Origin of the sequence: Kribbella sp. VKM Ac-2566 (assembly GCF_004366005.1) — a bacterium.
In the GTDB taxonomy this organism is placed as follows: Bacteria; Actinomycetota; Actinomycetes; order Propionibacteriales; family Kribbellaceae; genus Kribbella; species Kribbella pratensis.
Genome location: NZ_SODT01000013.1, coordinates 392,443 through 448,437 on the forward strand (window position 1 = coordinate 392,443; position 55,995 = coordinate 448,437).

General features: G+C 67.9%; 55 protein-coding genes (2 of these 55 cut by a window edge). 23 read left to right on the forward strand and 32 right to left on the reverse strand.

What is annotated here, in order from left to right:
- The 3 genes in view from EV647_RS32615 to EV647_RS32625 are tightly spaced (at most 21 nt apart) and all read left to right on the forward strand, a layout consistent with a single transcriptional unit that may run on beyond the window.
- A protein-coding gene (locus EV647_RS32615) for a manganese catalase family protein (protein WP_134009831.1) crosses the window boundary here: on the forward strand, positions 1-591 show its 3' portion. Its footprint begins 90 nt before the window's first position; the window shows 591 of its 681 coding nt (coding positions 91-681); the start codon falls outside the window, past its left edge; the stop codon is at positions 589-591.
- Entirely contained in the window at positions 584-1,234 is a 651-nt protein-coding gene (locus EV647_RS32620) for a BON domain-containing protein (protein ID WP_134009833.1), read from the forward strand. The genes EV647_RS32615 and EV647_RS32620 overlap by 8 nt, the downstream gene beginning before the upstream one ends.
- A 21-nt stretch (positions 1,235-1,255) precedes the next feature.
- Positions 1,256-1,894, forward strand: coding sequence for a DUF1345 domain-containing protein (locus EV647_RS32625; RefSeq protein ID WP_202876376.1), 639 nt, complete (start codon positions 1,256-1,258; stop codon positions 1,892-1,894).
- A gap of 193 nt (positions 1,895-2,087) precedes the next feature.
- On the opposite strand, the gene EV647_RS43440 is transcribed toward EV647_RS32625, so the two are convergent.
- From EV647_RS43440 to EV647_RS32655, 5 genes are all read right to left on the reverse strand, one after another.
- Positions 2,088-2,222, reverse strand: coding sequence for a hypothetical protein (locus EV647_RS43440; RefSeq protein WP_255517728.1), 135 nt, complete (start codon positions 2,220-2,222; stop codon positions 2,088-2,090).
- Positions 2,223-3,274: 1,052 nt separating this feature from the next.
- Entirely contained in the window at positions 3,275-3,856 is a 582-nt protein-coding gene (locus EV647_RS32640) for a dihydrofolate reductase family protein (RefSeq protein ID WP_134009841.1), read from the reverse strand.
- A gap of 67 nt (positions 3,857-3,923) precedes the next feature.
- The gene (locus EV647_RS32645; RefSeq protein WP_238177501.1) at positions 3,924-4,859 is read right to left on the reverse strand and encodes a helix-turn-helix domain-containing protein; all 936 of its coding nucleotides are present in this window, start codon (positions 4,857-4,859) and stop codon (positions 3,924-3,926) included.
- A 9-nt stretch (positions 4,860-4,868) separates the two neighbouring features.
- The gene (locus EV647_RS32650) at positions 4,869-5,483 is read right to left on the reverse strand and encodes a DinB family protein (protein WP_134009843.1); all 615 of its coding nucleotides are present in this window, start codon (positions 5,481-5,483) and stop codon (positions 4,869-4,871) included.
- 250 nt (positions 5,484-5,733) lie between these two features.
- On the reverse strand, positions 5,734-6,030 hold the full coding sequence (locus EV647_RS32655; protein ID WP_134009845.1) for a hypothetical protein: 297 nt from the start codon (positions 6,028-6,030) through the stop codon (positions 5,734-5,736).
- 167 nt (positions 6,031-6,197) lie between these two features.
- Here EV647_RS32655 and EV647_RS43545 point away from each other — a divergent pair, with 167 nt between their 5' ends.
- On the forward strand, positions 6,198-8,957 hold the full coding sequence (locus EV647_RS43545) for a helix-turn-helix transcriptional regulator (RefSeq protein WP_134009847.1): 2,760 nt from the start codon (positions 6,198-6,200) through the stop codon (positions 8,955-8,957).
- 99 nt (positions 8,958-9,056) lie between these two features.
- Here the strand turns inward: EV647_RS43545 and EV647_RS32665 are convergent, their stop codons facing one another.
- Complete coding sequence (locus EV647_RS32665) at positions 9,057-10,820, reverse strand: PP2C family protein-serine/threonine phosphatase (RefSeq protein WP_202876377.1); 1,764 nt, start codon at positions 10,818-10,820, stop codon at positions 9,057-9,059.
- A gap of 234 nt (positions 10,821-11,054) precedes the next feature.
- On the opposite strand from EV647_RS32665, the gene EV647_RS32670 reads away from it, so the two are divergent.
- From EV647_RS32670 to EV647_RS32685, 4 genes are all read left to right on the forward strand, one after another.
- The gene (locus EV647_RS32670; RefSeq protein WP_134009851.1) at positions 11,055-11,933 is read left to right on the forward strand and encodes an aldo/keto reductase; all 879 of its coding nucleotides are present in this window, start codon (positions 11,055-11,057) and stop codon (positions 11,931-11,933) included.
- 9 nt (positions 11,934-11,942) lie between these two features.
- Positions 11,943-12,932 carry an aldo/keto reductase gene (locus EV647_RS32675; RefSeq protein WP_134009853.1) on the forward strand — a complete coding sequence of 330 codons (990 nt, stop codon included), beginning with the start codon at positions 11,943-11,945 and terminating at the stop codon, positions 12,930-12,932.
- Between the two features lie 65 nt (positions 12,933-12,997).
- Positions 12,998-14,920 carry an acyl-CoA dehydrogenase family protein gene (locus EV647_RS32680; RefSeq protein WP_166680480.1) on the forward strand — a complete coding sequence of 641 codons (1,923 nt, stop codon included), beginning with the start codon at positions 12,998-13,000 and terminating at the stop codon, positions 14,918-14,920.
- Between the two features lie 20 nt (positions 14,921-14,940).
- Positions 14,941-15,588, forward strand: a complete 648-nt coding sequence (locus EV647_RS32685) for a DUF2461 family protein (protein WP_134009857.1) — start codon at positions 14,941-14,943, stop codon at positions 15,586-15,588.
- On the opposite strand, the gene EV647_RS42250 is transcribed toward EV647_RS32685, so the two are convergent.
- Entirely contained in the window at positions 15,582-16,010 is a 429-nt protein-coding gene (locus EV647_RS42250) for a hypothetical protein (protein WP_166680470.1), read from the reverse strand. The genes EV647_RS32685 and EV647_RS42250 overlap by 7 nt on opposite strands.
- A 40-nt stretch (positions 16,011-16,050) precedes the next feature.
- On the opposite strand from EV647_RS42250, the gene EV647_RS32695 reads away from it, so the two are divergent.
- Positions 16,051-16,614, forward strand: coding sequence for a TetR/AcrR family transcriptional regulator (locus EV647_RS32695; RefSeq protein WP_202876378.1), 564 nt, complete (start codon positions 16,051-16,053; stop codon positions 16,612-16,614).
- Here the strand turns inward: EV647_RS32695 and EV647_RS32700 are convergent.
- Both EV647_RS32700 and EV647_RS32705 read right to left on the reverse strand, forming a co-directional pair.
- Positions 16,604-18,211, reverse strand: a complete 1,608-nt coding sequence (locus tag EV647_RS32700; RefSeq protein ID WP_134009860.1) for an MFS transporter — start codon at positions 18,209-18,211, stop codon at positions 16,604-16,606. The two genes, EV647_RS32695 and EV647_RS32700, sit on opposite strands and share 11 nt — an antisense overlap.
- Positions 18,211-19,536 (reverse strand): rhodanese-like domain-containing protein, encoded by a 1,326-nt coding sequence (locus EV647_RS32705; RefSeq protein WP_238177502.1) that lies wholly within the window; start codon positions 19,534-19,536, stop codon positions 18,211-18,213. The genes EV647_RS32700 and EV647_RS32705 overlap by 1 nt, the downstream gene beginning before the upstream one ends.
- Positions 19,537-19,635: 99 nt before the next feature.
- On the opposite strand from EV647_RS32705, the gene EV647_RS32710 reads away from it, so the two are divergent.
- The 3 genes from EV647_RS32710 (at position 19,636) to EV647_RS32720 (ending at position 21,878) form a co-directional block, all read left to right on the forward strand.
- On the forward strand, positions 19,636-20,295 hold the full coding sequence (locus EV647_RS32710) for a metalloregulator ArsR/SmtB family transcription factor (protein ID WP_134009862.1): 660 nt from the start codon (positions 19,636-19,638) through the stop codon (positions 20,293-20,295).
- A gap of 186 nt (positions 20,296-20,481) precedes the next feature.
- Positions 20,482-20,895, forward strand: coding sequence for a VOC family protein (locus tag EV647_RS32715; RefSeq protein ID WP_202876379.1), 414 nt, complete (start codon positions 20,482-20,484; stop codon positions 20,893-20,895).
- A 98-nt stretch (positions 20,896-20,993) separates the two neighbouring features.
- Positions 20,994-21,878 (forward strand): aminoglycoside phosphotransferase family protein, encoded by an 885-nt coding sequence (locus EV647_RS32720; protein WP_238177540.1) that lies wholly within the window; start codon positions 20,994-20,996, stop codon positions 21,876-21,878.
- 22 nt (positions 21,879-21,900) lie between these two features.
- Here the strand turns inward: EV647_RS32720 and EV647_RS32725 are convergent, their stop codons facing one another.
- Positions 21,901-23,079 (reverse strand): cation diffusion facilitator family transporter, encoded by a 1,179-nt coding sequence (locus tag EV647_RS32725; protein WP_134009866.1) that lies wholly within the window; start codon positions 23,077-23,079, stop codon positions 21,901-21,903.
- On the reverse strand, positions 23,076-23,489 hold the full coding sequence (locus EV647_RS32730; RefSeq protein WP_134009868.1) for a metalloregulator ArsR/SmtB family transcription factor: 414 nt from the start codon (positions 23,487-23,489) through the stop codon (positions 23,076-23,078). The genes EV647_RS32725 and EV647_RS32730 overlap by 4 nt, the downstream gene beginning before the upstream one ends.
- Before the next feature lie 275 nt (positions 23,490-23,764).
- Between EV647_RS32730 and EV647_RS32735 the strand changes: the two genes are divergently transcribed.
- Positions 23,765-24,187, forward strand: coding sequence for a PPOX class F420-dependent oxidoreductase (locus EV647_RS32735; RefSeq protein WP_134009870.1), 423 nt, complete (start codon positions 23,765-23,767; stop codon positions 24,185-24,187).
- Positions 24,188-24,288: 101 nt separating this feature from the next.
- Here EV647_RS32735 and EV647_RS32740 read toward each other — a convergent pair whose 3' ends face one another.
- Positions 24,289-27,516 (reverse strand): hypothetical protein, encoded by a 3,228-nt coding sequence (locus EV647_RS32740; RefSeq protein WP_134009872.1) that lies wholly within the window; start codon positions 27,514-27,516, stop codon positions 24,289-24,291.
- Positions 27,517-27,643: 127 nt separating this feature from the next.
- A complete protein-coding gene (locus tag EV647_RS32745) occupies positions 27,644-27,886 on the reverse strand; it encodes a hypothetical protein (protein ID WP_134009874.1) in 243 nt (80 codons plus the stop codon).
- A gap of 108 nt (positions 27,887-27,994) precedes the next feature.
- Between EV647_RS32745 and EV647_RS32750 the strand changes: the two genes are divergently transcribed.
- Positions 27,995-29,422, forward strand: a complete 1,428-nt coding sequence (locus EV647_RS32750) for an alpha-amylase family protein (protein ID WP_202876380.1) — start codon at positions 27,995-27,997, stop codon at positions 29,420-29,422.
- On the opposite strand, the gene EV647_RS32755 is transcribed toward EV647_RS32750, so the two are convergent.
- From EV647_RS32755 to EV647_RS32765, 3 genes are read right to left on the reverse strand one after another with little or no spacing between them, the layout of a single operon-like run.
- The gene (locus EV647_RS32755; protein ID WP_134009878.1) at positions 29,348-30,196 is read right to left on the reverse strand and encodes a MerR family transcriptional regulator; all 849 of its coding nucleotides are present in this window, start codon (positions 30,194-30,196) and stop codon (positions 29,348-29,350) included. The genes EV647_RS32750 and EV647_RS32755 overlap by 75 nt on opposite strands.
- Before the next feature lie 25 nt (positions 30,197-30,221).
- Entirely contained in the window at positions 30,222-30,986 is a 765-nt protein-coding gene (locus EV647_RS32760) for an ABC transporter permease (RefSeq protein WP_134010385.1), read from the reverse strand.
- Between the two features lie 2 nt (positions 30,987-30,988).
- Entirely contained in the window at positions 30,989-31,759 is a 771-nt protein-coding gene (locus EV647_RS32765) for an ABC transporter ATP-binding protein (RefSeq protein WP_134009880.1), read from the reverse strand.
- Positions 31,760-31,876: 117 nt separating this feature from the next.
- On the opposite strand from EV647_RS32765, the gene EV647_RS32770 reads away from it, so the two are divergent.
- Positions 31,877-32,395 carry an RNHCP domain-containing protein gene (locus EV647_RS32770; RefSeq protein ID WP_238177503.1) on the forward strand — a complete coding sequence of 173 codons (519 nt, stop codon included), beginning with the start codon at positions 31,877-31,879 and terminating at the stop codon, positions 32,393-32,395.
- Here the strand turns inward: EV647_RS32770 and EV647_RS43210 are convergent.
- Positions 32,382-33,119 (reverse strand): VOC family protein, encoded by a 738-nt coding sequence (locus tag EV647_RS43210; RefSeq protein ID WP_134009884.1) that lies wholly within the window; start codon positions 33,117-33,119, stop codon positions 32,382-32,384. The genes EV647_RS32770 and EV647_RS43210 overlap by 14 nt on opposite strands.
- A gap of 195 nt (positions 33,120-33,314) precedes the next feature.
- On the opposite strand from EV647_RS43210, the gene EV647_RS32780 reads away from it, so the two are divergent.
- Positions 33,315-34,760: a gluconate:H+ symporter gene (locus tag EV647_RS32780; protein ID WP_134010387.1), complete on the forward strand. Its 1,446-nt coding sequence runs from the start codon at positions 33,315-33,317 to the stop codon at positions 34,758-34,760.
- Here EV647_RS32780 and EV647_RS32785 read toward each other — a convergent pair.
- The 8 genes from EV647_RS32785 to EV647_RS32825 all read right to left on the reverse strand — a co-directional run bounded on the left by EV647_RS32785 (position 34,757) and on the right by EV647_RS32825 (position 41,959).
- Complete coding sequence (locus EV647_RS32785; protein ID WP_134009886.1) at positions 34,757-35,434, reverse strand: urease accessory protein UreD; 678 nt, start codon at positions 35,432-35,434, stop codon at positions 34,757-34,759. The two genes, EV647_RS32780 and EV647_RS32785, sit on opposite strands and share 4 nt — an antisense overlap.
- A complete protein-coding gene (gene ureG, locus EV647_RS32790; protein ID WP_134009888.1) occupies positions 35,418-36,131 on the reverse strand; it encodes an urease accessory protein UreG in 714 nt (237 codons plus the stop codon). The genes EV647_RS32785 and ureG overlap by 17 nt, the downstream gene beginning before the upstream one ends.
- Positions 36,124-36,990 carry an urease accessory protein UreF gene (locus EV647_RS32795; protein ID WP_238177504.1) on the reverse strand — a complete coding sequence of 289 codons (867 nt, stop codon included), beginning with the start codon at positions 36,988-36,990 and terminating at the stop codon, positions 36,124-36,126. The genes ureG and EV647_RS32795 overlap by 8 nt, the downstream gene beginning before the upstream one ends.
- Positions 36,990-38,687: an urease subunit alpha gene (locus EV647_RS32800; protein ID WP_238177505.1), complete on the reverse strand. Its 1,698-nt coding sequence runs from the start codon at positions 38,685-38,687 to the stop codon at positions 36,990-36,992. Before EV647_RS32800 ends, EV647_RS32795 begins: the two co-directional genes overlap by 1 nt.
- Positions 38,680-39,084: an urease subunit beta gene (gene ureB, locus EV647_RS32805; protein WP_134009892.1), complete on the reverse strand. Its 405-nt coding sequence runs from the start codon at positions 39,082-39,084 to the stop codon at positions 38,680-38,682. Before ureB ends, EV647_RS32800 begins: the two co-directional genes overlap by 8 nt.
- Positions 39,085-39,095: 11 nt before the next feature.
- Complete coding sequence (locus EV647_RS32810; RefSeq protein ID WP_133789219.1) at positions 39,096-39,398, reverse strand: urease subunit gamma; 303 nt, start codon at positions 39,396-39,398, stop codon at positions 39,096-39,098.
- A 433-nt stretch (positions 39,399-39,831) separates the two neighbouring features.
- The gene (locus tag EV647_RS32820) at positions 39,832-41,472 is read right to left on the reverse strand and encodes a cytosine permease (protein WP_134009896.1); all 1,641 of its coding nucleotides are present in this window, start codon (positions 41,470-41,472) and stop codon (positions 39,832-39,834) included.
- Between the two features lie 103 nt (positions 41,473-41,575).
- On the reverse strand, positions 41,576-41,959 hold the full coding sequence (locus tag EV647_RS32825; RefSeq protein WP_134009898.1) for a MarR family winged helix-turn-helix transcriptional regulator: 384 nt from the start codon (positions 41,957-41,959) through the stop codon (positions 41,576-41,578).
- 109 nt (positions 41,960-42,068) lie between these two features.
- Here EV647_RS32825 and EV647_RS32830 point away from each other — a divergent pair, with 109 nt between their 5' ends.
- From EV647_RS32830 to EV647_RS32850, 5 genes are all read left to right on the forward strand, one after another.
- The gene (locus EV647_RS32830; RefSeq protein WP_134009900.1) at positions 42,069-43,130 is read left to right on the forward strand and encodes a substrate-binding domain-containing protein; all 1,062 of its coding nucleotides are present in this window, start codon (positions 42,069-42,071) and stop codon (positions 43,128-43,130) included.
- A 34-nt stretch (positions 43,131-43,164) separates the two neighbouring features.
- The gene (locus tag EV647_RS32835; protein WP_134009902.1) at positions 43,165-43,977 is read left to right on the forward strand and encodes an alpha/beta fold hydrolase; all 813 of its coding nucleotides are present in this window, start codon (positions 43,165-43,167) and stop codon (positions 43,975-43,977) included.
- Between the two features lie 25 nt (positions 43,978-44,002).
- Positions 44,003-45,199 carry an L-2-hydroxyglutarate oxidase gene (lhgO, locus tag EV647_RS32840; RefSeq protein WP_238177506.1) on the forward strand — a complete coding sequence of 399 codons (1,197 nt, stop codon included), beginning with the start codon at positions 44,003-44,005 and terminating at the stop codon, positions 45,197-45,199.
- A gap of 21 nt (positions 45,200-45,220) precedes the next feature.
- Positions 45,221-46,090 (forward strand): P1 family peptidase, encoded by an 870-nt coding sequence (locus EV647_RS32845; RefSeq protein ID WP_134009906.1) that lies wholly within the window; start codon positions 45,221-45,223, stop codon positions 46,088-46,090.
- Positions 46,091-46,156: 66 nt separating this feature from the next.
- Positions 46,157-46,972 carry an amino acid-binding protein gene (locus EV647_RS32850; RefSeq protein ID WP_166679758.1) on the forward strand — a complete coding sequence of 272 codons (816 nt, stop codon included), beginning with the start codon at positions 46,157-46,159 and terminating at the stop codon, positions 46,970-46,972.
- Between the two features lie 52 nt (positions 46,973-47,024).
- Here EV647_RS32850 and EV647_RS32855 read toward each other — a convergent pair whose 3' ends face one another.
- The 4 genes from EV647_RS32855 to EV647_RS32870 all read right to left on the reverse strand — a co-directional run bounded on the left by EV647_RS32855 (position 47,025) and on the right by EV647_RS32870 (position 49,397).
- Positions 47,025-47,498, reverse strand: a complete 474-nt coding sequence (locus tag EV647_RS32855; RefSeq protein WP_134009908.1) for a hypothetical protein — start codon at positions 47,496-47,498, stop codon at positions 47,025-47,027.
- Between the two features lie 17 nt (positions 47,499-47,515).
- Positions 47,516-47,869, reverse strand: a complete 354-nt coding sequence (locus EV647_RS32860) for a hypothetical protein (protein WP_134009910.1) — start codon at positions 47,867-47,869, stop codon at positions 47,516-47,518.
- Entirely contained in the window at positions 47,866-48,837 is a 972-nt protein-coding gene (locus EV647_RS32865) for a nitroreductase family protein (RefSeq protein ID WP_134009912.1), read from the reverse strand. Before EV647_RS32865 ends, EV647_RS32860 begins: the two co-directional genes overlap by 4 nt.
- A gap of 107 nt (positions 48,838-48,944) precedes the next feature.
- Positions 48,945-49,397: a pyridoxamine 5'-phosphate oxidase family protein gene (locus EV647_RS32870; protein ID WP_134009914.1), complete on the reverse strand. Its 453-nt coding sequence runs from the start codon at positions 49,395-49,397 to the stop codon at positions 48,945-48,947.
- Positions 49,398-49,483: 86 nt separating this feature from the next.
- Here EV647_RS32870 and EV647_RS32875 point away from each other — a divergent pair, with 86 nt between their 5' ends.
- Entirely contained in the window at positions 49,484-51,154 is a 1,671-nt protein-coding gene (locus EV647_RS32875) for a SulP family inorganic anion transporter (protein ID WP_134009916.1), read from the forward strand.
- Here EV647_RS32875 and EV647_RS32880 read toward each other — a convergent pair.
- From EV647_RS32880 to EV647_RS32890, 3 genes are all read right to left on the reverse strand, one after another.
- Positions 51,151-52,338, reverse strand: coding sequence for an acetate/propionate family kinase (locus tag EV647_RS32880; RefSeq protein ID WP_134009918.1), 1,188 nt, complete (start codon positions 52,336-52,338; stop codon positions 51,151-51,153). The two genes, EV647_RS32875 and EV647_RS32880, sit on opposite strands and share 4 nt — an antisense overlap.
- Positions 52,339-52,446: 108 nt before the next feature.
- Positions 52,447-54,516 (reverse strand): phosphate acetyltransferase, encoded by a 2,070-nt coding sequence (pta, locus tag EV647_RS32885; RefSeq protein ID WP_134009920.1) that lies wholly within the window; start codon positions 54,514-54,516, stop codon positions 52,447-52,449.
- 32 nt (positions 54,517-54,548) lie between these two features.
- The gene (locus tag EV647_RS32890; protein WP_134009922.1) at positions 54,549-55,172 is read right to left on the reverse strand and encodes a TetR/AcrR family transcriptional regulator; all 624 of its coding nucleotides are present in this window, start codon (positions 55,170-55,172) and stop codon (positions 54,549-54,551) included.
- A gap of 94 nt (positions 55,173-55,266) precedes the next feature.
- Between EV647_RS32890 and EV647_RS32895 the strand changes: the two genes are divergently transcribed.
- Positions 55,267-55,995, forward strand: the 5' portion of a protein-coding gene (locus EV647_RS32895) for an SDR family NAD(P)-dependent oxidoreductase (RefSeq protein WP_134009924.1). Its footprint extends 21 nt past the window's final position; only the first 729 of its 750 coding nucleotides appear in the window; its start codon is at positions 55,267-55,269; the stop codon falls past the right edge of the window.

Consider the following 55,995-nt stretch of genomic DNA (forward strand, 5'->3'; position numbering starts at 1 on the left):
GATCAGTATCACGAGATCACGGTCGCCACCCACTACCTGAGCGGCTGGACCGCGCCGGTTCCCGGCCGCTACCGCGACACGCTCGTTCACCTCGGCGTGGATCAGGTCGCGATGGTCGAGATGCTCGCCACGATGATTGCGCGACTACTGGAAGGCGCACCCGCGGAAACCGTTGACCGGGTAATACGGGCGAACCCGATGGTCGCGGCCGTGATGGGCGGAACCGACCTGGAGAGCGTGCTCGTGTCAATGGCCGGTCGGCAGCCTGAGGAGCCGGCGAGTGCCGGTGCCTTGTCCAATCCGTGGCGTCAGGCGGGCACGACCGATCGGCAGAACCTGCTCGCCGACTTCCTTGCGAACGCCCATGCCGAGAGTGATCACCGTCCGGCCATTCGCGACTTGCGTGACGGTAGCGACGACCCGGACATCCGGCTGCTGCTGTCGTGTCTGCTCGCCCGCACCGACGAACACCGCCGGGAATGTGCCACGGCGGTGGCGGCCCTCACCGAGGAGCCGGAGGAGCGCGTCTATCCAGGGAAAGCTCGATCGCGCGACATCCAACCGAAGAAGACGGGAGCCGCAGATGACTGACGGTCAGTTGCAACGTGATGTCAACGACGCGATCTTCTACGACCCGAAAGTCGACAGCGTCGCGATCGTATCCGCCGTCGAGGGCGGTGTCGTGACGTTGCGCGGCACGGTCGGCAGCCTGCGCGAGAAGCTCGAGGCACAGAACGACGTACAGCATGTCGCCGGAGTCACCGGCGTACACAACGACCTGGTGGTGACTCCACTGGAGGCTGCATCACGAGACGATGCGGACCTGCGTGGCGCCGTACTGCAGGCCCTGGTTCTCAACGCCGGCGTGCCGTCGACGATCGACGCGAAGGTCGCTGACAGTTGGGTCACGTTGACCGGCACGGCGAGCTGGCAGCACCAGCGCGACGAGGCCGTGTCCGTGGTCAGCAAGATGGAGTCGGTGAAGGGCGTCACGAACGACGTTGAGCTTGTGATCACTGAACCCATCGCTCCCGACGTCAAGCAGTCGATCGTCGACGCTCTGCAGCGCAATGCGCGGGTCGATGCCAAGGGCATCACGGTCGAGATCGACGGGACGACGGTGGTGCTGGGCGGGACGGCGACCTCGTTGGCCGAACGCCTCGAAGCCGCCTCGGCCGCCTGGGCCTCCCCAGGAGTCACCGAGGTGATCAACAACATCGCGATCGTCAACTGATTCCGTGAAGACGCGGAGACCATGGTGAGAGGCGGCCTGCCGACGACGGCGGCTTCCCGGCTGTTCGTGTCGCTTGTCGCCGGGTGCGTCCTCGGAGCAGTTGTCGCGCTGATCTGGAACCTGCCCTTGGGAGTGCTGTCGGGCATCGCGGCGATCGCTGCGGCGTTCGTCGTCACCGGCGTACTCGTCTTGTGGCCGATGACATCGGACGCCACACACCGCTTCGTCGGCCGCGAGGACTTCCGGCCGGACGTCGAGGAGTTGGCCGTGGTGGCGGCGACACTCGGCGGCCTGACCGGCATCGCCCTACTACTTGTACTCGGTGACTCGCACAGCCAGAATTCTGCCGCCGCTATCGGCCTCGCCGGCGTCTTCATGAACTGGGCCGTCCTGCACATGATGTACGCCGCCCGCTACGCGCACCTCTACTACCGCCAGCCCGCCGGCGGCATCGACTTCAACGGCGACGAATCGCCTGCCTACCGTGACTTCTTCTACTTCAGCTACAACCTCGGCATGACCTACCAGGTCTCCGACACGAGCGTCTCCAGCTCAGACATCCGCTCAGTCGTACTACGGCATTGCCTACTCTCGTACGCCTTCGGAACTGTCATCCTCGCCGCGACCATCAACCTCGTCGCGGGCATCGTGACAAGGTAAGGCGCCCGTCAACCCCTGCACAACGATGTCGGGGACCTGCCGGACGTCGCCCGGCAACACCAGCCCGGAGTTGGAGCTGCTCGGTGCGATCCCTTGGACCCCGGCTGCGACGGAGCCCTGAAACACGCGAAAGGTTGCGGGTCGACGTCGAGTTCGGTCCCCCGCGACGTCGAACAGCGGTGGCGACGTTTGTTCATCTCGTCAGGAGCTCCTCCACCCGGTCAGGTGCGGCGGTGCCGACGTGGACAGTGTCACCGAGTTTCAGGATCACGTCGGCACATCGGTCGGCGGCATCGACGACCTGTTTGCTGCCGATGAACCGGATCATGGTCAGCGCCTCAGTGGCTTGCCGGAGCGGTCTGGATCGAGGCTGCCTGCTGCACTACGCGGAGCGTTGTCAGGGGAAGTACACGCGCCCTGGCTTGCTGTGTCCTTCGTCATGAGTTCCCGCGTTGCCATGGCGATGTCGCTGAGTCGGGTCCAGGAGTAAGCAGGTCAACGGCAACTTTCAGGTAGTGGTGCGGCACGACGACAGGCATGGCCTGGTAAAGCGGGGGTTACGGGTTCGAGTCCCCTCACCGGCGCTTGTGTGATCTCTCAGGAGATACCGGAGAGACCGGACCCTTATCGGGGGTCCGGTTTTCTGTTTTGGGTGGTCCTGGGGGTCGGCCGAGGGGGTTGGTAGTCGCGGGTGGGGACGAGGGTGAGCTCGCGGAGGAGTTCTCCGGTGGCGGCGTTGATGATGCGGATGTGGAGGTCGTCGACGAGCTTGACGACGGGGGTTTCGGCGTGTTCGGTGCCGATGGGGATGTGGTGGAGGCGGCCGGCGCGGCGCAGGGTGAGTTTGCCGGCGGGGTCTGAGATGTCGTGGAGCACGCGGTAGTGGGTGTCGGTGCTGCGGTCGGTGCCGGGGCTGGCTTTGGGGCGGGCCTGGAGGCAGCTTGGGTTCGAATGATCGTCGCAACGAGGGTGGTCGGTGCTCCGTGACAGTTCCGTGGGACGTCGGCAAGCATTGGGAACCGACGGCAAATGCCGAGTGGCAAAGCCGCAGGTCAGGGACGGATCGGTGCTTCGGGCTGGGCTGTTCTGGCGAGCACCGAGGAGATCTACACCTTCTTCGAAGGCACGTCCGACAGCCAGCGGTTGGTGATCGCCCGTGCGATCTCAGGCATGCGTATCCGGTGGGTGTTCGCGCGGGCAGGGCGTGGTTTGAGGTTGGTTCGCAACTGCCGGTCGTGAGTTGGACTTTGTCGCGGGTGAGGTGCTGGGGTGAGTCGGCGTCGGCTGGCCTATCAGGGGTGGCGATGCGCGAACGCAGCTGGAGGTTTGACTTGGTGTCGGTGTTCGCGGTGGGCTTCTTCGCATAGCCGCTTGGTGCGGTCAGTGGCGTACGCGGTAGCGGAGGTGGAGTACTCGGTTGCCCTGGATCACCATGTCGGGGTTCTCCAGTACGTGCTGTGCGTTGACTGGGCCGAAGTAGGGTTTGCCGGAGCCGAGGACTACGGGTACTACGTCCATGCGGACCTCGTCGATAAGACCTGCGGCGAGCATTTGGCCGCCGACGTTGCCGGCGGCGACCTCGACTGTGCGGTCGCCTGCGAGCTCCTGTGCCTTGGCCATGGCTGCTTCGACGCCGTTGACGAAGTGGAACGGCGCCTCGGGGTTCCAGCCCTCGGGTGCCGGTCGGTGTGTCACGACGACTACGTGGTCGATCCCGCTTGGAGGTTTGCCGTCCCAGCCGTCCGTCAGGTCGAAGACGTGGCGGCCGGCGATTGTCACCCCGATCTGGTCCCAGTACGCCCGGGTGTAGTCGTAGGACGCCTGCGACACCTTGAGTACGCCGCTCTCGTCCAACGGGATGTCACCGCCGGTCAACCAGTCGAACAGCGGTCCGGGCTGGTCATTGTCGTCCGCGACGAAGCCGTCCACCGACACCGAGCTGTACATGACCACCTTGCCCACGGGACTCTCCTCTGCTTCGGGGTGTCCCCAAATTAGCGTGTCGTGAGCTTGTGGTTCTTGTAAGAAATCAATCGGCCGGCAGTGGCCAGCCTTCGAACACGTGGCCGGGATGTTCGCGCAGGAACCGCTGCCGGACTTCGACGTACCGGGTCGGTGTGAGCCCGGTGAACTCCCGGAACTCGTGGCCGAAGTGGGCCTGGTCGAAGTAGCCCGCGCGACCGGCGAGGTCGCCCCAGTCGATCGGTCCGGCGGGGTCGATCGTGAACACGGCGGCGGCGAAGCGGTAGGTGCGGGCCAGCCGCTTCGGCGTGACGCCGATGAGCTCCTTGAACCGCTGCGTCAGATGAGTGCTGCTGACACCGGCTGCCACGCTGAGGTCGCCGATCGCCACAGCCCCGCTGGTCGCCGCGATGACACTGCTCGTACGGCGGACCAGACCCAGGCCGGCGGTCTCGCGCAGCCGTCGCATGAGCTCGTCCTCGAGGAGGGTTAGCATCTCGTGCGGTCCGTTCGCCGTGGCCAGCCTGTCCTGCAGCTCAGCAATGGCGGGTCGGCCCCAAACCTGCTCGATCGTCACCGGCCGGTCACACAGCTCGGCAGCGGGCATCGGCAGGAACGGCGCCAGCCCCCATGGCTTGATGTGCACGCCGACGGAACGGGTCGGGAGTGGGTAGCCGAACTCCAACGCGCGGGTGGGCATGGTGACCACGCAGCCGTCGGCGTACTCGGTCGTCTCGATGTCGGTGCCGGCGCGGATGCGGAACGGCGCCCCGAGGTTGACGATGAGCAACGCTGCCGGCATCGGCGGCAGGGTCAGGCGGGCGTACGGCGGCGCTCCCTCCAGGTAGTAGAGGTCGTCGATCAGCCCGTCCAGCGGCGGTCGCGGCACTCTGGACACGTACTCCATGCCCACAGCATCGCCGACGACCCGCCGGCATCGCGTGCCGGGCTGGTCCAGCCGCGCCGCCGACCTCGAGCCGGCGCCGATCCCGGCCGCAGACATTTGCGTGGGTTACTCATCTTCGCAGCGGATGCCGTGGCTTCTGAGGAATGTGCGGATCTGGGTGGAGTGGAGCTGGAGGTGGACGACGCCCTGAACGAGGACGGCCGCTAGCGACGTTCCGCCGTTTCGGTGCGGCTCGGCGAGGTGCGCGGCGGCCTGATCGTCGGTTAGGTCTGCGAAGAGCGTGTCGACCTTCCGCCGACAGTGGTCGATGTAGGCGAACACTTGGTCGCGAGAGTACGTCGGCGGGACAACGTAGCCGTCCTCGTCGCCGCGCGAGAACGGGGCTGGCGGTGCCCAATCAGTCTCGGTGGTGGACAGGTCGAGGTCGGTGAACCAGAGCGCGTGGGAGGCGGTTCGCCACACGGCAGAGGAGGCCTGGAGCTTGTGCGCGCGGACCGCTGGGTCATCGAACGGTTGCCCGTCACGATCGGTCGGAGGCCACGCCCACTGGTCGGTCTTCTTTACCTCGTAGATGCTTGCCTCCCAGAGGGCATCTGGACAACCGCGCAGGACGATCGCCAGGTCATCGAGGGTTGACCTGTACTGTGCCGCGACCACAGAGCACCAAGCCGTAGCCGTCCCTGACCCCTCCGTCGTGTCCGCTGTCCCGGGGCTGGCCATCCTGGTCTCCCTTGCGCCGTCGTCCTGGGTCCGAACTCGTCGGCGACGCTACAGCAGGCATCGGACAGACTTGTGCCCTGCTTCTGGAGGTCCGGCCCCGGATGCTCGCCGGCAGCCGATTGCTCGCCGCAGGCGCACTCTTCCTGATTGGCCTGTGACGGCGGCGTTGCCTGGTCAACAGTCACTGGACCATGGGATACGCCAGTTAGGCAGTTGGCTTTGGTGATCCGGGGTTGGATCTGGAGCGCTTCTAGGCGGTGTGGATGTGGCGGCGTCGGTAGAGCCACATGGCGGCGAGGGCGATGCCGGCTCCGCCGAGGGCTGATGCGCCGGCTTGGAATGCTTCGGCTGCGTTGTCGTCCGAGACGATGGTGGTGGTGGCGGCGGGCTGGGCCGGGACCGCGTAGGTCGACGGGTTGGGATCGTGCGGTGCGACCGCGGCGGGAGCGGGGTACGGCAGGTCCTTGGCGTTCGACTCCGCCGATGTGAACGCGAGCGCGGCGACGGCGAGGACGGGTGCGGTGACGATGATGCGCTTGTGGTTCATGGTTTCTCCTTGTGGAGAGGTTGGTGGTTCGACCACCGTCCGTCGGCGGGAGTGTTCAGCACATCGGGCATCCGCGCGCGGGTCGCCGCGGTGTTTCCTTAGACGGCCGTTGCCGATGCCTTACCGGCCCCTCTGTTCGGGCGCATGATGGGGGAGTGGGTGGGGCGATGATCGGGCGCGAGAGGGAGCTCGCGCTGCTGGGGGAGCTGACGGCTGGACTGTCTGGAGTGTCGGCCGTCGCGATCGTGCGCGGTGACGCGGGGATCGGGAAGACGACACTGGTGCGTGCCGCCGTGGCGGATGCTGCTTCCGCCGGGCTGAGGATCCTGAGCGGTGCCTGCGCGCCACTGTCCGGTGCTGTCGCGTACGGCGGACTCGACGCGGCGCTCGGGGTGGGCCGGGATACCGACGGCGAGGTGTTCACGTCGGTCGCGGCGGGTCGAGCGTGGGCCGTCGAGTCGATGATGCGCACAGTGGGCGAGATCGCCGAAGGCGGCGCGGTACTCGTCGTCGAGGACGTGCACTGGGCGGATACGTCGACCCTGGATTTCCTGGCGCACCTGAGCCGCAACCTCCCCCCGAAGGGTCTGCTGGTCCTGCTGACCTGGCGGGACGAGGACCCTGACCCCGAGCACATGCGTTGGCTCGGAGAACAGTTACGCCTTCTGTCGGTCACCGACGTACACCTCCGCCCGCTGACTCTCGAGGAGACCGTTCGTCAACTTCCGGAGTGTTCCGCTGAGGTCGTGGCCGCGGTGTACGCGCGCAGCGCCGGCAACCCTTATCTCAACGCCGAGCTGGCCGGCAGTGGTGCCGAACCGTCGGAGTCGCTGCGCCAGGTACTGGTATCGAGGCTGGATGCCGTCGGGTTGCCCGCACGCATGGTGGTCGCTGCCGCCGCGACCCTTGGCCGAGGTTTGACCGACGATGAGTTGCTCGCCGCGGCCTCCGGTGACGCGGACGCTGTCTGGGAGGCGTGCGCGGCAGGCCTCGTGGTACGGGAGCCCGGACGTGGATCGATGGCCCGTCACCCCGTGCTGGCCGAGGTCGCCTACGAGGGGTTGTTGTCACGTGATCGGCGACAGCTGCACAGCAGGCTGGCGAGGTGCTTGGAAGCGGCTCTGCCCGGCCGGCCGAGCGCGGTCGCAGTCGCGGAAGTCGCTGAGCAGTATCACCGCGCTGAAGACCCCGACCGCGGGCTTGTCTGGTCGGTGCGGGCTGCCATGGCGGCCGAGCAGGGGTATGCGATCGCCGAAGCGGGTCACTGGTACGCCGTGGCCGCGTCCTTGTGGGGCACGGTCCGCGAGGTGCCGGCCGGCGTACCCGAGAAATTGCCCTTGCTCGTCTCCGCGGCGACGCACCTGGGATCTGTTGGTCAGACGGCCTCGGCTACGGCACTGCTGGAAGGCGATCTGACAGCCATGTCCACTACGCGCGAGGACGTGTTGCGCGCTGCGTTGACACGCTGCTGGCTTGGGACCACCGTGGGGGATACCGAGCAGGCACTGCGCGACGTCGAGCTCGCTCAGCGGTTGGCGTCCGTCGACGACGAGCCGACGTGGGCCAGGATCTGCGCTTGCGAGGCGATGGCGCTCGGCACCTGCTCACGGTGGGACGAGGCGGAGGCGCCGGCGCGGGTCGCGCTCGACCTCGGAACGAAGTACTCGGACATCCGCACGGTCGGGAAGGCTCACGCGCTGCTCGGCATGAGGGCGAGTCTCCAGGGCCTGCTCTCCCAAGCCCTCGGACACGACCAGACGGCACTGGCGATCGCGCACAAGCTGGCCGAACCCGAGGATCTCGCGATGGCCGGGATCGGCCTGACCGATGTCTACCTGCGGCTGGGTGACCCGGACCGGGCCATCCAGGTCGCCGGCTTCGTCGGGCAGCGTGTGCGCCGGCTGATGCTGGGCCGGCACTGGCTGGAAGACCTCATGGACGGCAACGTTGTCCAGGCGCTCTACGAGTCCGGGCGGTGGGACGAGGCTGTTGCCTGGATGCCCGAGTCGTCTGCACCGTCCGACCTCGGCTTCTTCCAGGTGATGGCGGTCCACGTACACCTTGCCCGCGGTGACATCGCGGCGGCGGAGCAGTCGCTGCTGCAGGCGGCATCCCTGTGTGAACGTGATCAACCACTGTTCGTTGGGTGGTACGGCGAAGCTCGAACACGCCTGCTGTTGCAGACCGGCCATGCGGAGGAGGCGCTCGAACTGGCGTTGTCAGTGGCCGGCACGGTGCACGCAAGCGCGGACAAGGATGTGGAGGTCGAGCTCCTGCTCACCGGTCTCGAGGCGGCCGCGGCCGTCGGTGCGCCGGATCGCCTCGAGCAGTTGGTGTCGCGACTCGGCGGCGTCACCAAGAGCAGGACCCGAGCGGCCGTGTCCGCCGTGATCGATGGCGAGCGATCGCGCGCCGTCGGCGGCTTCGACCCTGATCCGTGGCTGATCGCGGCGCGGGAATGGTCCGCGCTCGGGCGGCCATACGAGGAGGCGCAGGCACTCCTTCGCGCCGCCGAGGCGGTCCTCGCCGGCCGACCCGGCGCCGCTGCCCGGCGTACAGCCGCCGAACAACTCAGCGCGGCGCGGCACCTTGCCGAACGCCTCCGCGCGGCTCCGCTGCTCGGGCAGATCGGCAAACTCGCCCGACTCGCCCGCATCGACACGGGACGAGACACCACGGCCGACGATCAGGCGGAGCCGGTGCCGGGCCCGGCGGGTCAGCCCGCGCTGACAGACCGTGAGCGGCAGGTTCTGGGACTGCTGGCCGATGGGCTCACCAATCGTGAGATCGGCAGGGCCCTCTACATGAGCCCCAAGACCGCAAGCGTCCACGTGACCCACATCCTGGACAAGCTCGGGGTACAGACCAGGGTGCAAGCAGCGGCCATCGCTGCGCGCCTCGGTCTGGACCAACCACCGCCGATGTGACGGTGTACGTCGAGTTCGCAGCCCGGCCAACGCCAGGCCGCTCGGACGTCCGACCTCGGCTCTACCACCACGTTGCGGCGCATGAGGATTGTTGTGCCCTCAGGGCCGCGGATCAGTGTCAGGCCATGGCCGGAGCGCGACCAGTGCGATGTCGTCGGCGACGTCGCCGCTCTCGGGGAGTACCGACAGGACGTGGTCGCAGAGAGCCTCGAGGTCAGCCTGGCTGCCGGACGCTTCGGCGAGCAGCCGATCGAGTCCGTCCTGAATCGACAGAGTGCGCTCCTCGACAAGCCCGTCGGTGTACAGCAGCAGAGTGGATCCAGGCCGCACAGCCTGGGTTGCCTCGGCATAGTCCCATTGCGCGAGTACGCCGAGCGGCGGGGCGAGTCCACCCTCGAGGTACCGCGTGTCTCCGCCGTCGATCAGGAGGGCGGGCGGATGTCCGGCGTTCGTGAACCGTATCGTGCCGGCGTCCGGGTCATACAGGACATAGAGCAAGGTCACCATCTCGGCCATTGGCAGCTGATGGACCAGCTCGTGCACTCCGTTCATCACCGCTACTGGTGATGGATCGTGTACGGCGTACGCCCGGACCGCCGTCCTCAGCTGTGCCATGGCGGCCGCGGCTTGCAGGCCGTGCCCGGCAACATCGCCGATGACAAGACCGACCAGGCCTCCGCGGAGGGGGATCACGTCGTACCAGTCGCCGCCGACATGCAGGTCCGCGGTCGCTGGGACGTAGCGGGCGGCCACGGTCACGCCAGGGATGTCCGGCATCCGGTCCGGGAGCAGGCTGCGTTGCAGCGTTTCCGCGATCTGGTGCTCGCGCCGGGTCCGCGCCTCTTCCAGGGTCAACTGCTGTTCGGTCTCGTACCGCTGGTGAATCTCGCGGCGCAGCCGGTCGTTGGTTGCCGTCAGCTGCGCAGTGCGAGTCTTGACGCGCTCCTCCAGGTCCGCCGCTGCTGACATCAGCGCGCGAGCAAATCGCATCCGCTCGGTCACGAGAGCGGCGAGGAAGAACGACGTCAGCGCGACGGTGGCGTTGAACGCCTGAAGGGTCAGCATCTTCCCCAGCAGCGACGTACCCGCGAAGGGACCGAATCCGTGTGTCGCCGACCAGGTTGCGATCAGTGAGGCTGTCAGCGCGGCTGGTGCGGCTCCGCGCAACTGGAGACGCCACGAGGCCCAGCCCAGGGACGGCAGCACCAGGAACAACAATGACAGGCCCGAGGACGCAGTCCACAACGCAAGCACAGTAGTCAGCACGAGGATTGCCGCGGCCTCGAGCCAGCGCGCGGCGGGCCACGGCTCGAGCTCCCAGAACAAAGGGATGCACAAAAGGAACGGCGCGACGGCGAGCACTCCCATCGCGTCGCCGGTCCACCAGACCGCCCACGCACCGGCGAGCTGATCGATGCTGATTGCGTTCGAGGCTACGAGCGTGGTGGCGCCGATGGTCGCGCTGATCGTCATGCTTGCGAGCGCACCGAGGAAGACGATCGCCAACGCATCACGCCGGCTGTCCAGGTGACGCCGGAAGCCGACGCGCTCGAGGACGATCGCCGCGACGAGTGGTGCAAGGGTGTTGCCCACGGCGGTGAACAGCGCGGGCAACGGACCGGCGCTGATCGGCAGATTGACGGCCAGAGCTGCCAGCGCGACCGCCGGCCACATCGACCTACCCAGAACGAGGAACGCAGCGAGCGCGATGCCGCTGGGCGGCCACAGCGGGGTGACGTTTCGCTCGACCAGCGACAGACTCAGGCCCAGACGCGCACCGAGATAGTAGGCCGCTCCGACCAGAACGATGGCCGCGGCGGTGCGGCGCAGTTCCGCCGGTAGGCGCAGCCTGCGCGGACTCATGGTCCAAGAAACTCGCGCGCGCCCGGACATGGCTCTTCTACGGAGTCACTGTCCGCGGCAGCTTCACCCTGTCCAACTCTCCGGCCGGGGCCCAGCGCCTCGTTGCCTTAGCTCATGGGACGCTGGAAACCGGTCCACGTCAAGCCATCGTGCGTCGGTGGATCAAGGGGGCACTGGCAGTACCTGGAACGGCAGTGACTCCCTGGCCGCGGCGTGCGGCCCTACGGTGGCGGCATGAACGTCCCGACGATCAAGTTGAACAACGGTGTGGAGATGCCGGCCATCGGGTTCGGTGTGTTCCAGACGCCGCCCGACGAGACGATCGCGGCTGTCGAGACCGCGCTGGAGGTCGGGTATCGGCACGTGGACACGGCGGCGGCGTACGGCAACGAGCGTGAGGTCGGCGAGGCGATCCGGCGCTCGGGCCTGGACGACGTGTTCGTGGAAACGAAGATCTGGGTTGTCGACTACGGGTACGACGAGACTCTGCACGCGTTCGACAAGAGCGCCGGGAAGCTCGGCGTCGAGCAGATCGACCTGCTGATCCTGCACCAGGCGGTTCCGGGTGACTTCGAGCGCACCATCGGCGCCTATCAGGCCCTGGAGAAGTTGCTTGCCGACGGCAAGGTCCGGGCCATCGGCGTGTCGAACTTCATGCCGCCGCACCTGGACCGGCTGCTGGCCGAGACGGAGATCGTGCCGGCTGTGAACCAGCTCGAGATCCACCCGTACTTCCAGCAGCCCGAGCTGCTTGCCTACGACAACGAGCGGGGCATCCTGAACCAGGCATGGTCGCCGATCGGCGGGATCACCTTCTACCGGGGCGGCTCGAAGGGGTCGACGCAGGAGGATCCAACGATCCTGGAGATCGCCGCGGCGCACCGACGTACGCCTGCGCAGGTGATGTTGCGCTGGCACCTGCAGGAAGGGCGGCAGCCGATTCCGAAGTCGGTCACCCCGTCCCGGATCGCGGAGAACATCGCCGTCTTCGACTTCGAGCTGACCGGCGAGCAGCTCGCCGCGATCGACGCCCTCGAGACGGGAATCCGCGGCGGTCCGGCGCCGGAGACCATCACGCGAGGGTTCGGCAGTATCGAAATCCCCGAGGCCTGAGGAGGCATCATGCACACACGGACGCTCGGTCAAGGTCTGGAGGTCTCCGCGGTCGGTCTCGGCTGCATGGGGATGTCGCAGAGCTACGGGCCGAACCCTGGTGATCGCGACGACATGATCGCTGTGATCCGGTACGCCGTGGAGTCCGCCGGGGTGACGTTCTTCGACACGGCCGAGGTGTACGGGCCGTACGTCAACGAGGAGCTGGTCGGCGAGGCCCTGGCGCCGCTGCGCGACCAGGTCGTGATCGCGACCAAGTTCGGGTGGAACATCCAGGACGGCAAGATGACAGGGACGAACTCGCGTCCCGAGCAGATCCGGCGGGTTGCGGACGAGTCGTTGCAGCGGCTCGGGATCGACGTGATCGACCTGTTCTACCAGCACCGGGTGGACCCCGACGTACCGATCGAGGATGTCGCCGGGGCGGTGGCCGAACTCGTACAGGCCGGCAAGGTCCGGCATTTCGGGCTCTCCGAGGCCGGTGCGGACACGATTCGTCGGGCGCACGCCGTACATCCGGTCACGGCTGTGCAGAGCGAGTACTCGCTGTGGACGCGGGACCCGGAGCCGGAGGTGCTGCCGGCGTGTGCCGAGCTCGGCATCGGGTTTGTGCCGTTCAGCCCGCTGGGCAAGGGGTTCTTGACCGGCACCGTGAGTACGTCGACGGAGTTCACCGCCGACGACATCCGCTCGCGGGTCCCGCGCTTCGAGGCCGGCAACCTGAGCGCCAACGAGGCACTGGTTGCCTACGTCCGCGCCCTCGCCGAACCGAAGGGCTGCACGCCCGGCCAGATCGCCCTCGCCTGGCTGCTGGCCCAGCACTCGTGGATCGTCCCCATCCCCGGAACCCGTCGCCGCCCGCGGATCGACGAGAACACCGGCGCGACCCAGGTCGCGTTGTCGGCCGACGAGATCGCCGATCTCGACGCCCTCGCTGCTCGGATCGGTGTCCAGGGGGACCGTTACAACCCGGCCGGAATGGCGATGGTCGGCCTCTGAGTTGCCACGAGCTCGTTTGGGGTACTAACGGGTAGTTAGGAGTCCTCAGGCGAGGAGGGATACCCGTGACGGCTACGACACGGCAGGTCGGCGAGCGTGAGGCCCGAGAGGTAGCGGAGGCGGCTCGGGAGACCGAGTGGACCCGGCCGAGCTTCGCGAAGAAGCTGTACCTCGGCGACTTCGACCTTTCGCTGATCCACCCGCAACCGCACGCGATCGCGGCGGACGACGCTGCCCGCGGCGATGAGTTCATCGCCCGGCTGGCGGCGTACTGCGCGACCCTCGACGGCCTGCTGATCGAGCGAGAGGCGAAGATCCCGGACGAGTACTTGCGAGGGCTCGCGGAGCTGGGCGTCTTCGGGATCAAGATCCCTACCGAGTACGGCGGCCTGGGCCTGCCGATGTCGTACTACGGCAAGGCGCTGATGCTGGTCGCGTCGGTGCATCCAAGTATGAGCGCGCTCGTCTCCGCACATCAGTCGATCGGGGTGCCGGAGCCGGTGAAGATGTTCGGCACCGACGAGCAGAAGGAGCGGTTCCTGCCCCGCTGCGCTGCCGGTGCGGTCACCGCGTTCCTGCTCACGGAGCCTGATGTGGGCTCGGATCCGGCGCGGATGGCCTCGACCGCAACCCCGACAGACGACGGTACGGCGTACCTCCTCGACGGAGTGAAGCTGTGGACGACGAACGGCGTCATCGCCGAGCTGGTCGTGGTGATGGCGCGCGTACCCGAGCATGACGGCGAGCCGGGTGGCATCAGCGCGTTCGTGGTCGAGGCCGACTCGCCGGGGATCACAGTGGAGAACCGCAATGCGTTCATGGGGTTGCGCGGGATCGAGAACGGCGTGACCCGTTTCCACCAGGTCCGGGTGCCGGTCGAGAACCGGCTGGGACGGGAAGGCGCCGGCCTGCGGATCGCGCTCACCACCCTGAACACCGGTCGGTTGTCCATTCCGGCGACTACCACCGCAGCCGCCAAGTGGTGCCTGAAGATCGCGCGGGAATGGTCCGTGGAGCGCGTCCAGTGGGGTCGGCCGATCGGCGCCCACGCGGCCGTGGCCGAGAAGATCTCGTTCATCGCGGCCACCACGTTCGCGCTCGAGGCCGTGCTGGAGCTGTCGGCGAACCTCGCCGACGCGGGCACCAAGGACATCCGGATCGAGGCGGCGCTGGCCAAGCTGTGGTCCAGCGAGATGGCCTGGCGGATCGCCGACGAGCTGGTGCAGATCCGCGGTGGACGTGGGTACGAGACCGCCGACTCGCTCGCGGCCCGGGGTGAACGCGCGGTGCCGGCGGAGCAGATCCTGCGCGACTTGCGGATCAACCGGATCTTCGAGGGCTCCACCGAGATCATGCATCTGCTGATCGCCCGGGAGGCGGTCGACGCACACCTGGCCGCGGCCGGCGATCTGGCCTCACCGGACGCCGATCTCCAGGCAAAGGCGAGGGCGGCGGTGAACGCGAGCGGGTTCTACGCCAAATGGCTGCCGCAGCTCGCCGTCGGCAAGGGATCCGATCCCAGGTCGTACCGAGAGTTCGGGCCGCTCGCGAAGCACTTGCGGTACGTCGAGCGGTCGTCGCGCAAGCTCGCGCGGCAGACGTTCTACGGGATGGGTCGATGGCAGGCGAAGCTCGAGTACAGGCAGGGCTTCCTGGCCAGGATCGTGGACATCGGCGCCGAACTGTTCGCGATGGCCGCCTCCTGTTCGCGGGCCGCAACGCTACGCGGCGCCGCTGAGGGTGAGTCGGCGTACGAGCTGGCGGCGGTGTTCTGCGAGCAGGCTCGGCTCCGGGTCGACCACCTGTTCGAGCAGCTGTGGAGCAACACTGACGACGCCGATCGAGGGCTGGCTCGGCAGGTGCTCGACGGGAAACACACCTGGCTCGAGGACGGCATCGTGGATCCTTCGGAGGGAACCGGCCCGTGGATCGCCGAATGGCAGCCCGGCGAATCGAAGACGGAGAACAAGTCGCGCCGCTACCGATGACGGCTCGCTAGGCTGCCTGGGTGGACTTCGAAGGGTGGCCGCGGGGTGCTTTCGACGTGCTGCTGCAGCTTGAAGGGGAGCCTTCGGCAGAGGTAAGGCGGCAATGTCGGCGAGATCGGGAGGCACTGGTTCGGCGGCCGATGATTGATCTGCTCAACGTGGTGGCTGATGCGGATTCGGCGTACGAGGACTTTTCGGTCTGGGGGTACGGCGATGTGCTGGTGCGGGCCTGGCAGCGGCAGAGTGCGATTGTGCGGCTGGGTCGGAACGTCGAGCTCGGAGTTCGGTTCGATCTGGATGGGCTAGAGGTCAGCTTGGCGTGGTGGTATGCGCCGTCGGCGCAGATCGAGCGCTATCGCGCTGCGGTGGCGGACGACGGTTCTGGTCCGCGTTTGGTTGCCATTGTGCGGAGGGTTGAGGGGGAGGGGTACGTCATCTCAGGCGACGTCTTGAAGCGGCCGCTACGCGGCTATCCCGTTGATCATCCGCGGGCAGAGCTGTTGCGGCACAGGTCGTTCATCGCGACGCGGCCGCTCGGTTGTGAGGAATGGATTCACACCTCCGCCGCGGCGGATCAGGTGCTCGCTGCGTTCTCCCAGTTGCGCCCGCTGGCCCGCTGGCTGGTCGAGAACGTGTCGGATGCGCCGTACCTCCGATCGTCTTACTGACAGAGGGCGGGGATGCGGGTGACGATGGGCTCGGCGACGAACAGGTAGATCAGGAGCCCGGCGACGACGGCGATCTGGTCGCGTAGGCAAGCCCCGAGGCCGATGCCGAGGAGTGCGAAGAGGGAGACGGCGAGGACGACGCCGGTGAGCGTGGCGGGGATGCCGTTGCCGGTGAGTGTCAGATTGATGCCACGGGAGTCGAGCCACGGTCGGCTGATGACGTACACGGTCGCGATGCAGGCGAGCGCATACGCCGCACCGGTCACGGCGTACGTGATGAGTTTGGCAAGCAGGACGCGGCGTCGAGCCGGCGCGATCAGGAAGGTGGTTGCCGCCGTTCGGTGGCGGTACTCGCTGGTGATGCCGATCGCTGCGAGGACCGCGACCAGTGGTTGTGCTCCGCCGGCGCTGGTGGCGAACAACAGTTGTTGTCCCGCGGCGGTGGCCAGGGGTGGTGCGAGAGTGTCAGCTGGAAGGTTGCTGAAGCGGCCGGAGCGACGGGCGGCGTTGATCGCGGCTGCGGCGCGGGCGTTCGCCCGCGGTGGTTTCGCGGCGACCGGTCTGGACGAGGTGGCTACCGAGGCAGGCATCAGCCGGGTGTTGATCTATCGGCACTTCGAGTCGAAGGCGGAGTTGTACGAGGCAGTGCTCGCCGACGTCAGCGACCGGCTCCGGGTCGCTACCGGACACCCTGATCATTTGACACCTGGCAGTCTCGAAGCGCTCGTCGCAGCTGCTCAGCAGGACCCGGACGGGTTCCGGCTGTTCTTCCGTCAGTCAGGCAGGGAGCCTGAGTTCCGCAGACATGCCGACGAGCTCAGGCAGGCCATGAAGGCCACTGCGGAGCCGTACCTGCGTGATGCGATCTCCGATCCGCAGCGCCTCCAGTGGGCGACCGAGCTGATCCCGACGATCGCCGTCGAGGGCGTGATGGCGTGGCTCGACGCCGGGCAACCGGAACCGGACGCCGCAGCTGCCAGGATCACTCAGGTCATTGCCGCAGCTGTCACTGCGATCAGTGGGTGACGGGCAGGCGGGCTCTCTGCCAGGCCTGGAACCCCCCGATGACGTCGGTACTCCGGAACAGGCCGAGTTCTCGCAGTGAGCGAGCTGCGAGGCTCGAAGAGTACCCGCCTTCGCAGATGACGATCCATTGGATGTCGTGCGTAACGGCCTCGGGAATTCTCGCGGTGCTCGTGGGGTCGAGTCGCCATTCCAGGTGGTTTCGTTCGATGACGATCGCTCCTGGGATCTCACCGCTTGCCCGTCGCTGGAATTCGGGCCGGGTGTCGACGATCATCGCCTCGTTTCGCCGTACGGCGTCGTACGCCTGCTCGGGACTGAGGCGCGGCAGCTCGGCCTGGGCTCTGGCAACCCAGTCGTCGATCGGCATCGGTCGCCGCCGTCGCGACGCGGCCGGATGGGTCTCGTACATTCGGACCGCGACCACGAGACCTGACAATGCGGTGATGACTGCGACGACCCAGACGGCCGCCCGCAGTCCCCAGACATCCGCGACCAGACCGGCCAGAATCGCGCCGACCGCGAACCCGCCGTCGCGCCACAGCCGGTAGACGCCGACGGCTCGCGCGCGCCAGGCGGGATGGGCGACGTCGCCGACTGTGGCGAGCAGTGTCGGATAGACCATCGCGGTGCCGACGCCCAGCAGTACTGCGGCCGCCGCCCACAGCGGGAAGCCGTCGCCCGCGGCGACCGTTGCGAGGGCAACGGCTTGGACGAGCATGCCCGCGGTGATCAGCCTCTTGCGTCCCCAGCGATCCGACAGCGGACCGGTGACAAGTTGCCCAAGGCCCCAAACGGCGGGGTAGAGGGCGGCGAGGATCCCGATCCGGGCAATGGACAACCCCGCGGTGGAGAACAGGATCGGGAACAGTCCCCAGGCGAGTCCGTCGTTCAGGTTGTTCACCAGCCCGGCCTGGCTGGCCGCCGACAGCGCCGGTTCGCGCAAGCTCGTCCGGCTGAACACCTGGCGATTGGTCAACTCGCCCCGGGTGTGATGGCCGGAGGCCTCCAGGTGTGCGTGTCCTCGGGTTTCGCGTACGACGAACGCCGACAGGCCGAGCCCGAGAGCGGCGTACGACAATCCGAGCAGGAACGGGGCCGGACGCAGGCCGTAGCGCGCGGCGAGATACCCCGTCGCCAGGGCGGTCACCGCGACGGCCACATAGCCGGCGGCCTCGTTCAGACCCATCGCCAGGCCTCGCCGGTGTGGGCCGGCCAGATCGATCTTCATGATCACCGTCGTCGACCAGGTCAGGCCCTGGTTGATGCCCAGGATCACGTTGGTGGCGACGACCCAGCCCCAGGACGGTGCCCAGATGAGGAGCAGTGGAACCGGCACGGCGATCAGCCAGCCGATCACCAGCACGGGTTTGCGCCCGAACCGGTCCGACCAGGTGCCCGCGAAGTAGTTCGTCGCTGCCTTGGTGAGGCCGAAGGCGAGGACGTAGGTGAGCAGGAACGTGTACCCGGTGAGGTGGAACGTGTGGTCGGCCAGCAGCGGCAGGACGGTACGTTCTTGCCCGAGCGTCCCGCCGACGAGTGCGTTGACCGCGATCAGCAGACTGAACTGGGCGAGATTCGCGCGGATCCCGAGTCGCATCAGCCGGTCTCCAGATCCCGCCCGGTCGCCGCGCTCCAGTCCTCCGCTCCGCCCACGAGTACGGCGAGATCGCGGTGCCCGGCGCGTTCGAGCAAACTCGCGGCGCTCATCGCGCGCTCGCCGTGGCCGCACATCACGACCAGCGGTTCGCGTCGTACCTCATCGGTGCGGTGCACGAGCGCGCCGAGTTCGATGTGCTGGGCGTGGGGGAGGTGGCCGCCGTTGAACTCGGACTCCTGCCGGACGTCGAGCACTGCGCCGCGGACGTCGCCCGGGTGGATCACCTGGGTGTGCACGGTCTCGCCGTCCCACGCGTTCATCCCGCCGCGCAGTTCGCCGACGACGTTGTAGCCGATCTTGGCCGCTTGCCACGCGATCTCGTCGGCGTCCTGGTCAGGTCGCCGTACGACGATCACCGGCCGGCCATCCGGTACCAGCCAGCCCAGCCACGACGCGAACGCCGGCCGCAGCGGGATCGACAATGCGCCCGGGATGTGCCTGGCCGCGAAGTCTCTCGTCGGTCGGACGTCGACCAATTCGGCGTCCGTGCTCCGGAGTGCCACGGCATCGAGGGGTCGTAGGGACGGGGCGCGGTCGAGGACAGCCGGACCTCGGCGGTTGATTTCAGGCAACCGCAGGAAGTACGGCGGGAAACTGCCGAGCGACCCGAGCAGTTCCTTCACGAACGCGTCCTCGCTGCCGACCTGGAGCAGCGGATTCGTTACCCGTTCGCGGCCTATCGTGCTGACCCGGTCGGTACTCGGGGGAGCAGAGCAGAACGACCCGGCACCGTGGGTCGGCCAGACCGCCACGTCGTCGGGCAGCTCGGCGAGACGCCGGACCGAGGCGTACTGCGCACGAGCGAGCGCCTCGGTCTGATCCGGGGAGACAAGGTCGGTACGGGCGGCCGCACCGACGAGCAGCGATCCGCCGCTGAAGACGCCGAGCGGACGCGCGCCATCGAGGAGAAGGAAGGACAGGTGCTCCGGCGTGTGGCCCGGCGTACCGAGTGCTCGCAGTCGCAACCCGCCGAGGTCGACCTCGTCGCCGTCCTGCAGACCGCGGTGGCCGAACTCGCGATGACCAGCGGCGGACGCGAGGATCTCGGTGCCCTGACTCGCGGCGAGTTGTCGCGCACCGGAGAGGAAGTCGGCATGCAGATGCGTGTCCGCGGCGAACGCGACGGTCAGTCCACGCCGCTCAACTGCCGCCGTCGCGGCCCGTAGGTCGACGCTGACGTCCACCACCAACGCGCGGCCGTCTTCCAGGTCGACCACGTACGCCGAGTTGCCCAGACCCTCGTCCACCAGCGGAACTACCGTCATCGCGCCCGCCATCCTGTTCAAGAAACTACTTGAATAAGAGCGCTAGACCCGGGGTATTGTCAAGAAATCACTTGAATACGCTGGTCAGGAGGCTGATCGATGCGGGATCGCGCGGCGAAGACAGCACTGTTCGACGCCCTCACGGAGGGCGCGAAGGCGCTGGCGAACGGTCGCCGGGCGGAGCTGATCGACGTACTGGCCCAAGGGGAGCGGTCGGTCGAGGAGCTCGCCACCGAGATCGGCCAGTCGGTCGCGAACACCTCGCACCACTTGCAGCGCTTGCTCCGGTCAGGCCTGGTCAGGACCCGCCGGTCGGGAACCCACATCTACTACGCGGTTGCCGGCCCCGCGGTGACGGAGCTGTGGCAGGCGATGCGGGCGGCCGCCGAGGAGCATGCCTCGGGTCTCGATCGGCTCGCGCAGGACTACCTCGGCGACCGCGGTTCGCTCGAGAGCATGACTCGCGATGAACTGGTGAAGCGCCTTCGCGCCGGGGACGTCGTCGTACTGGATGTCCGGCCGGCGGCGGAGTACGACGCAGGGCACCTGCCCGGTGCGATCTCGCTACCGATCGCCCAACTGCAGGACCGGTTGGGTGAGGTGACCAGTGGTGCTCAGGTCGTGGCGTATTGCCGGGGTCCCTACTGCGTGTACGCCGACGACGCCGTCAGACAACTGACCAACGAAGGGCATATCGCGTACCGGCTGGAGGACGGGTTCCCGGAGTGGGCGATGGCCGGTCTGCCGGTCGAGCATTAGGACGATTGCGACGCGGCCCGGCGCTTGTCGTATGCGCCGTGTCTCCGATCGTCCTACTGATAGAGGGCGGCATTCGAGCTGCCCGGATACAGCAGAGAGCGCCTTCGGAGGATGACCAGATGACACCGGCAGCAAAACCCAATCCGATCCCCGATTCGTACCGCCGGGTGACGCCCGTTCTCACCGTTGCGGGCGCCGTCAAAGGCGCTCGAGTTCTACGGTTCGGTGTTCGGCGCGACCGAGCGGATGCGCTTCCCGGGTCCGCAAGGGACCATCGCCCACGCGGAGATCCAGATCGGCGACTCGGTCGTCATCGTCGAGGACGAGGATCCCCAGCGGGGCACCGCCGCGCCGCCACCCGAAGGGTTGCCGGGCTCGCCCGCTTCGCTCTTCATCTACGTCGAGGACGTCGACGCGGTCATCGCGCGGGCTGTGGAGCTCGGCGCGACGCTGCAGCGCCCGGCGGAGGACCAGTTCTACGGCGACCGTGACGGCCACATCATCGACCCGTTCGGACACGGCTGGACCGTAGCGTCACACATCGAGGACGTAACGCCCGACGACCTGACACACCGGATGACCGAACTGTTCGGCTCTTGACCCCGCTGGGGATTTGACGTGTTTGCGGCTCCTGCAGCGGCATGTCAAGATGCGAGAGGCCCACCTTCAGGTCCCTCCGGACAGGAAGGGGCGTGAAGATGTCGCACAGGCTTGAGTTTCGGTTGTCGGAGAATCCGTGGGCGCCGACTGCGGTCATCGAAGAGGTGAACGCTCACACGGGCAGCGGGCTGGTGCTGACCGGGCTGGCCGACCAGGTGGGTGGATCGAGCAGCGCGGCGTTTGTTGCGTGGGCGGATGGGCGTGAATCCGCGCTCACACGGACTCGGACGCCGTTGGCCGTGATGCTGCAGACGGCGAGTGTCCTGAATGAGTTACGCGGGCGGGGCTTGCCCGTTCCACAGCACCAGCTAGTGCTGGAGCTTTCTGATGGGTACGTCGCTGTTGTGCAGGAGAGGCTGCCTGGCCGTCATGTGGGTGAACTCAACTCGACCACGGCTGCTGCGTTCGTCGCGATGAACGACCGTTTCGCGGGGGTGCTACGAGACCATCCAGAGGTCCCGCGGCCAAGGGCCTTTCCCGCCAGCGTCAGCACGTTCGAGAACACCGTGGGCCGTCATGGTGAGCGTGGCCGGCGGCTGTTGGGGCGGCTGCTCGAAATTGACGGTGGGCGTCTCGTTCGCATGCAGGGCGATGATCTCGTTCACACCGACTACACACCGGGCAACGTGCTGTTCGACGACGCCGGCAATGTCAGCGGTGTGGTCGACTGGAACGGCGGTGCGGTGCGCGGCGATCGGTACTACGCGCTTCTTGGGCTGCACTGGGGCAGCATCGGCCGGAAGACGGTCGGCTCCGAGGAGATGAAGCAGGTCGAGGAGAAGCTCGCGCACCTCAGCCCGGAGACGAGACGCAGCTACGAGGCGCATTGGATGGTTGACCAGGTGCACGAGTCAATCCTGAAAGGCTTCTCACCCGAACGCGTCGAGGCCGACATGACACGCGCGGAGAACACACTGGGTTGAGGCCGGACGGCGGCTGAGTAGGTTAGTGGTGGTGGCTGACGAGGTTGTGGGCTGCGGTTGCGTCGTGGGGGAGGGGTTCGGCGTGGATGGTGGCGGTGGTCAGGCGCCGTACGCCGTGGACGAGGTCGTGTTCGACCTGGTGGCTGAGGTGGTGGGCTTCGATCAGCGACAGGTCCGAGTCCACCGCGATGCGAGCTTCGGCGCGGAGGGCGTGGCCGACCCAGCGGAGTTGGACGCCGGTGACCTCGACGACACCTGGGGTTGAGCGGATGACCTTTTCGGCCTGGTCGACCAGTGCGGGGTCGACGGCGTCCATCAGGCGCCGGTACACCTCCCGGGCGGCGTCACGCAGTACGAACAGGATCGCGATCGTGATCAGCAGACCGATAATTGGATCGGCCAACGGAAAGCCGAGCCAGGCGCCGACTGCGCTGAGGACCACGGCCAGACTGGTGAAGCCGTCCGTGCGGGCGTGCAGCCCGTCGGCGACCAGGGCGGCGGAGCCGATCCGCCGGCCGGTGCGGATCCGGTACTGCGCGACGATCTCGTTGCCCAGGAATCCGACCACACCGGCGGCGATCAGTACGCCGACGTTGCGCACGTCGCTGGGGTGGAGGAAGCGCATGACGGCCTCATAGCCGGCGTACGCCGACGACGCGGCGATCAGTACGACCACGATGATGCCGGCCAGGTCCTCGGCGCGGCCGAAGCCATAGGTGTATGCGCGGGTCGCGACGCGGCGGCCGAGGATGAAGGCGATCGCCAGGGGAATCGCGGTGAGGGCGTCGGCGTAGTTGTGCAGGGTGTCGCCGAGCAGTGCGACCGAGTTGGTGAGGAACACGACCACGGTCTGGATCAGCGCGGTCGCGATCAGGCCGACGAAGCTGATCTTCAGGCAGCGCATGCCTTCCTTGATCGCCTCGAGCGCGGAATCGATCTTGTCGCTGCTGTCGTGCGAGTGCGGAACGAAGATCTCCTTCACCTTGCCAAGCAAGCCGTCGTGGTGGGCATGCCCGTGACCATGACCATGACCATGTCCAGCGGCGTCTGGTTTCGCGTCGCGCTGGTGCTCCGCGTGCCCGTGTCCGAGTGCGGCGGCGTCTGGCTTCGTGTCGTGCGCTGCGTGGGTGTGTCTGGCCGGTGGGGTCCGGGCGTCGGCTTTGTCGTGGGGGTGATTGTGCTCGTGGTCCGCCGTAGTCATCGGATCTTCGTCCTTCGGGCCGGTCGGGCGCCTGCGGCGGACTCGGCGTCGGGTACGGCGCCGACGGGGCGGTGGTGGTCGGGGAAACCTCCGCTGGAGTGTTCGGCGTGATAGATCGCGTCCTCGACCAGTTGGCCGGCGTGCGAGTTCTCGATTCGGTAGAAGACCTGGTTGCCCTGTTTGCGCGTCCGGACCAGCCGCGCCAGACGCAACTTGGCGAGGTGCTGCGAGACACCGGCCGGCGACTTCCCGACCGCGTCGGCCAGCTCGTTGACCGACTTCTCACCGTCCAGCAGTGCCCAGACCAGTCGCACCCGGGTCGCATCGGACAGCATCCGGAACACCTCCACGGCCAGCGCCACGTGATCGTCGTCCGGCGACTGCTTGCGTGACTGCGTATCTGCGCGCATACGCAGATACTAAGCCTGTGAGTTCTCCCGTAGCAAGGCCGAACGGCGGGATGATCAACGCCTGAGGCGATCAACATCATCGAAAACCATCGCTTTTCTCGATGCATCTATCGACCCTAGGGTCAGAGGGTATGGCGACACACACGATCCGGCCGACAGCCTCCTGGAGGATCCGCGGCATGTGTACGCCGTCGAGGTGACGCAGGTGTTTGCCTTCGGCAAGGAAACCGGATCCGCACCCCATCGCCCATCAGCCCGAACGAAGGGAAGACCCGATGACCACCATGACCGCCGACGAGTGGCGTACCTTCCTCACCGCGGGCACCAGGCTCGCCCACCTCTCCCTCACCCGCGCCGACGGCCGGCCGCACGTCACCCCGATCTGCTTCGTGCTCGACGGCGACGAACTCGCCTTCGCCCTCTCGCCCGGCAGCGTCAAGGGCAAGAGCATGGCGCGGGACCGGCGCGTCGCGGTCTGCATCAGCGACGATCAGCAGCCCTACAGCTTCGTCACCATCGAAGGCGAGGCCCGGATCTCCGCCGAGCCGGACCGGATCAAGCGCGTCGCCACCGCGATCGCCGACCGCTACTACCCCGACCAGCCCGCGGCCGAGCTCGCCGAGTCATTCCTCCAAGGGGGCTTCACCGCAGTACACATCGGCATCACCAACGTGATAGCCCGCTCCGGCCTCGGCTGATACCTCGGCTGACACCTCGGCGGCGATCTCGGTGGCGATCGCGCGCCCCGATGACCGGCTGAGCGTTTCGCCGCACTCGCTGTGACGTGCGGGTAGGTCGGTCATGCGGGTTCGACGAGGGAGGTTCTTACTGCGCGGCAGTAGGCGGCGATGAGAGCTGGGGTGGCGGCGGCGCCGTGGGCGGCGCGGGACAGTTCGGCGATGGCCCAGTGGCCTTCTGTGTCGCAGGCCATCGCTTTCAGCCGCTTGTCGAGAAGGACGGGTTCGGTGATCAGGAGGAGCTCGTCGAGGGCCTCCTGAAGTTTCCGGCGCGCCAGCAGGATCTGGCGGGCGTTGTAACGACCGAAGTTGCGGTAGGCAACGAAGCTCGCCGTGTCGAAGAACTGGTTCAGGGTCGACTCCCGTGGGTAGGTCGGGTACCGCTCGTGGAATGCGAGCAACGCCGCAGGCATCTCCTTGGCCAGGCCGGGTTTGGCGTACCAGAGGACGCCGACCGGGGTCTGGTCGGTGAACGATCCCGCGCCCTTGGTGAAGAACCCGAGGTTGACGGTCCGGGGCGAGTACGCCGGGACGCGCGAGGTGCTCGGGGTGGCCCGGAGCGGGTCCAGGCTGATGTCGATCCGGATGTCGCACTCGCTCGGGGCGATCGCGATGGCCTTGCCGAGCGAACTCGTCGCGTCACCCGGTCCCGAGTCGGCGTCGACACAGACGATCTCGGTGATTTCGGGGATCCGGAGCAGCTCGACGAGTCCGGTGTTCTCCCAGTGGCCGCCGTCGGTCAGGTAGAGGTAAGGATCGTCCAGGTCGTGGATCCCGAAGAACTCCTTGAAGAGGTACCCGAGGCCTGTCCGTGGGTACGACAGCTCGAGCTCCTTGTCCAGGCCGGCGGCCTCGAGTTGGGTGATGAACCGCGGGTTGGCGATCCACACGCCGAGCCGGATGTTGAAGAAGGCCAGCAGCATGCTGGTCGGCCCGATCTGGTAGCGGCCCATCGCGGGGGAGACCGCCGCGCTGGAGATGGCGACCGCCATCATCGTCGTGATCCGCTTGTGCAGCTTCTTGCCGAGTCGGTCGAGCACCCGGGTGGACGCGGCGAACTGCAACGTGTTGCCACGTCCGTCCTGAGGCAGATGCAAGATCGTCCGCTCGGGGTCGAACGTCACGCTCAGAGCCGGAGTGCCGTAGCGGGTGCGGACCGCACGCGAGGTCACTGTGCTGGTCGTGCACACCACCAGCGGCGTACGCACCGCTGTGTCGTCGTAGTTGAAGGCAAACAGGCCGGGTTCATGCTTGGATTCGTCCGTACCGGGGGCATCGTTCTCGTACGGCTGCACACGGACGTCTTCCTCGCCGTTCTTGGTCCGGTACGTCGCGTAGGCCAGACGCAGCTTGCCTCGGTAGAACGGCGCCAGCGACCAGCTCTCCGAGCTCGGCCCCAGGAGCACGACAGTGAGGATGGCCAGCGCAAGAACCCAGTTCCAGCCGGATTGCCAGCTCACCAGATCGTGCCCGGACCAGGTCACCTCGTGCTTGGCAGCGTTCCACGTCGCCAGCGCTGTCAGACCCAGCGCGACCAGGACGAAGGCAAAGCCGCCGAGCATGGGCGCGAAGCGCGCTGCCGGCTTCCTGAGGATGCGGACGACCGAGCCGACGACACCGGCACTTGCACCGACCGTAGCGATCAGCGTGGGCAACGTCAGATGGGCGACCGCGCCGACCAGTTCGACGAAGCCCCACAACGTCAGTGCGAGCAACGCGCCAAGGCCGAGCGCGCTGTACGACGCCCTCTTGAGCGTCTGCAGCGTGACGCGCGGAGCCAGCTTGTTCTGGGCGTAACCGACGAGAAACTGACCGGCGAGGACCCACAGCATCAGGACGACGAATCCGGCGGCGAGGAAAATGAGCCCGGGCAGCGCGAGCGAATGATCCTTGACGAGCTGGTGCATCGCGCCGCTCGGCAGCTCGCCGCCCTGGCTCGTGAGGCCGCGCAATGCCCAGCCCACAGGCCGTGTGATGGCCCAGCCCATGCTCAGCAGCACCACCAGGTTGACCGTCAGCCCGGCGATCACCGTTGCGAACACGGCTGGCCGGTACGACGCCTTGGTGGAGGTCTGACTGCCCTCAGGGCCGGATTGCCTGGTCGCCTTCGCGGCTGCTGGGTCGGTGTCGGATCCTCGAGGCTGGTTCGACCCGAGGTACCCGAGGTTGTCGACGAGATGGCGCTCCTCAGGGGTGAGCCACCCGTTCTCCTGCTGCCGCCACGGGCGAGGTGCCACCTGGCGGAGGCGCTCTCGTTCACGGCTCTCGTCGTCCGTCGCCTGGAGGCTGGATCGCGAGATGCTCCAGCCGGCCGCCATGTTCGATCCGCCCGACACGGCGGTGACCGCGCGTGCCCCGGACCAGTTGAGGATCTCACCGTCGAGCGCCTGGAGTGCGCCGAGGCTGATCGACGACGCCCGGATGCCGCCGCCGGAGAGCGCAATGCCGTACTTCGCCTCTCCGCGCGGGGGTTCGGCGCGTGTCATCTGGGTGCCCTCCGGAGCTTGGGCGACCTCCTCCGACGGCTTCATGCCGGCTGCCTTCTGGGCGTACGTCGGCAGCTTCAAAGAGGCGAGTCTGACCCAGCGTGGAGTCGCCCACCAGGCGAAGGCGCCTGCCGCGGTGTAGACGATGGCGACGAGGAGCAAAGTGAACTTGGCCCAGGCGCAGACCGCGACGAACCGCCAGGGCCCGTTCGACGATCCCGCGGTGAGCATCAGAATGTTCTCGGCGACGTCGAAGGCGCCCGCGACGACGACAGCGATGACGACCGTGGTACGCGCCTGCCGTAGCGCCGGCAGCCGGAAGTAGTTGCCGGCCCACCACACCAGCAGGCCGAGCAGGAAGACGTAGGAGGCGATGAACCAGAAGTCCTGTTGAACGGCCCTTGTGAAGGCATCACCGCATCCGCAGGCCGTCCATGCCTCGCTGCTGCCGGCGAGTTCGATGTCGACGATCGACCTCGCCGTGCCCTTCAGACTCGCCGCGTCGCCGAAGTGTGCTGCGGCAAGAGCGCTCAGGATCAGAGCGAGCCAGCGCAGTACGGCACGCAGGTGGCGCTGCAGGTTGGTGGCGAGCAGAACGACCACCACCAAGATGGCGAGCCCGAGGATTGCGACCCAGACCGCCTGCGGCAACCCGTCGTCTCCGACACGGTCTCCGAAGAGCACAGTCGCAACCGCGAGAACGCCGACGCCCACAATCAGCAGCAGCACCCGCACCCGGTAGTGGAAGGAGACATCCGTGTCTGAGGTGAGCCCGTCGGCCGGCGGCTTCAGGAGAATCGCCATTTGCTCCACCCCCTCTCATCTATAAGAGGGCTGAGAACGGCGACTGATACGCGATGGGTCGCAATAGCCGCGAGTCTGGGTTACGCGGAGTTACTGACCTGGGAGGGTCAGGGACAGCGTGCGTGGATCAGGCGTCGGCCTGGCCGAGGGAGTGGAGTTTGGAGAAGGGGGCGACGACTCGCAGGAGCCGTCCGGCCCCGAAGTCGATGACGACCGTGCCATCAGTTTCGACTGAATGGACGCGGCCGAGTCCTTCCCTGTCGTGAGAGACCCGCTCACCGACTTCGTAACTCTTGAGCGAGTCAGAAACCTGGGCCTTGAAAGGACTGGTGGACAGGTGACGACGCGTCGTCGCGCGATAGGGCAGCATCAGACCTCAAGTATGCGCCGTTTTCGCCGACTCTGCGACACGGGACCCCCTTGGAGCCACCGGCCCCGTGGTTTGATGAGGTACCCGCCGCCCCGAGGGAGTCCGATGATGCGCAAATTACTGGTCCTGTTGCTGGGTCTGTCGATGGCCGGACTGAGCGGGGCGAGTGCGCAGGCGGCGCCGGTGGGGGACCGGGACGTCATCGTCCAGTTGTTCGAATGGAACTGGACGTCGGTCGGGCGGGAGTGCGGGCAGGTACTCGGCCCGAAGGGGTACGGCGCAGTGCAGGTCTCGCCGCCGCAGGAGCATGTCGTGCTGCCGGGGTCCGGGTATCCGTGGTGGCAGGACTACCAGCCGGTGAGTTACAAGCTGGACAGCACCCGCCGCGGCACGCGCAGCCAGTTCGTCGCCATGGTCAACAGTTGCCACGCGGCCGGTGTCAAGGTGTATGTCGATGCCGTGATCAACCACATGACCGGTGGCTCGTCGGGAGGCACCGGCAGCGCCGGGTCGTCGTACACGCACTACGACTACCCGGGGACGTACCAGACGCAGGACTTCCATCATTGCGGACGCAACGGGAACGACGACATCGTCAACTACGGCGACCGGTACGAGGTACAGAATTGTGAGCTCGTCGACCTGGCCGATCTGGCAACCGGTACCGACTACGTTCGCGGCCGGATCGCGGCGTACCTGAACGACCTGCTGTCGATCGGCGTCGACGGGTTCCGGCTGGATGCCTCGAAGCACATGCCCGCCGCGGACATCGCCGCGATCAAGTCCCGCTTGGCGCGTCCGGCGTACCTGTACCAGGAGGTCATCTACGGCGCCGGCGAGCCGATCACCCCGGACGAGTACGTCGGGAACGGCGACGTGCTGGAGTTCCGGTACGGGAAGGATCTCGCCAAGATCTTCACCACCGAGCACCTCGCCTACCTGCGCACGTTCGCGGAACCGTTGGCGTCGGATCGTGCCGTGGTGTTCACCGACAACCATGACACCCAGCGCGGCAGCGGCGTACTGACGTTCCGCGACAACGGCCGCTATGCGATGGCGAACGCGTTCATGCTGGCCTGGACGTACGGGACGCCGAAGGTGATGTCGAGCTACGAGTACACGTCGAACGACGAGGGACCGCCGTCGACCGGTAGCGGGCAGACGGTCGACACGACGTGCTTCAGCAACCGCTGGCGGTGCGAGCACGAGTGGCGGGTGATCGCCAACATGGTCGGCTTCCACAACGCCGTACGGGGGACCGCCGTGACCGAGTGGTGGGACAACGGGAACGACGCGATCGCGTTCGGCCGTGGCGACAAGGGTTACCTCGTCCTGAACGACGAGAGTTCAGCGCTCACCGGCCGGAGCTTCCACACCCAGCTTCCGGCCGGCGTGTACTGCGACGTCTTCCACGGCGACCACTTGGCGGGCGGCTGCACCGGTCCGACGTACACCGTCGACTCAGCAGGCTGGTTCCGCGCCGACATCGCAGCCACCGACGGTCTCGCGCTCCACGCTGCCGCCAGGATCTCGTAGCCCCTCGAGTCTGTCGGTGGGCACGCGCTCGATGCGGGTCCAGCCTTTCCAGCCGCGTTCCTCCAGGATCGTGAGCAGCCGCGCCGCCTCGGGTGCGGACTCGAGCATCACTGCGTCCAGCAGCTCGACGAGCTGGTCGTCGAAGGGCTCGTCACCCAGCTGGCCGGCCTCGAAGGCGCGGATGTACATGCGTTCCAGGATGTCGGCGATCTCGAACAGCAAGGCTTCGCCATCCGGATTGTCGACTGCCTGACTCACCAGGCTGTAGAGCTTCTGGGCATCGGGATCGTCCAGTTGCTCGTGCTTCGCGGCGATCACGGTGTCGATCACCTCCGGTACCTGGGCGGCGATCATGATCCAGGCATCGCGCTCCATGACGATGTAGCGCTCGCTGACGCCGTAACTGCGCAGCCGGTCGAGATAGTCCACGACGGTCTGCGGGAGCGCGAGGTGGTCGCCGGCGGCAAGTCTGGCGAGCCGGCGGCGGCTCACCTGCAACCGCCGGATCTCGGCGCGCAACGACTTGTCGATCTCCTGTACGCCGTCCTCGAACTTCGCGGGAGTGGCGTCGAGAAGTTCCTGCACACGGGCCAGCGGTACGCCGGCATCGGCGAGCGTGTGGATCCGGATCAGGCGTACGACGGCAGCGGAGTTGTACGACCGGTACCCGGAGTGGTCGCGTGCGGGCTCCGGCAGCAGCCCGATCTTGTGATAGTGGCGCACTGCCCGCACCGTCACGCCGGCGTACGCCGCCAGCTGGCTGATCGTGAGCATGGGTCCATGTTCCCTCAGGGATGCCTCAGGCGATCTTGCGGCGATAGGCGACCATCGCGAGCACGTACGCCGCGACGAGGACGCCGACGCACCAGGCGAGCGCGGCCCAGATGCTGCTGCCGACGGGTTGTTGCGCGAGCAGGTTGCGGATCGTGTCGACGATGGATGTCACCGGCTGGTTCTCGGCGAACCAGCGCACCGGGCCGGGCATGGTCTGGGTGGGCACGAACGCCGAGCTGACGAACGGCAGGAAGATCAGCGGGTACCCGAACGCGCCCGCGCCCTCGACCGACGACGCGGTGAGCCCGGGGATCACCGCGAGCCAGGTCAGCGCCAGGGTGAACAGGAACAGAATGCCGATCACCGCGAGCCAGGCCAGCACGCCGGCACCCGAGCGGAAGCCCATCACGAGCGCGACGCCCACCACGACGACCAGTGAGATCAGGTTGGCGACGAGTGAGGTGAAGACATGCGCCCACAGCACGCCCGAGCGGGCGATCGGCATCGACTGGAACCGCTCGAAGATCCCGGTCGCCAGGTCCATGAACAGCCGGTACGCCGTGTAGGCCACGCCCGACGCGATCGTGATCAGCAGGATGCCGGGGAGCATGTAGTTCACGTACGCCGTGGACCCGGTGTCGATCGCGCCGCCGAAGACGTACACGAACATCAGCATCAACGCGATCGGCGTGAGGACGGTCGTGATGATGGTGTCCAGGCTGCGGGTGACGTGGCGCAGCGTGCGAGCAGTCAGGGCGACGGTGTCGCCGACGAAGTACGAAGTACTCATGGTCATCGCTGGTCTCCAATGACTGACAGGAAGATCTCCTCGAGGGTCGGTTGCTTCTCGACGTACTCGACCTTGGCGGGTGGGAGGAGCTGCTTGAGTTCGGTGAGGGTGCCGTTGACGATGATCCGGCCCTGGTGCAGGATCGCGATCCGGTCGGCGAGCTGTTCGGCTTCTTCCAGGTACTGCGTGGTGAGCAGCACCGTCGTACCGTGGCCGGCCAGCTCCTTGACCGTCTGCCACACCTCGATCCGCGCCTCGGGATCGAGCCCCGAGGTCGGCTCGTCGAGGAAGATCACCGGCGAGTTCCCGATCAGACTCATCGCGATGTCCAGGCGACGGCGCATGCCGCCCGAGTACGTCGCTGTTCGCTGAGCGGCCGCCTCGGTCAGCGAGAAGCGGTCGAGTAGGTCGTCGGCGACGGCGCCGGGGTCCTCGACGTGCCGCAGCTTCGCGACCAGTACGAGGTTCTCCCGGCCGCTGAGGATCTCGTCGACGGCGGCGAACTGCCCGGTCAAGCTGATGGATTCCCGTACGTCGGCCGGCTGCGTGGCGACGTCGAACCCGTTGACGGCGGCCGTTCCCGCACCCGCCTTGAGGAGCGTGGAAAGGATCCTGATCGTCGTGGTCTTGCCCGCCCCGTTGGAGCCGAGCAGCGCGAAGATGCTGCCCCGCGCGACGTCGAACTCCACGCCACGCAGTACCGCCTTCTTCCCGTACGCCTTCTCCAGCCCCTGCACCCGAATCGCCGGCTCACCGGCCGATTGAACTGTCATGAAGCCAACCCTGCGGGGTTGACCCTGCGTCAAGGTCAACCCCGGCGCCGGCGGTTAATTGTTTGACGGTGCTGGAGGTGGGCTGGTCTGCTGTGGGGACGTGCGCCGGATCAGCCGGTGCGGACCGGGAGGAGGGAAGCGTATGTCTGCTCTGTCCTGCAGCTTTGCTCTGAAAGGTTCTTCGGTTTGGCATTCGCACGTTCGTTCAGCTGTGAACATTGCGGCGTAGAGGTCTCCCTCGACGCCCCCGGAACTACGCATCGCAATCATTGCCCGAGTTGCTTGTGGTCGCGTCATCTCGACCGCAACGTGCCTGGTGATCGCAAGGCCGACTGTGCCGGCGGCATGGAGCCGATCGCGGTCACGGTTCGCGGGGAGGGCCGCTGGGTCCTCATCCACCGGTGCACCAACTGTGGGCGTCTCCGCCTCAACAAGACCGCCGGCGACGACAACGTCCTGCTCCTGATGCGGCTGGCAGCTCTTCCACTGACCATGCCGTTCGTCCCGTTCGCGCCCGATCCTGAGCCCGAATCCTCAGGCAACGGCAACGGCAATGGCAACGGCAACGGCACCAAGCCCCGTAAGCCCAGGGCCCGCAAGAACGCGACCGCGACCGCCGCGCTCAGAGAGGAGTGAGGAGGCAGAACTCGTTGTTCTCGGGATCTGCCAGAACGGTCCAGGGGACCTCACCTTGACCGATGTCCAGGTCGGTGGCGCCGAGCGAGCGCAGCCGGTCCGCCTCCGCCGCGTGGTCGTCGGCGGGGTACGGGCGGAGGTCGAGGTGGACGCGGTTCAGGCCGGCCTTCGCGTCGGGAGTGCGAATGAACTCGAGGTACGGCCCGACACCCTTAGCGGAACGCAGTACGGCGGAGTTGTCGGTCGACTCGTGGAGCGTCCAGTCCATGGCCTCGGACCAGAACCGGGCCATCGCTCGCGGGTCGGCACAGTCCACGACGACAGCGGCGATCGGGCCGGTGTCGCTGTAGACCGGTCGAGGCTCGAGTACGCAGAACTCGTTGCCCTCCGGGTCGGCGAGGACCGTCCACGGGGCGTTGCCCTGGCCGATATCCGCGGGCGTCGCGCCGAGGCTCAGGAGGCGGTCGATCAGGTCTGCCTGGTGAGCCGCGGAGGTGGTGGCGAGGTCGAGGTGGACGCGGTTCTTCGCCGTCTTGGGATCGGGGACGGGAAGGATGTCGATGCAGACGGCGCTCGGGTCGGGATAGCTGAAGCCCTCGGGCTCGAGGTTGGTTTCCTGGGCGTTGTCGGCGGTGACCTCCCAGTCGAGCGCCCCCGCCCAGAACCTGCCGAGCGCGGAGCTGTCGTGAGCCTTCATCGAGATCTGCACCAGCCGCGTCGCCATACCGCCGATCCTATGCCCGGCTGCTCGCCACCCTGAGAGCCTGGTTCAACACGCGGCCTGGCTCGTCGCGTCGGGCGTCGGGATCCGCGGCGCGGTGGGACACTGCCAAAGAGGGCGTCTGTGGCGGTCAGGTTCTAGTGGCGTCCAGAGAGCGGTGAAACTGTGAGTGTTGCTTACGAAGCCGGTCTGGTTCCGCTGGTCGCTGAGGCGGACGTTCATGCGCCTTGGAACGGGCACGACACCCGGGTGCTGATCGTTGCCGTGCTGGGGATCGCGGTGATCGTGGCGCTGATCGTGGCGTTCAAGGTGCATGCGTTCCTGTCGCTCACGATCGGCGCGCTGTTCGTCGGCGTGGCGTCCGGGATCGGCGCCGGGGCGGTCACGAAGTCGTACGAGAACGGCGTCGGCAGTGTCCTCGGGTACGTCGGCGTACTGATCGCCCTCGGCGCGATGGTGGGCAAGCTGCTCGCCGACTCCGGCGGCGCGGATCAGGTGGTCGACACGATCCTGCGCGGCCGAACCGGCGCGCTCCCGTGGAAGATGGCGCTGATCGCCTTCATCATCGGTATCCCGATGTTCTTCGAGATCGGCCTCGTACTCCTGATTCCCGTGGTGGTGCTCGCGGTACGGCGGACCGGCGCGCGAGCCATGCTGCTCGGTATCCCCGCGCTCGCGGGCCTGTCCGTCCTGCACGGTTTCGTACCGCCGCACCCCGGGCCGTTGGCCGCGATCGGCGTACTCGGGGGCAACGTGGGCATCACGCTGGCGCTCGGTCTGCTGGTGGCGATTCCGACGGTGATCGTCGCCGGTCCGCTGTTCGGCCGGCTCGCGGCGAAGTGGGTCCCGATCGGGGCCGCGGGCGCGGCGCTCGAGGTCGGTGCCGGCCACCACGAGGTCGAAGGAGAACAGACGCATCCGCAGCACGCGGCGGAGGTCACGCGCCAGGACGCGCCGCCAGGTGCGGTCCGGACCCGGACGCCGAGCTTCACCGCGACGATCGTGACGGTCCTGCTCCCGGTGGCGCTGATGCTGATCAAGGCCGCGTCCGACGTCTGGATGAGCAAGGACAACGCGGCCTATCCGTTCCTCCAGTTCATCGGCGACCCGGTCGTCGCGCTGCTGATCGCCGTACTGCTCGCGATGTTCACCTTCGGCACGGCGGTGGGTTTCGGCATCCCGGAGCTGAGCAGAAAGATCGGGGAGAGCCTGCTCCCGATTTCCGGCGTGATGCTCATCGTCGGCGCCGGCGGCGGTTTCAAGCAGGTCCTGGTCGACGGCGGGACCGGTACCGCGATCGCCAAGATCGCCATCGCGGCGAACCTGTCGGCGTTGCTGCTCGGCTGGATCGTCGCGGTCCTGATCCGGCTGGCGACCGGCTCCGCGACGGTCGCGACGGTGACTGCGGCCGGGATCGTGGCGCCGCTGGCGACCGGTGAGAGTACGACCTATCTCGCGCTCGTGGTGCTGGCGATCGGCGCCGGTTCGCTGTTCTTCTCGCATGTCAACGACGCCGGCTTCTGGCTGGTCAAGGAGTACTTCGGCATGACCGTTGGCGAGACCATCAAGACCTGGTCGGTGATGGAGACCCTGATCTCGGTCATGGGCCTGGCCATGACGTTGCTCCTGTCGATCTTCATCTAGCTCGCGGAGGCTGGGCGGTTCAGGGTGCTCTGGTGCTGTTCGTGGACCAGTCGGCGGGCGATCGAGCCCGGGCCCTCGAGCTGCAGGGTTTGCGGGTCGTCGGGGAGCCGGAAGCCGAGTGTGGTCACGGTGTCGAGGCAACGGTTCGTACCCAGGACTGCCCAGCCGGTGCGGGATTCGGGGGAGAGGTCGAGATCCTCGGCGAGGAGCAGGTTCTCGCCGAGCCAGGCGCGGGTCGCGGTGTGCAGGACCCCGCCGGTCTCGCCGTGGCGGCCCAGGACGAGTGACTCGCGAAGGTGCGCGGTGCAGCCGGTCGCGAGGCGTGCGGTCGTCGTACGGGTGACGTCGGCGTCGGCGGAGACGACGAACGGTTCGGCGTACCACTGAAGGCTCGCGCCGTCGGTGAGGCGGATGTCGATGTCCCAGCGGGCGGTGCCGCCACGCATGCCATAGGCAACGGTTCCGGCGGTCTCCACGATCTCGAGCCGTACGGCGCCGGACACCGCGATCTCGATGCGTACGTCGTCGCCGGCGAGCAACAGTGCGCCCGCGGCGACGAGAGCAACACGTACGACGCCGTCCGTACCGGGCAGCTGCCGTGGTGACAGGTGGTCGGTGGTCAGCAGGCAGCGGTCACGGACCGGGTCGGCGACGACATCAATGCGTGTGGGCATGGGTGTGCGTGATCAGTTCGCCGTCCTCGCCGACGTGCGAGTGCGGGGCCATCGGTCCGGGATCGACGGGCGTGTGGTCGCCGGCGCGTACGGCGTGTGCCATCGAGCGCACCCATGCGGTCAAGAGGGCGATCGAGGCGGGATCCGTGCGAGAGAGCGCTATCACCGGTTTCCCGTCGCGGGCCGTCTCGGCGTCCTTCACCATCTGCTCGACGTCGACTCCGACGTACGGCGCGAGGTCGGTCTTGTTCACGATCAGGAGATCGGCGCGGGCGATACCAGGACCGCCCTTGCGTGCCACGTCGCCGCCGCCGGCCACGTCGAGCACGAAGATCTGCGCGTCGACGAGCGCGGGGGAGAACGTGGCGGTCAGGTTGTCGCCGCCGGACTCGACAAGGACGACATCCAGTGGCGCGAAGTCGCGTTCGAGGTCCTCGACCGCGATCAGGTTCGGCGTGACGTCGTCGCGGATCGCGGTGTGCGGGCAGGCTCCGGTCTCGACGGCGCGGATGCGTTCCGGGTCGAGAACGCCGGCCGCTTTGAGCATCCGGGCGTCCTCGTCGGTGTAGATGTCGTTGGTGATGACGCCGAGCTGGAGTTCGCCGGCGAGTTCGCGGCAGACGGTCGCGATCAGTGAGCTCTTGCCGGTGCCGACCGGTCCGGCGACACCGAGACGGAAGGAGCGGGTCTCAGGCATGGAACAACCTCATTCTCTCGATGGCATGGTTGTGCGCGAACACGTCGATCAGCGGGGCACCGTCGGCCGGGATGTCGTCGATGCGGGTCAGGGGCGCGACGTCCTTGACGAGCCACTCGATGTCGTCGTGCAGACCGGCGAGCCAGGTCGCCGCGTCGGCGGGGTCCACGGGCAGCAACTTCAGCGACGAGGAGATGACAGTCTGCGCATCGTCGTACGCGATAGTGCGCGCCACTTGCTCCGCCGACAGTCCGGTCACCGCTCCGACGACCCCGAGCACTACGGGCCTCGCGATCTCACCGTCGTTCGGAAGGTACGTCGTCACGTCGGGCCAGACGCGGCGCGCCAGCCGCAGCAACAGTCGCCCCTGGCGTCGCGAGACACCCCGTACGACATGACTGGGCGTCCGCGCCGCCCACGCCGCCTCGACGTCTCCCAACCCTTGCCCCGCTGCGCGCCGAGCCGCGCGGTCTTCGAGTCGTGGATTTTGGTTGTCAAATCCCCGTTTCTCCAGCCACAATCCACGACTCGGCAGATCGGGCCCGAACCAATCCGCACGACTCGGCGAGCTGGGGGTCTGGGTGTCGAGCCGGCCCGTGGTTTGCGGAACATTTTCGTCGCCTGGTGCAACATTTGTTCCGGAAAGGGCGAGGTGGCGGGTGACCACGGCGACGGCGGCTTCGACGCGGGTCGTCGTACGGAGGCGATCCCGGGCATAGGACGCGACGTCGGCGAGTTGCTTGCCGTCGGCACCTAGGCCCGCGCGAACTGCGGGCTCCAGTCCGCCGGACTGGGTGTGCCCGCCGGTCGGCAGCCGGCCGTCGGCGAGCATCATCGCGACCAGTTCCACGTTGCCCATCAGAACATCGCGTACAGCTGAGCGAGTGGGAGGACCGACGCCGGCGCCGGCTCGACCAGATCACCGTCGACCTTGATCGCGAACGTCTCCGGATCGATGTCGATCGCCGGCAGCGCATCGTTGTTCTTCAGGTCCGCCTTGGTGAGCTCCCGCGTCGGTCGCACGCCGAGCAGCTCCCGGCGCAGACCGAGCCGCTCGGCCAGCCCGTTCTCGAGCGCGGCCGGAGACACGAACGTGTACGAGAGATCCGCCCCGATGGCATCGCCGAACGCGGGCCGCATCAGCACGGGCTGCGGCGTCGGGATCGACGCGTTCGGATCGCCGAGGGCGGCCCAGGCGATCGCGCCGCCCTTGATCACCAGGCTCGGGCGGACCCCGAAGTACCGCGGGTCCCACAGCGCGAGGTCCGCGAGTTTGCCCGGCTCGACCGAGCCGACGACATGATCGATGCCGTGGGCAATGGCCGGGTTGATCGTGTACTTCGCGACGTACCGGCGTACCCGCTCGTTGTCGGCGACCGCGCCGAGCTGGCCGCGGCGATGTTTCATGACATGGGCGACCTGCCAGGTGCGCGTGATGACCTCGCCGATCCGGCCCATCGCCTGCGCGTCCGACGACGTCACCGAGAGCGCGCCGAGGTCGTGCAGGATGTCCTCGGCCGCGATCGTGGTGGCGCGGATCCGGGACTCGGCGAACGCGAGATCCTCGGGTACGTCGGGGCTGAGGTGGTGGCAGACCATGAGCATGTCGAGATGCTCGGCGACGGTGTTGACGGTGTGCGGCAACGTGGGGTTCGTGGAGCCCGGGATGACGTGCGGGTGCGACGCGATCGTGAGGATGTCCGGCGCGTGACCACCGCCCGCGCCCTCGACGTGGAACGCGTGGATGCCGCGGCCCGCGATCGCGCCGAGGGTCGACTCGACGTACCCGGCCTCGTTCAGGCTGTCCGCGTGCAGCGCGACCTGGAGACCCCACTCGTCCGCGGCACGCAGGGACGCGTCGATCGCGGCCGGGGTCGAGCCCCAGTCCTCGTGCACCTTGTACCCGGCGGCGCCGGCGAGCGCCTGCTCCGCGAGCGCCTCGGCACTGACGGTGTTCCCCTTGCCGAGCAGGAGGATGTTGAGCGGTACGGCGTCCAGCGCGCGATGCATCTGCTCGAGATGCCACGCGCCGGGGGTGACCGTGGTCGCCTTCGAGCCCTCGCTCGGCCCGGTGCCGCCGCCGACGATCGTGGTGATCCCGGTCGCCAGCGCCTCGTGGAGCTGCGACGGCGACAGCAGGTGGACGTGCGAGTCGATCGCACCGGCGGTGAGGATGCGACCCTCGCCGGCGATCACGTCGGTGGACGGCCCGATCTGGAGGTCCGGGTGTACGCCGTCCGCGATGTCGGTGTTGCCCGCGCGGCCGAGGGCGACGATCCGGCCGTCGCGGATGCCCACGTCGGCGCGGACGATGCCCCACCAGTCCACGACCAGCACGTTGGTGATGACGGTGTCGGGCGCACCCTCCGCCCGAGTCGTCGTACCTTGCGCCATCGACTCGCGGATGGACTTGCCACCGCCGAAGACGACCTCCTCGCCGCCGACGGTGAAGTCCTGCTCGACCTCGACCCACAGATCGGTGTCGCCGAGGCGCACCTGGTCGCCGACGGTCGGCCCGTACAGGGCGGCGTACGCCGCACGCGAGATCTCAACCACGATCCACCTCATCGGATTCAGCCGGCTTCAGCTGGATTCCAGGCACCCGCCGCCTGCCGCGGAGCGCGACCAGCGCCACCTCACGGGATGCGCCGGGTTCGAAGCGCTGCGACGTACCCGACGGGATGTCCAGCCGGAACCCCTGGGCGGCCTCGCGGTCGAAGCTCAGGGACGTGTTGGCGTCCGGCAGGTGCAGGTGCGAGCCGATCTGGATCGGCCGGTCGCCGGCGTTCACGATCACCAGCCGTAAACGTTCGTCGTCGGAGCGGTCGGCGTTCAGTTGGATGGTCCCCGGTCGTACCCGGACCGCTCCAGGCGCCGTCGTACTGGGTAGTGCCGGTGCGGCTGGGTTGTCCGCGCCCTGTCTTTCCTTGCTAAGTCTATCGTCGTCGGCCATGGATTCTGCCTTCAAATGATCGGGCTGTGGATAGTCACGAGTTTGCGGCCGTCCGGGAACGTCGCCTCGACCTGTACGTCGTGCAGGAGTTCGGCGACACCGGGCATGACCTGGTCGCGGCTCAGGACGGTGCGGCCGGACTCCATCAGGTCGGCGACGCGGGCGCCTTCGCGGGCGCGTTCGATCACCCAGGTGCTGAGCAGGGCGACGGCTTCGGGGTGGTTGAGAAGCACTCCCCGGGCCAGCCGGTCGCGGGCGACCATGCCGGCCACGGAGAGCAGCAGCTTCTCGACGTCGGCGGGAGTGAAGTTCATGGTGTGGTGTTGCGGGGCCGCATCGACGCGGGAAGCAACCGCCGCTGACTCCCTTCGCAGGTCGGGGGCTGCAGAGACAGCAGCCTGGATGGAGCCGGAGCCGAGCTCCCGCTCCACACGCCGGTTTGGGGAGGATTTTCTACCCGATATGGGAGGTAATCCTCCCCAAGTTGCATCATGGCAGCCGTCACGAGGTGCGGCAGCGGGTTGGGTTGCCGAACTAGGTGGTTTCTCCGCGGAACGGTGGAGGATTTCCCGCACAGGGAGCGAGAAACCCTCCAGGTACTCGGCGCAGACGACGCGACGGGGCAGGAGACCGCGGCGGGGCGGGAGGTTGCGATGGGGCGGGAGGTTGCGATGGGGCCGGAGGTTGCGATGGGGCGGGAGGTTGCGACTTCGATGTGCCTTGGCGCCGCGGCGTTCCACGAGGAAGTCATGCTTGTGACGGTAGGACGTGGTCGGCGACCTTGTCCGTGCTCAGGCACAGGGAGCAGACGGCGGCGTCATGAGTTGCGCACGCGGTCATGTCGGGGCGTTCGTACTGCTGCCGGCACACGTGACACGTCAGGACCTCTCCGGACGGGTTCCCGTGCTCGTCGTACATCGGCAGGTCCAGCCCGTCGTCGGACCGTCGCAAGTAGTACTTCCCGCGCGTGAGTACGGCGAGCACCGGTGGCAGGACCAGGGCGAGCCCGATCGCGACGAGCGGCGAGTACGGCTTGATCCCCGAGCCGAGTCCACCGAAGAACACGACGATCGACACACCCGCGGCCGCCGCCATCGACCCGAAGCCGACGGGATTGACGGCGTAGAGCATGCCGCGCCGGAACTCAGGCGCCTTCGGCGACAACCCCAGCAGGTACTTGTTGAACACGATGTCCGAGGCAACGACCACGATCCACGCCATCCCGCAGTTCGCGTAGAACCCGAGAATGGTGTTCAGGAAGTCGAACATGTTCGCCTCCATCAGCACCAGCGCGATCACCAGGTTGAACCCGAGGAACACCAGCCGTCCGGGGTAGTGCCGGGTCAGCCGGGTGTACGAGTTCGTCCAGGCCAGCGATCCGGAGTACGCGTTCGTCACGTTGATCTTCACCTGGCTGATGACGACCAGTACGACGGCCAGCGTCATCGCCAGCCACCCGGGCAGGAACCCGCGGTAGATCTCCAGGAACTGGTGCACCGGCTGGTTGGCGATCGACGACGAGTCGGCGACGTTCGCGATCAGGTAGACGGCGAGGAACAGGCCGATCACCTGCTTCAGGGCGCCGAAGATCACCCAGCCCGGTCCGGCCAGCAGCATCGCGGTCCACCACCGGCGCGAGTTCTCCGGGGTCTTCGGCGGCATGAACCGCAGGTAGTCGATCTGTTCGGCGATCTGCGCGATCAGCGACAGGCACACCCCGGCGGCCAGCAGCATCGAGCCGAAGTCGGCGTCCGGGCCGTAGTCGAAGAACGTCTGCACCGACGACGGATGCGACACGAGCAGGTAGCAGAACGGCAGCACCATCAGGATCAGCCACAGCGGCGTCGTCCACACCTGGAGCGTGGACAGCACCTTCATCCCGTAGATGACCAGCGGGAAGATCACCAGTGTCGAGACGGCGTACCCGAGCCACAGCGGCACGTGCAGCCCCAACTGCAGGCCCTGCGCCATGATCGAGCCTTCGAGCGCGAAGAAGATGAACGTGAACGACGCGAAGATCACGTTGGTGACGACCGAGCCGTAGTACCCGAAGCCGCTGCCGCGGGTGATCAGGTCGAGGTCGATGTTGTAGCGGGCGGCGTAGTACGCGAGCGGCAGGCCGGTCGCGAAGATCACCACGGCGAAGATCGCGATACCCCACAGCGCGTTCGTGGTCCCGTACGAGATCCCGATGTTCGCGCCGATCGCGAAGTCGGCGAGGTAGGCGATCCCGCCGAGGGCCGAGACGGCGACGACGCCGGTCGACCACTTCCGGTAGCTGCGCGGCGCGAACCGGAGGGTGTAGTCCTCCAGCGTCTCGCGGGTCGCGGTGGTGGGTGCGGGGGTTTCAGCGGTGGTGCGGTGGTCGAGCGAGGGCTCCACAGACATGGGCGAACTCCTGGCGGCACCTTCGGGCGAGCGGTGCTCCGGCGGGCCGGCGACGCTGCCGGCGGGGGATGCACCCGAATGGAAGGAACCTAGGAACGCCGTGTTACCGGGGTGTTGCCGAGCTGCTACGTTCGTGTATTTCCATCTGGAAGTACTTCGCTACGTCCGCCTCGAGCTCGCGCTGGGCCGAAGCGAGGCGATCGGCGACCGTGCCGCCGACGGGGGAGAGGGCCGTGACGATCCGGCGCCTGTCGTCCGGATGGATGCGTCGCAGCACCAGCCCGCGCTCGACCAGCTTGTCGACGTGCCGGGTCAGGCTCGCGGCCGGCAGTACGGCGGACTCGGCGAGCACCGACATCGGCTGCCCGGGCTCCTCGTGGAGCGCGGCCATGACCCGCCACTGCTCGATCGTCAGACCGAACTCGTCGAGCAACGGCTGCAGACCCAGCTCGAGTTGCCGCTCGATCCGCTTCAGCACCAGGAGCACGCCGCATCACCCCTCTTCGGTTCAGGTGGTGGGAAATATAGCCGTTCGGTCGATGTTCCGCCTCCGGTTCGTCCACACTTGAGCGAATGTCCGGCGGGAGGAGGTGACGGTGCGGCGCTCCGACGTACTGCCGATCGCCTTCGTCGTGCCGCTGCAGGGCCCGACCGGGATCTACGGACCGTCCTGTCTCGCCTGCGGTCAGCTCGCGGTCGAGCAGCTGAACGCACGCAACGGGATCGCCGGCCGCCGGGTCGAACTCGTCCAGGTCGACGCCGGCCGCCCGCCCGAGGTTGTCGCCGAGGATGTGGGGCGGCTCGTCGACCAGGGGCGCGTCGAGGCCGTGGCCGGCTGGCATATCTCCGCGGTCCGGGTCGCGCTGGCCCGACGCATCGGCGGGCGGGTCGTGTACGCGTTCGCGGCGATGCACGAGGGCGGTGACGACACGCCTGGTGTGTTCATGCTCGGCGAGCGTCCGGTCAACCAGTTGCTGCCGGCGGCGCACTGGTTGCGTGAGCACCTCGGCGCCCGGCGGTGGGTTGTCGTCGGCAACGACTACGTGTATCCGCGGGTGACCGGCTCGGTGGCCCAGGAAGCCTTGCAGGGAACGGGATCCGAGATCGTGCACTCGGCGTACGTCCCACTCGGTACGGCGGACTTCCGGGACGTGATCGACGGGCTCCGGGCAACGGACGCCGACGGCGTGATCATGCTCCTGATGGGCCAGGATGCGGTGCATTTCAACCGGCAGTTCGCGGCCGGCGGGCTGAGCGAGAGACTGCTCCGGCTCAGCCCGGCGATCGAGGAGAACACGCTGCTCGGCGCGGGATCGGGCGCGAATCACGGCGTCTACGCGGCCGCGGCGTACTTCGACAAGCTCACGACCGTCGAGAGCAGCGAGTTCGCCCGGCAGTACTACGCCCGTTTCGGGGCCTTCGCGCCCGCACTCAACGCGGTGGGCGAGTCCTGCTACGAGGCGATCCGCTTCCTGGCCCGGCTCGGCGAGATCAGTGGCTCGATCGCCATGTCGGCCGCCCTCCCGAGCGGCCACTTCTACGACAGCCCGCGCGGACTGCTGCGGCTCGACGGCAATCTCGTCGACCAGGACGTGTACCTGGCGGTCGCCGACGGTCTCGAATTCCGGATCCAGGAGCAGATCGCCCACACCGCCTAACCGTCATGAACCGCATTGATGGTTAGGTTGGGGGATGGACGTGAAGGAGCGGTTCAGCTGGGAAGGCCGATCGATCGCGTGGGGACGGGCGGGCAGCGGTCCGCCGCTGGTGTTCTGCCACGGGACACCGTTCTCGTCGCGCGTGTGGTCGCGCTACGCCGATGCGCTGAGCGCCGACTTCACCGTGTACCTGTGGGACATGCCGGGGTACGGCGAATCCTCCAAGCACCCCGAGCACGCGGTCGGCTTCGGCTCGCAGGCGAAGGCGTTCGCGGCGTTGCTCGAGCACTGGGAGTTGGAGCGGCCGCGGGTCGTGGCGCACGACTTCGGCGGTGCCGTCTCCTTGCTGGTAACGCTAGCCGAGGGTGCGGCGTACGAGTCGTTGATGCTCGTCGACGTGGTGGCGATCCCGCCGAGCGGGTCGGCGTTCTTCCAGTTCGTGAAGCGCTATCCGGCGACGCTGGACGCGTTGCCGGCGTACATCCACGAGGCGATCCTGCGGGCGTACGTGAGCGCGGCGAGTCATCGCGGGCTACGCGACGAGGAGCTAGCAGCGCTAGTTTCTCCGTGGTGCACGGAGGCGGGGCAGCCGGCGTTCTATCGGCAGATCGCGCAGTACGACGAGGAGTTCCTGGTCCAGAACGAGCGGACGATCGGCAACCTCACGATCCCCGTGAAGGTGGTCTGGGGGAGCGAGGACGCGTGGATCCCGCCCGCGACCGGACGGCGGCTGGCTGGGCTGATCCCGGGTTCGACGTACGTCGAAGTACCGGACGCCGGCCACCTGATGCAGTACGACGCTCCCGTCGCGCTGGCGACGGAGCTGCGCAGATGGCTGTATTTATGACCGTATGTCGGCCCTCTTTTCACAGGTGACGAGATCTGCGGTGGTGGTCGGTGGCGGGATCGTAGGGCTGGCTGTGGCGCGAAGCCTGCAGCGGCTCGATCCCGGTACGCCGGTCGTCGTACTGGAGAAGGAACCGGCCGTCGGGGCGCACCAGACCGGGCACAACTCGGGCGTGGTGCATTCGGGGCTGTACTACCGTCCGGGCTCGCTGAAGGCGCAGTTCGCGGTGGCGGGCGGTACGGCGTTGCGTGAGTACTGCGAGGAGAAGGGCATTCCGCTCGACGTACCTGGCAAGCTCGTTGTCGCGACAACTGAGGCCGAACTGCCGCAGCTCGATCGCCTGTTCGGGATCGGCCGCGAGAACGGTGTCCCGGTACGTCGGCTGACCCTGGACGAGGTCGCGGAACGCGAACCGCATCTGCGGGTCAAGGGTGCGCTCGCGGTCGACTCGACGGGGCGCGTGGACTTCAAGCTGGTCGCCGCCGCGCTCGCCGAGGACGTCCGGGCGGCAGGCGGCGAGATCCGGACCGGCGTGTCCGTGACGGCGGTCGAGAACGCCGGCTCGGTGGTGCGCGTGCGGACGACGGATGACGTGATCGAGGCCGACCGGGTCGCCGTCTGTGCGGGCTTGCACAGCGACCGGCTCGCGCGGGCGTCCGGTCTTGAACCGGGTGTCCGCATTCTCCCGTTCCGCGGCGAGTACAGCGAGCTCGTCCCCGAGAGGGAGTACTTGGTGAAGGGGCTCGTGTACCCGGTGCCCGATCCGGACCTGCCGTTCCTCGGTGTCCACCTGACCCGCGGCATCGATGGCAGCGTGCACCTCGGCCCGAACGCGGTCCCTGCGCTGTCCCGCGAGGGCTACTCGTGGTCGAAGATCGTCGTACGGGACGTGTGGGAGTCGGCGACGTACCGCGGGTCCTGGAAGCTCGCGCGACGGTACGCACGCACCGGCGCGAAGGAGATCGTCCGCTCGCTCACCGGTCGTGCGCTGGTCCGCGAGGCGCGGCGGATGCTGCCGGAGTTGCAGGTTTCCGACGTACGACGGTCCGGCGCCGGCGTCCGCGCCCAGGCCGTGACCCGCGACGGCAAGCTGGTCGACGACTTCCTGTTCCTCCGCGACGGCCGCGCCCTGCACGTCCTGAACGCGCCGTCACCCGCCGCCACCGCCTGCCTCGTCATCGGCAACCGCATCGCCGAAGAACTCTCCGCCGACCGCGCCTGAGCTACGCCTATCTTTGTCGGCATGACAACGTTCGGGGTGCCAGGAGTCCGGGTGGGGCATTGGAGTGACTTCGAGGGGCGGACCGGCTGCACAGTCGTGGATCTGCCCGCCGGCACCGTCGCGTCGTACGAAGCGCGTGGCGGCGCGCCCGCCTCCCGGGAGCTGGAGCTGCTGGAGCCGGGGAAGGCCGTGAACGCGATCGACGGCGTCGTCCTGACCGGGGGATCGGCCTTCGGCCTGGCGGCGGCCGATGGCGTCATGCGGTTCTACCGTGAGCAGGGACGCGGCGTGCAGACCCCTGCGGGTGCGGTGCCGATCGTGCCGACACTGGCGCTCTTCGACCTCACGGCGGGCGATCCCGCCGCGGCACCGGACTCCGCCGCCGGGTACGCGGCCGCGCAGGGGTGCACAGCGGAACAGGTGCTGCACGGCCAGGTGGGGGCAGGGACCGGGGCGTACGTCGGGCATTGGCGCGGGCCGGACGGTCGACGGCCCGGCGGGCTCGGGTACGCCGAACATCGTCTTGGTGAGCTCGTGGTTGCCTGTCTTGCGGTGGTGAATGCCTTCGGTGACGTCGACGACGGCGGCAAGGACGTGTCGTTCGACGCGGTACGGATCCTCGCGGAGCCGTTCGCGTTCGGCGAGGGGCGCGCGCACACGACGATCGGCGTCGTCGTCACGAACGCCCGCCTCGACAAGGTCGGCTGCCGGACCGTTGCCCAGGGCGCCCATGACGGCCTCGCCCGGTCCATCACGCCACCGCACACCCAGTTCGACGGGGACGGGTTCGTCGCCGCGGCGACCGGTCAGGTCGACGTGCACGTCGACATCGTCAGGCTGCTCGCGCTCGCCTGCGTCACCGACGCCGTACGAAGCGTCGCGCCGGCCTGATCGAACCCTCGCGAACTTCACGCCGGCGCAACAGCTGGGCAATCTGGGTCGGGGACGCTTTCAGATATGGACTCGTTGCGTACGACGCTCACGGGTGGGACGGCCTGTGATGTGTGTGGACGGCTGCCGCATCCGCGGCGGCTCCGGCTGACGTTGGCGAAGCTGGTGGCGATCGCTCCGGTGGAGCTGGCTTTGCACGCGTTGGTGCTCGCTGCGCATCCGCCGTACCTCGTCTCGGTTGCGGTGCTGGCGAGCGTGACGACGGCGCTCGTGATCTGGGTGGTGGAGCCGTCGACGATGCGGCTGCTGCGATCCTGGCTGCATGCGCCGAAGGCTCGTCCGCGGCACGGGATCGGAACGCTGTGGCGGATCCGCGTGACACTCGACGATCGGGCGGGAGCACTGGAGAGCGTTACCCGGCAGCTCTCCGTCCTGGACGCGAACATCCTCGGGCTGCACGTCCATCCGATGGACGACGGGGTGCGGGACGAGCTGGTCGTCTCGACGCCGGATGACGTCACGGCCACTGACCTGGAGGATGCGATCGAGTCCGGCGGCGGGCGCGAGACGCACGTGTGGCCGACGACCGCGTTGGCGTTGGTGGACGGACAGACGAAGGCGTTGAGTCTGTCGGCTCGTGTGGTCGCGGATCCCGGCGAGCTGCCGCATGCCGTCGCCGAGTTGCTCGGCGCTCAGCTGGTCACGAATCGAGCGACACTGACGGGTCAGCTGCCCGACGACGGGACGGTGCTGAAGGTTCCTTCGCCGTCGACCGGTTTGTTCGCGTTCAGCCGTCCGGGAGAGCCTTTCACCCCGGCCGAGTCCGCTCGCGCACACCGCCTCGCCGAACTGGCGGAAGCCGCCCAAACCATCACCCGCTGAGCCCGCTGAGCCCGCTGAGCCCGCTGAGCCCGCTGAGCCGGTTGGGGCCGCCTCAGTTGCGGTGCGGCGGCGCGGTCGGGAAGGTGATCGGCTGGACGATCTCGATGCGGGTTCCAACGCGCTCGCAGGTGGGGAGGTCGTGGTAGATCTCCCAGCTGTCCCCGGTCGCGATCGCTTCCTCGGTTTCCAGCCAGTCCTGGACGGCGTGGTAGCTGAGCGGGAGTTTCTCGTCCGGGTCGGTGTGCCAGACGGCGAGCACCGGTCCGGCGGGCAGGGAGGACACTTCGACCTCTCCGCAGTCCGCGATCGGCGCGCTGATCGGGAAGCCGGCTTCGGCCTCGATCTCCCCGCCGGGCAGCGGATGCCAGCGGGCGAACGGGTAGCCGGTCGGAGCGATGCCGTGGTGCCGCAGATGCTCGGCCACCGCGGCACAGGCCGAAGGAACCCAGTCCGCCAACTGCTCGGGGACAAGGTGACCCCGCCGTACTGCGGTCAATTCGTCGCTGTGAAATCTCACCTGGGGCATCGGTGCATCACCATCACTCAATGTACGTCGGCAACCGGCACTTGGATACTGAGGGCGACCCGGCCGAGAGCGCGCAGGGCGGCCACGGTCTCCGCGATCCGCTGATGCGACGCGCTGGAGTGGACGGTCCGGAACAGCTCGTTGCGGTCGTCCTCGAGGTCGTCGAGCAGGTGTTCGAACTCGGCGACGACGGCGTCGTACGGCGGCCGCGCGATCAGCAGCGGCAGGATGTGGCCGCGGAAGGCGACCAGGGTGTGCTGGGCCTCGGCCAGCCGGCGCTCTTCAAGGAACCAACCGTCGGACGAGCTGGTCTGGGCGAGGTTCCTGAGGTCGGCCTCCCAGCGGTCGATCTCCTGGCGCAACGGGGTCATGACTGCTCCTTCAGGAACTCGGCGAGCGGCCGGCGGGCGGTTGCCGAACCGGATCGATGGTGGCCGAAGCGGATGATCATGTGCGCGTGGCCGGGCAGTCCCGTGAGGCGCTGGACACGGCAGCGCAGATCGTCGTACTCGAGCGGCTGGTTGAGGAACGAGGCGCTGACACCTTCCCGCGTCGCGGTGAGCAGCACGCGTTCGAGCGCTGCGCCTGCCGCGACCTGGTCGGAGGGCTCGTCGACGTCGGTCGAGAGTACGGCGATGTCCGGATGCTGTTCGAACTGCCGCTCGACCCGCACGCGGTCGGCCGGCCGGGTCGCCATGTCGCGGACAGCCGCCGGATAGGTGGCGGAGCGCGGGCCGAGCGCCGAGCTGGGAATGCCGTCGGCGATTCGTTCGCCGCCGACCCAGTGGGCGCGTTCGGCGCGGCGGTGCCAGTCGCCGATCTCGCGCAGGTCGGTGTCGAGCACCAGATCGAGAACCGTGCGGACGTCGTCCTCGGCGAGCCAGGTGAGCTGCGCGCCCTCGGCGTACGCCGCCTGCATCAGCGAGATCCGCGTACCCTCGGCGACCGGCGTGGTGTCCGACGGGTTCCGGTCGGTGTGGCGATAGGGGATCTGTACGGCGAGATCGCGCAGCTCGTCGTTCCCGGTCGCGCTGGGCTCGATCACGATCCGGGCGAGCAGATCAGGCTCTTCTCTCGGGTACGGCGCCAGCCCGAACCAGGTGCTGTACCCGAGGGTCTCGGCCGCGCAGCGGAGGTTGAAGGTGGCGGCGCCGGCGGCGATCCGCATCGCCCGGCCGGTCGGGTCCTCGGCGGGAAGCGTGCGGGAGCCGTCCAGGTAGACGTCGATCACGTGACCGTCGATCTCGAACCGCCACGGCTGGGTGTTGTGCATACTCGGCGCGGCGACGGCCGCCGCCAAGAGGACGTCGATGTGCTCTTTGGCCAACTGATCGCTCATGGGATCCACCTCCACCTTCAGCTTCGTCGCAGGAGCATGGGCGGCGCTGCGGGCAAGAGTCCCGACTTGGTGGGCCGTTCGGCCGACCACGCCAGGGACAGTGGCGACTAGCACAAGCGCGGACGCCGGCCCCACGGGACCAGGCGCCGGCCCTGGACGGACTCGATTCCGAGCCGGACGAGCTGCGGCTCCTCCATCGGCATCCAGGAGTGCAGGGCCAACGTACGACGCAATTCGGCGGCCTCGTCGTCCGTCACCACGGACAGATGCCCGATCGCCGTCACCGTCCACCCGACGTGCCGCTCCGCATCGACCTCGTCGGCCTCGAATGCGACCACGTCGCCCCGCTCGGCGGCCCGGAACTTGTCGCCCTGGCCGGTGCTGAACACGATCGTGTCCTCGTCGACGACGAAGTTGACCAGGCGGACCGCGGGCAGACCGCCGTGGGTGTAAACCAGCCGGCCGAGCGGCACGGACGCGAACAGCCGCACACAGTCCGCCGGCCCGATGATCTCCAGGCGGGAACTGTCGAACTGCCGCGCTGTCCTAGTGGTGTCCACGAGTCAACAGTCCGGCGACTTCGAGCGTGGCAGTAGGGCCGAAAGTCCCGAGCAGGAAGGACACTGTTTCCCGAAAGGGGTGAAGCTTGACGATTCCCGGAGTCGAGACGCTGCGCCAGTATCAGCGGGGCTGGTTGCGGGCCGACGTACTCGCCGGCCTGACCGTCGCGGCGTACTTCGTCCCCCAGGTGATGGCGTATGCGCAGCTCGCTGGTCTGCCGGCGGTGACCGGGTTGTGGGTCGCGCTCGGTCCGTTGGTGCTGTACTTCTTCCTCGGCTCTTCGCGGCTGCTGTCACTCGGTCCGGAGTCGACGACGGCGCTGCTCACAGCCACCGCGATCGGCCCGCTCGCCGCTGGTGATCCGGCGCGGTACGCCGGGTTGGCCGCCGTACTGGCACTGCTGGTAGGAGCGATCTGTCTACTCGGCTGGGCGGCACGGCTCGGGTTCCTGGCCGATCTGCTGTCCAGGCCGGTGCTGATCGGCTACCTGGCCGGTATCGCGGTGATCATGATGACCGGCCAGCTGGGACGACTCACCGGCGCATCCGTCAAAGGGGACTCCCCACCGGCGGAGGTGCTGTCCGCGCTCCGCCTGATCGGTGACTGGAAGGTCGCTCCGGTGATGTTGTCGGTGGCGGCTCTGGCGTTGCTGCTCGCCTTGGCGCGCTGGACGCCGCGCATCCCCGGCCCGCTCGTCGTCGTGGCGCTAGCAGCGCTAGTGACTTGGGCGGCTGATCTGGGTGACAGGGGAGTGGCACTGGTCGGTTCGGTTCCCAGCGGTCTGCCTGTGCCGCACGTGCCGGCACTGTCAGTGCAGGACCTTGGTCTGCTCGTCCTGCCTGCGGTAGGCGTCGCGCTGGTCGGCTACACCGACGTGGTCCTCACCGCACGCGCCTTCGAGAGCCGCGGCGGAGGCGGGCGCATCGACTCGGGCCGGGAACTGCTCGTACTCGGACTGGCCAACGTCTCGGCGGGCCTCGTGCGCGGCTTCCCGATCAGCAGCAGCGGCAGCCGTACGGCCCTCGCGGACGCCTCCAATGCGAAGAGCCAGGTCTACTCGCTGGTGGCCGCGCTCACGATCGTCGCGACGTTGCTCTTCGCCGGTCCGCTGCTCGAGACGTTCCCGATCCCCGCGCTCGGCGCCCTGGTCGTGTACGCCGCGCTGCGCCTGATCGAACTGGGGGAGTTCCGCCGCATCGCGTCGTTCCGCCGCAGCGAGTTCCTGCTGGCGGTGGCAACGACCGTCGGTGTGGTCGCGCTCGACGTCCTGAACGGCGTACTCGTCGCGGTCGGGCTGTCCGTCCTCGACGTACTGCGACGCGTCGCCCGGCCGCACGACGGGATCCTCGGCTACGTTCCCGGGATCGCGGGGATGCACGACCTCGACGACTACCCGGATGCGGTGCCGGTGCCCGGTCTGGTCGTGTACCGGTACGACTCACCGTTGTTCTTCGCGAACGCCGAGGACTTCCATCGCCGCGCGCTGGCCGCGGCCGACCAGGCGACGACGCCGGTGCGCTGGTTCCTGCTGAACACCGAGGCGAACGTGGAGATCGACATCACCGCGCTCGACGCCCTCGACGCGCTGCGCGAGGACCTCAAGTCCCGCGGTATCGTCCTGGCCCTCGCCCGGGTCAAACAAGAACTCCGCGACGACCTGGACAACGCCGGCTTCCTCGACCGCCTGGGCCCCGACCGCGTCTTCTACACCCTCCCCACAGCGGTAGAAGCCTTCCGCAATCAGCCGCCGGACTAACTGCGGACGACGTCGAGTGCCTGCCGGGCGATTTCCCACTCCTCGTTGGTGGGGATGACCAGTACTGTGACCGGGCTGTCCTCGGCGGAGGCGATGTTGTCGGTGGGGTCGGCGTTGCGGACCGGGTCGAGGTGGATGCCCAGGCCTTCCAGGCCGCTGAGGGCGGCAGCGCGGACTTCGGCGGAGTGCTGACCGACGCCGGCGGTGAAGACGATCGCGTCGACCCTTCCCAGTACGGCGTAGTACGCGCCGATGTACTTCTTCAAGCGGTAGCAGTAGATGTCGAACGCGAGCTCTGCCCGCTCGTCCCCGGCCGCCCGGCGGCGCGACACCTCGCGGAAGTCGTTCACGCCGGTGAGGCCCTTGAGCCCGGACTCCGAGTTCAGCGCCCGGTCGGTCTCCTCGGCCGACCGGCCCGCGACCCGCGCGAGGAGCCCGTGGATCGCCGGATCGAGATCGCCCGACCGGGTCCCCATCACCAGTCCCTCCAACGGCGTCAGCCCCATCGACGTGTCCACCGACCTGCCGCCCTGGACGGCGGTCGCGGAGCAACCGTTGCCGAGGTGCAGCACGATCAAGTTCACGTCCTCGAGCTCGCGCCCGAGCAGTGCGGCGGCCTGCCCGGACACGAACGAGTGCGACGTGCCGTGGAACCCGTACCGCCGGATGCCGTACTCGTCCAGCCAGGAGCTCGGCACCGCGTACGTGTAGGCGTACGGCGGCAGCGTCTGATGGAACGCGGTGTCGAACACCGCGACATGCGGCAGGTGCGGCAGCAGCCGCCGCGCGACCTCGATGCCCTCGAGATTCGCGGGATTGTGCAGCGGCGCGAGCGGAACCAGGTCGGTCACCGCCGCGATCAACTCGTCGTCGACCAGCGCCGGCGCCGCGAACCGGTCGCCGCCGTGGACGACCCGGTGCCCGACGGCCACGATGTCCACCTCACCGAGCGCGGGACCATGCGTTTCGAACGCCCGTACGGCGACCTCCAGCGCGGCCTCGTGATCAGCCACCGCCCGGTCGTCGTTGAACTCGCCGTCGGGCCCGTGGTGCACGTGGTGGCTCTGCTCTTCGCCGATCTTCTCGACGAGCCCCGTCGCCGCGGCCTCACCCGACTTCGCGTCGACGAGGCTGTACTTGAGGGAAGACGATCCGGCATTGATTACGAGCACCTGTTCGGTCATGGGGCCTCCCGGCCTGGACTGAGGAGCGGAGGGAGCGAAGCGACTGGAGCGACGAGGGAAGGCCGGGAGTTACAGGCCCCATGACCCGCCGCGACGGAGTCGCGGCATTCAATACTGGGCCTGGATCGCGGTGATCGCGACCGTGTTGATGATGTCCCGGACGGTCGCGCCGCGCGACAGGTCGTTGACCGGTTTGCGCAGGCCCTGCAGTACCGGGCCGACCGCGACGGCGTTCGCCGAGCGCTGCACTGCCTTGTACGTGTTGTTGCCCGTGTTGAGGTCGGGGAACACGAACACCGTGGCCCGTCCGGCGACGGGGGAGTCCGGCAGCTTGGTCCGTGCCACTGCGCTGTCGATGGCGGCGTCGTACTGGATCGGTCCCTCGACCGGCAGCTGCGGTGCGCGTTGGCGGACGATGCTCGTTGCCTTGGACACCTTTTCCACGTCCGTGCCGGCGCCGGAGGTGCCGGTCGAGTAGGACAGCATCGCGACCCGCGGCTCGACCCCGAAGGCGGTCGCGGTCGCGGCGGACGAGATCGCGATGTCGGCGAGCTGTTCGGCCGTCGGGTCCGGGTTCACCGCGCAGTCGCCGTACACCAGGACCTGGTTCTGCAGGCACATGAAGAACACCGACGAGACGACCGAGACATCCGGGACCGTCTTCACCACCTCGAGGGCCGGCCGGATGGTGTGCGCGGTGGTGTGGACGGCGCCCGACACCATCCCGTCCGCGAGTCCGAGCTGCACCATCATCGTGCCGAAGTACGACACGTCGCGGACCAGTTCGCGGGCGCGGTCGAGATCGACGCCGCGATGCTGCCGCAGCCGGTGGTACTCGGCGGCGAACTGCTCGGTCAGCTCACTGTTCTCGGGATGTACGACGTTCGCCGCGGTCACGTCGACGCCGAGCGCCGCGGCCTTCGCGCTGATCGCGGTCGGATCGCCGAGCAGTGTGAGATCCGCGACGCCCCGCCGCAGCAGTACGTCGGCTGCGCGGAGGATCCGCTCCTCCTCGCCCTCCGGTAGCACGATGTCCCTGCGATCGGAGACGGCCCGGTCGACCAGTTGATGCTCGAACATGAGCGGCGTCACCGCGCTGCTGCGGGCGAGCGCGAGCTGGTCGACGAGCGCCGTACCGTCGACGTACTGGTCGAAGAGCGCCAGAGCCGTGTCGATCTTGCGCGGCGCGTCCTTCGTAAGCCGGCCGCGGACCGCGGTGAGCTTGGCGGAAGTGGCCTGCGTACCGAGATCGGTCTCGATGATCGGCAACGTGACACCGAGACCCTCGATCAGTCGTTGCACCTGGCCCGGGAGTTCGAAGCCGCCGTTGAGCACGATGGCCGCGATCTGCGGGAAGGTCCGCGACGCGTGCGCCATCAGGACGCCGAGGACGACCTCCGGGCGATCGCCGGCGGTCACGACCGCGGCACCGTCGAACAGCCGGTCCAGCACGTTCGGCATCGTCATCCCGGCGATCATCAGCCCGGTGACCTCGCGGGTCAGGAGCTCCGGGTCACCGCTCAGGAGCCGGCCGTCGATCGGGGCCATCAGGTCGGCGACCAGCGGCTGGTTCAGCACCGGCTCCTCGGGGATCGCGAACGCCGGCGCGCCGATTCCGTCGAGCGCCGCGACGAGGGACTTGCCTTCGCCGTCGTCCACGCGGTTCGCGATCACCGCGAACAGCGAGCCGTGGTTCGCGGCGAGCTCGGCCACGGCCATGTCGGCGATCGCCCGTACGTCGTGCGGCGTACGGCCGAACCCGTTCAGCACGAGCAGCACCGGCGCGCCGAGGTTCGCGGCGATCTTGGCGTTGAACGAGAACTCGGTCGGCGTGCCGACATCGGTGTAGTCGCTGCCGACGATCAGCACCGCGTCAGCGTGCTCGGCAACCGCGTGATAGCGCTGGACGATGGTGTCCAGGGCCGCGTCGGGATCCTCGTGCACCTCGTCGTACGTGACCCCGACGCCGTCGTCGTACGACTGCTCGACCGCGTCCTGCGAGATCAGCAGCTCGAGAACGTAGTCCCGTCCGCCATGTGTCGCGGTGTCCGCGCGGACGATCGGCCGGAACACCGCCACCCGCCCGACTCGCCGGGACAACTGGTGAAGCACCCCGAGAGCCACCGTCGACTTCCCGGTCGTACCCTCCACCGAAGCAACGTAGACACTGCTACCCATACCGCGAACCTTAGAGGGTGCCTGAGAACCCTCTACGGAACCGCAGGGCGCGTCAAGGCGTGCAGGTGGTCGATCATGGTGTCGACGGCGATGCGCAGCGGCGCGGGGTCGCGATTCACCTGACTCAGCAGCAGCCCGCCCTGCACTGCCGCGAGCATCGCGACGGCGAGGTTCCCCGGGTCGGCGTCGCGGGCCAGCTCGCCGCGTTCCTGCATTTCGCTCAGACCATCACGGATGAGCTCCTGCCAGCGCGCGAACGCGGCGGCGAGCTGGGTGCGGGCGACCGGGTCGCTGTCCGAGAGGTCGCTCGCCAGCGATCCGAGCGGGCAGCCGCCGACGCACTGCATCTCGGTGAGGATGCCGACCATCACGTCCCGCCACCGGCCGAGCGAGTCGATCGTGTCGAGCCGCTCCAGACAGCCTTGCTGTACGTCGAGCGCCTGCGTCGCCTGGTGGTCGATGACGGCCGAGACCAGCGCGTCCTTGCCGGGGAAGTAGTGGTACAGCTGCGACGGGCTGACCCCGGCCGCCGACTGGATGTCCTCGATCGTGGTGCGCGCGACGCCGTACTCGAGCATCAGCCGCGCCGCGGCCACGACGATCCGGTCCCGGGTCGCCTGCCCTTTGCTGGTCAGCCGCCGTGCGATTTCGGTCATGCCACCCACCGTACGGATTTTGGAGTTGATACTCCAATTTCGTCGGAGAACTATCGGTCTCAACGACTCCAACTAGTGGATGGACTGAACCGATATGACGCAGGACTTCGCCGGCCGGACCGCACTCGTCACCGGCGGCAACAGTGGGATCGGCCGCGCCGTGGCCGGCCAGTTGGCCCGGCGCGGCGCGCACGTGGTGATCAGCGGACGCGACGTCGCCCGAGGGAACAGGGCGGTCGGTGAGATCCGGGCCGAGGGCGGTACGGCGGACTTCGTCCAGGCGGATCTTGCCGATGTGGCGAGTGTGCGGTCGCTGGCCAAGCAAGCGGTCGAACTCGGCGGCGGGCAGGTCGACGTACTGATCAACAACGCCGGGATCTTCCCGTTCGGGGCGACCGCCGAGGTGCCGGAATCGGACTTCGACGCGGTGTACGCCGTCAACGTGCGGGCGCCGTTCTACCTGGTTGCCGAGCTCGCTCCGCTGATGGCGGCCCGCGGAACGGGCGCGATCGTCAACGTGACCACGATCGTCGCGTACGTCGGGATGGCCGGAATGGCGGCGTACGGCTCGAGCAAGGCGGCTGTCGAGCTGCTGACCCGGGCCTGGGCGGCCGAGTTCGGGCCGGCCGGCGTCCGGGTGAACGCGGTCAGCCCGGGGCCGATCCGCACCGAAGGCACCGCGGTGATGGGGGAGAACCTCGACAACCTGGCCGGCACGACACCCCTGCAGCGCGTCGGTGCCCCGGACGAGGTCGCCGAAGGCATCGTCTTCCTCGCCTCGGACGCAGCCTCCCTGATCCACGGCGCCACCCTCCCCATCGAC

Bases quoted from the DNA above. Each gene is read 5' to 3' on its own strand.
- EV647_RS32850 (WP_166679758.1), top strand. From the start codon at position 46,157: ATGGACTCGTTGCGTACGACGCTCACGGGTGGGACGGCCTGTGATGTG.
- EV647_RS43545 (WP_134009847.1), top strand. From the start codon at position 6,198: ATGATCGGGCGCGAGAGGGAGCTCGCGCTGCTGGGGGAGCTGACGGCT.
- EV647_RS32755 (WP_134009878.1), bottom strand. From the start codon at position 30,196: ATGCTCACGATCAGCCAGCTGGCGGCGTACGCCGGCGTGACGGTGCGG.
- EV647_RS32760 (WP_134010385.1), bottom strand. From the start codon at position 30,986: ATGAGTACTTCGTACTTCGTCGGCGACACCGTCGCCCTGACTGCTCGC.
- EV647_RS32725 (WP_134009866.1), bottom strand. From the start codon at position 23,079: ATGACTACGGCGGACCACGAGCACAATCACCCCCACGACAAAGCCGAC.
- EV647_RS32855 (WP_134009908.1), bottom strand. From the start codon at position 47,498: ATGCCCCAGGTGAGATTTCACAGCGACGAATTGACCGCAGTACGGCGG.
- EV647_RS32795 (WP_238177504.1), bottom strand. From the start codon at position 36,990: ATGGGCAACGTGGAACTGGTCGCGATGATGCTCGCCGACGGCCGGCTG.
- EV647_RS43210 (WP_134009884.1), bottom strand. From the start codon at position 33,119: ATGGCGACGCGGCTGGTGCAGATCTCGATGAAGGCTCACGACAGCTCC.
- EV647_RS32670 (WP_134009851.1), top strand. From the start codon at position 11,055: ATGAACGTCCCGACGATCAAGTTGAACAACGGTGTGGAGATGCCGGCC.
- EV647_RS32890 (WP_134009922.1), bottom strand. From the start codon at position 55,172: ATGACCGAAATCGCACGGCGGCTGACCAGCAAAGGGCAGGCGACCCGG.
- ureB (WP_134009892.1), bottom strand. From the start codon at position 39,084: ATGGCCGACGACGATAGACTTAGCAAGGAAAGACAGGGCGCGGACAAC.
- EV647_RS32625 (WP_202876376.1), top strand. From the start codon at position 1,256: ATGGTGAGAGGCGGCCTGCCGACGACGGCGGCTTCCCGGCTGTTCGTG.
- EV647_RS32665 (WP_202876377.1), bottom strand. From the start codon at position 10,820: ATGAGTCCGCGCAGGCTGCGCCTACCGGCGGAACTGCGCCGCACCGCC.
- EV647_RS32810 (WP_133789219.1), bottom strand. From the start codon at position 39,398: ATGAACTTCACTCCCGCCGACGTCGAGAAGCTGCTGCTCTCCGTGGCC.
- ureG (WP_134009888.1), bottom strand. From the start codon at position 36,131: ATGCCTGAGACCCGCTCCTTCCGTCTCGGTGTCGCCGGACCGGTCGGC.
- EV647_RS32880 (WP_134009918.1), bottom strand. From the start codon at position 52,338: ATGACCGAACAGGTGCTCGTAATCAATGCCGGATCGTCTTCCCTCAAG.
- EV647_RS32865 (WP_134009912.1), bottom strand. From the start codon at position 48,837: ATGAGCGATCAGTTGGCCAAAGAGCACATCGACGTCCTCTTGGCGGCG.
- EV647_RS32730 (WP_134009868.1), bottom strand. From the start codon at position 23,489: ATGCGCGCAGATACGCAGTCACGCAAGCAGTCGCCGGACGACGATCAC.
- EV647_RS32705 (WP_238177502.1), bottom strand. From the start codon at position 19,536: ATGACGGTAGTTCCGCTGGTGGACGAGGGTCTGGGCAACTCGGCGTAC.
- EV647_RS32720 (WP_238177540.1), top strand. From the start codon at position 20,994: ATGTCGCACAGGCTTGAGTTTCGGTTGTCGGAGAATCCGTGGGCGCCG.
- EV647_RS32700 (WP_134009860.1), bottom strand. From the start codon at position 18,211: ATGCGACTCGGGATCCGCGCGAATCTCGCCCAGTTCAGTCTGCTGATC.
- EV647_RS32785 (WP_134009886.1), bottom strand. From the start codon at position 35,434: ATGCCCACACGCATTGATGTCGTCGCCGACCCGGTCCGTGACCGCTGC.
- EV647_RS32645 (WP_238177501.1), bottom strand. From the start codon at position 4,859: ATGTCTGCGGCCGGGATCGGCGCCGGCTCGAGGTCGGCGGCGCGGCTG.
- EV647_RS32860 (WP_134009910.1), bottom strand. From the start codon at position 47,869: ATGACCCCGTTGCGCCAGGAGATCGACCGCTGGGAGGCCGACCTCAGG.
- EV647_RS32835 (WP_134009902.1), top strand. From the start codon at position 43,165: ATGGACGTGAAGGAGCGGTTCAGCTGGGAAGGCCGATCGATCGCGTGG.
- EV647_RS32710 (WP_134009862.1), top strand. From the start codon at position 19,636: ATGCGGGATCGCGCGGCGAAGACAGCACTGTTCGACGCCCTCACGGAG.
- EV647_RS32675 (WP_134009853.1), top strand. From the start codon at position 11,943: ATGCACACACGGACGCTCGGTCAAGGTCTGGAGGTCTCCGCGGTCGGT.
- EV647_RS32845 (WP_134009906.1), top strand. From the start codon at position 45,221: ATGACAACGTTCGGGGTGCCAGGAGTCCGGGTGGGGCATTGGAGTGAC.
- EV647_RS32765 (WP_134009880.1), bottom strand. From the start codon at position 31,759: ATGACAGTTCAATCGGCCGGTGAGCCGGCGATTCGGGTGCAGGGGCTG.
- EV647_RS32745 (WP_134009874.1), bottom strand. From the start codon at position 27,886: ATGCTGCCCTATCGCGCGACGACGCGTCGTCACCTGTCCACCAGTCCT.
- EV647_RS32740 (WP_134009872.1), bottom strand. From the start codon at position 27,516: ATGGCGATTCTCCTGAAGCCGCCGGCCGACGGGCTCACCTCAGACACG.
- pta (WP_134009920.1), bottom strand. From the start codon at position 54,516: ATGGGTAGCAGTGTCTACGTTGCTTCGGTGGAGGGTACGACCGGGAAG.
- EV647_RS32655 (WP_134009845.1), bottom strand. From the start codon at position 6,030: ATGAACCACAAGCGCATCATCGTCACCGCACCCGTCCTCGCCGTCGCC.
- EV647_RS32735 (WP_134009870.1), top strand. From the start codon at position 23,765: ATGACCACCATGACCGCCGACGAGTGGCGTACCTTCCTCACCGCGGGC.
- EV647_RS43440 (WP_255517728.1), bottom strand. From the start codon at position 2,222: ATGATCCGGTTCATCGGCAGCAAACAGGTCGTCGATGCCGCCGACCGA.
- EV647_RS32620 (WP_134009833.1), top strand. From the start codon at position 584: ATGACTGACGGTCAGTTGCAACGTGATGTCAACGACGCGATCTTCTAC.
- EV647_RS32820 (WP_134009896.1), bottom strand. From the start codon at position 41,472: ATGTCTGTGGAGCCCTCGCTCGACCACCGCACCACCGCTGAAACCCCC.
- EV647_RS32650 (WP_134009843.1), bottom strand. From the start codon at position 5,483: ATGGCCAGCCCCGGGACAGCGGACACGACGGAGGGGTCAGGGACGGCT.
- EV647_RS32750 (WP_202876380.1), top strand. From the start codon at position 27,995: ATGCGCAAATTACTGGTCCTGTTGCTGGGTCTGTCGATGGCCGGACTG.